At 49.9% G+C, this 56,347-nt stretch carries 50 protein-coding genes, 13 tRNA genes and 2 pseudogenes; 19 read left to right on the forward strand and 46 right to left on the reverse strand.

The window, feature by feature from the left end; all coding sequences use genetic code 11:
* Positions 1-165: pseudogene (locus tag BZG23_RS16515) on the forward strand (IS256 family transposase); the annotation flags it as partial.
* Positions 166-438: 273 nt separating this feature from the next.
* On the opposite strand, the gene BZG23_RS15085 reads toward BZG23_RS16515, so the two are convergent.
* Positions 439-1,176: a hypothetical protein gene (locus BZG23_RS15085; protein WP_077607409.1), complete on the reverse strand. Its 738-nt coding sequence runs from the start codon at positions 1,174-1,176 to the stop codon at positions 439-441.
* 97 nt (positions 1,177-1,273) lie between these two features.
* On the opposite strand from BZG23_RS15085, the pseudogene BZG23_RS16875 reads away from it, so the two are divergent.
* Positions 1,274-1,381, forward strand: a pseudogene (locus BZG23_RS16875) (IS110 family transposase); the annotation flags it as partial.
* A 218-nt stretch (positions 1,382-1,599) separates the two neighbouring features.
* Here BZG23_RS16875 and BZG23_RS15090 read toward each other — a convergent pair.
* The 6 genes from BZG23_RS15090 to BZG23_RS15115 all read right to left on the reverse strand — a co-directional run bounded on the left by BZG23_RS15090 (position 1,600) and on the right by BZG23_RS15115 (position 7,457).
* Positions 1,600-2,076, reverse strand: coding sequence for a hypothetical protein (locus tag BZG23_RS15090; protein ID WP_077607410.1), 477 nt, complete (start codon positions 2,074-2,076; stop codon positions 1,600-1,602).
* 484 nt (positions 2,077-2,560) lie between these two features.
* A tRNA-Ser gene (locus BZG23_RS15095) sits at positions 2,561-2,651 on the reverse strand.
* Between the two features lie 133 nt (positions 2,652-2,784).
* The gene (gene pstB, locus BZG23_RS15100; protein ID WP_241828133.1) at positions 2,785-3,537 is read right to left on the reverse strand and encodes a phosphate ABC transporter ATP-binding protein PstB; all 753 of its coding nucleotides are present in this window, start codon (positions 3,535-3,537) and stop codon (positions 2,785-2,787) included.
* 133 nt (positions 3,538-3,670) lie between these two features.
* Positions 3,671-4,975, reverse strand: a complete 1,305-nt coding sequence (pstA, locus tag BZG23_RS15105; RefSeq protein WP_077607412.1) for a phosphate ABC transporter permease PstA — start codon at positions 4,973-4,975, stop codon at positions 3,671-3,673.
* Entirely contained in the window at positions 4,968-6,350 is a 1,383-nt protein-coding gene (gene pstC / locus BZG23_RS15110; protein WP_077607413.1) for a phosphate ABC transporter permease subunit PstC, read from the reverse strand. The genes pstA and pstC overlap by 8 nt, the downstream gene beginning before the upstream one ends.
* A gap of 66 nt (positions 6,351-6,416) precedes the next feature.
* The gene (locus BZG23_RS15115; protein ID WP_077607414.1) at positions 6,417-7,457 is read right to left on the reverse strand and encodes a substrate-binding domain-containing protein; all 1,041 of its coding nucleotides are present in this window, start codon (positions 7,455-7,457) and stop codon (positions 6,417-6,419) included.
* A gap of 292 nt (positions 7,458-7,749) precedes the next feature.
* On the opposite strand from BZG23_RS15115, the gene BZG23_RS15120 reads away from it, so the two are divergent.
* On the forward strand, positions 7,750-8,220 hold the full coding sequence (locus tag BZG23_RS15120; protein ID WP_077607415.1) for a hypothetical protein: 471 nt from the start codon (positions 7,750-7,752) through the stop codon (positions 8,218-8,220).
* Between the two features lie 83 nt (positions 8,221-8,303).
* Here the strand turns inward: BZG23_RS15120 and BZG23_RS15125 are convergent, their stop codons facing one another.
* Both BZG23_RS15125 and BZG23_RS15130 read right to left on the reverse strand, forming a co-directional pair.
* Positions 8,304-9,923: a methyl-accepting chemotaxis protein gene (locus BZG23_RS15125; protein WP_077607416.1), complete on the reverse strand. Its 1,620-nt coding sequence runs from the start codon at positions 9,921-9,923 to the stop codon at positions 8,304-8,306.
* A 127-nt stretch (positions 9,924-10,050) separates the two neighbouring features.
* A complete protein-coding gene (locus tag BZG23_RS15130) occupies positions 10,051-10,509 on the reverse strand; it encodes a DUF3429 domain-containing protein (protein ID WP_241837224.1) in 459 nt (152 codons plus the stop codon).
* A gap of 205 nt (positions 10,510-10,714) precedes the next feature.
* Here BZG23_RS15130 and BZG23_RS15135 point away from each other — a divergent pair, with 205 nt between their 5' ends.
* Complete coding sequence (locus tag BZG23_RS15135) at positions 10,715-12,388, forward strand: BCCT family transporter (RefSeq protein WP_077607417.1); 1,674 nt, start codon at positions 10,715-10,717, stop codon at positions 12,386-12,388.
* A gap of 61 nt (positions 12,389-12,449) precedes the next feature.
* Here BZG23_RS15135 and glpC read toward each other — a convergent pair whose 3' ends face one another.
* The 7 genes from glpC to BZG23_RS15170 all read right to left on the reverse strand — a co-directional run bounded on the left by glpC (position 12,450) and on the right by BZG23_RS15170 (position 20,579).
* On the reverse strand, positions 12,450-13,706 hold the full coding sequence (gene glpC / locus BZG23_RS15140; RefSeq protein ID WP_108743747.1) for an anaerobic glycerol-3-phosphate dehydrogenase subunit GlpC: 1,257 nt from the start codon (positions 13,704-13,706) through the stop codon (positions 12,450-12,452).
* On the reverse strand, positions 13,696-15,009 hold the full coding sequence (gene glpB / locus BZG23_RS15145; protein WP_077607419.1) for a glycerol-3-phosphate dehydrogenase subunit GlpB: 1,314 nt from the start codon (positions 15,007-15,009) through the stop codon (positions 13,696-13,698). The genes glpC and glpB overlap by 11 nt, the downstream gene beginning before the upstream one ends.
* Positions 15,006-16,700 (reverse strand): anaerobic glycerol-3-phosphate dehydrogenase subunit A, encoded by a 1,695-nt coding sequence (glpA, locus tag BZG23_RS15150; RefSeq protein WP_077607420.1) that lies wholly within the window; start codon positions 16,698-16,700, stop codon positions 15,006-15,008. The genes glpB and glpA overlap by 4 nt, the downstream gene beginning before the upstream one ends.
* 290 nt (positions 16,701-16,990) lie before the next feature.
* Positions 16,991-17,674, reverse strand: a complete 684-nt coding sequence (locus BZG23_RS15155) for a YoaK family protein (RefSeq protein WP_077607421.1) — start codon at positions 17,672-17,674, stop codon at positions 16,991-16,993.
* Between the two features lie 8 nt (positions 17,675-17,682).
* Positions 17,683-18,450, reverse strand: a complete 768-nt coding sequence (locus BZG23_RS15160; RefSeq protein ID WP_108743748.1) for a glucosaminidase domain-containing protein — start codon at positions 18,448-18,450, stop codon at positions 17,683-17,685.
* Positions 18,451-18,545: 95 nt separating this feature from the next.
* Complete coding sequence (locus tag BZG23_RS15165; protein ID WP_077607422.1) at positions 18,546-19,838, reverse strand: ATP-binding protein; 1,293 nt, start codon at positions 19,836-19,838, stop codon at positions 18,546-18,548.
* A 33-nt stretch (positions 19,839-19,871) separates the two neighbouring features.
* Positions 19,872-20,579: a response regulator gene (locus BZG23_RS15170; RefSeq protein ID WP_077607423.1), complete on the reverse strand. Its 708-nt coding sequence runs from the start codon at positions 20,577-20,579 to the stop codon at positions 19,872-19,874.
* A gap of 249 nt (positions 20,580-20,828) precedes the next feature.
* Here BZG23_RS15170 and BZG23_RS15180 point away from each other — a divergent pair, with 249 nt between their 5' ends.
* Both BZG23_RS15180 and BZG23_RS15185 read left to right on the forward strand, forming a co-directional pair.
* Positions 20,829-21,416: an outer membrane beta-barrel protein gene (locus BZG23_RS15180; RefSeq protein ID WP_077607425.1), complete on the forward strand. Its 588-nt coding sequence runs from the start codon at positions 20,829-20,831 to the stop codon at positions 21,414-21,416.
* 308 nt (positions 21,417-21,724) lie between these two features.
* Positions 21,725-22,894 carry an MFS transporter gene (locus BZG23_RS15185; RefSeq protein ID WP_046075229.1) on the forward strand — a complete coding sequence of 390 codons (1,170 nt, stop codon included), beginning with the start codon at positions 21,725-21,727 and terminating at the stop codon, positions 22,892-22,894.
* Between the two features lie 146 nt (positions 22,895-23,040).
* Here BZG23_RS15185 and BZG23_RS15190 read toward each other — a convergent pair whose 3' ends face one another.
* Both BZG23_RS15190 and BZG23_RS15195 read right to left on the reverse strand, forming a co-directional pair.
* On the reverse strand, positions 23,041-23,925 hold the full coding sequence (locus BZG23_RS15190) for a sterol desaturase family protein (RefSeq protein ID WP_241837225.1): 885 nt from the start codon (positions 23,923-23,925) through the stop codon (positions 23,041-23,043).
* Positions 23,926-24,084: 159 nt separating this feature from the next.
* Positions 24,085-24,175 (reverse strand) — tRNA-Ser (locus BZG23_RS15195).
* Positions 24,176-24,357: 182 nt separating this feature from the next.
* Here BZG23_RS15195 and BZG23_RS15200 point away from each other — a divergent pair.
* A complete protein-coding gene (locus tag BZG23_RS15200; protein ID WP_046075234.1) occupies positions 24,358-24,717 on the forward strand; it encodes a HopJ type III effector protein in 360 nt (119 codons plus the stop codon).
* A gap of 73 nt (positions 24,718-24,790) precedes the next feature.
* Here the strand turns inward: BZG23_RS15200 and BZG23_RS15205 are convergent, their stop codons facing one another.
* Positions 24,791-25,777: an arginine deiminase-related protein gene (locus BZG23_RS15205; protein ID WP_077607426.1), complete on the reverse strand. Its 987-nt coding sequence runs from the start codon at positions 25,775-25,777 to the stop codon at positions 24,791-24,793.
* Positions 25,778-26,108: 331 nt separating this feature from the next.
* Here BZG23_RS15205 and BZG23_RS15210 point away from each other — a divergent pair, with 331 nt between their 5' ends.
* Positions 26,109-27,080, forward strand: a complete 972-nt coding sequence (locus BZG23_RS15210) for a sensor domain-containing diguanylate cyclase (protein ID WP_046075236.1) — start codon at positions 26,109-26,111, stop codon at positions 27,078-27,080.
* A gap of 25 nt (positions 27,081-27,105) precedes the next feature.
* Here the strand turns inward: BZG23_RS15210 and BZG23_RS15215 are convergent.
* The 7 genes from BZG23_RS15215 to BZG23_RS15245 form a co-directional block, all read right to left on the reverse strand.
* Positions 27,106-27,181: transfer RNA gene (locus BZG23_RS15215), tRNA-Gly, on the reverse strand.
* Between the two features lie 135 nt (positions 27,182-27,316).
* Positions 27,317-27,393 (reverse strand) — tRNA-Met (locus BZG23_RS15220).
* A 37-nt stretch (positions 27,394-27,430) separates the two neighbouring features.
* Positions 27,431-27,506 (reverse strand) — tRNA-Gly (locus BZG23_RS15225).
* Positions 27,507-27,542: 36 nt separating this feature from the next.
* Positions 27,543-27,619, reverse strand: a tRNA-Met gene (locus BZG23_RS15230).
* Between the two features lie 37 nt (positions 27,620-27,656).
* Positions 27,657-27,732 (reverse strand) — tRNA-Gly (locus tag BZG23_RS15235).
* A gap of 151 nt (positions 27,733-27,883) precedes the next feature.
* A tRNA-Met gene (locus BZG23_RS15240) sits at positions 27,884-27,960 on the reverse strand.
* A gap of 28 nt (positions 27,961-27,988) precedes the next feature.
* Positions 27,989-28,062 (reverse strand) — tRNA-Cys (locus tag BZG23_RS15245).
* A 324-nt stretch (positions 28,063-28,386) separates the two neighbouring features.
* On the opposite strand from BZG23_RS15245, the gene BZG23_RS15250 reads away from it, so the two are divergent.
* Positions 28,387-29,895, forward strand: coding sequence for a M28 family metallopeptidase (locus BZG23_RS15250; protein WP_077607427.1), 1,509 nt, complete (start codon positions 28,387-28,389; stop codon positions 29,893-29,895).
* Positions 29,896-29,992: 97 nt separating this feature from the next.
* Here BZG23_RS15250 and BZG23_RS15255 read toward each other — a convergent pair whose 3' ends face one another.
* The 3 genes from BZG23_RS15255 to BZG23_RS15265 all read right to left on the reverse strand — a co-directional run bounded on the left by BZG23_RS15255 (position 29,993) and on the right by BZG23_RS15265 (position 32,701).
* On the reverse strand, positions 29,993-30,628 hold the full coding sequence (locus BZG23_RS15255) for an alpha-ketoglutarate-dependent dioxygenase AlkB family protein (protein WP_443216296.1): 636 nt from the start codon (positions 30,626-30,628) through the stop codon (positions 29,993-29,995).
* Between the two features lie 47 nt (positions 30,629-30,675).
* Positions 30,676-31,284 carry a 2OG-Fe(II) oxygenase gene (locus BZG23_RS15260; RefSeq protein WP_046075459.1) on the reverse strand — a complete coding sequence of 203 codons (609 nt, stop codon included), beginning with the start codon at positions 31,282-31,284 and terminating at the stop codon, positions 30,676-30,678.
* 121 nt (positions 31,285-31,405) lie between these two features.
* On the reverse strand, positions 31,406-32,701 hold the full coding sequence (locus tag BZG23_RS15265) for an NAD(P)/FAD-dependent oxidoreductase (RefSeq protein ID WP_077607428.1): 1,296 nt from the start codon (positions 32,699-32,701) through the stop codon (positions 31,406-31,408).
* 298 nt (positions 32,702-32,999) lie between these two features.
* On the opposite strand from BZG23_RS15265, the gene BZG23_RS15275 reads away from it, so the two are divergent.
* From BZG23_RS15275 to BZG23_RS15305, 7 genes are all read left to right on the forward strand, one after another.
* Positions 33,000-34,043 carry an ABC transporter substrate-binding protein gene (locus tag BZG23_RS15275; protein ID WP_046075456.1) on the forward strand — a complete coding sequence of 348 codons (1,044 nt, stop codon included), beginning with the start codon at positions 33,000-33,002 and terminating at the stop codon, positions 34,041-34,043.
* 169 nt (positions 34,044-34,212) lie between these two features.
* The gene (gene ltaE, locus BZG23_RS15280) at positions 34,213-35,223 is read left to right on the forward strand and encodes a low-specificity L-threonine aldolase (protein WP_077607429.1); all 1,011 of its coding nucleotides are present in this window, start codon (positions 34,213-34,215) and stop codon (positions 35,221-35,223) included.
* Between the two features lie 174 nt (positions 35,224-35,397).
* Entirely contained in the window at positions 35,398-37,770 is a 2,373-nt protein-coding gene (locus tag BZG23_RS15285; RefSeq protein WP_077607430.1) for a Lon protease family protein, read from the forward strand.
* Between the two features lie 223 nt (positions 37,771-37,993).
* Positions 37,994-38,221, forward strand: a complete 228-nt coding sequence (locus tag BZG23_RS15290) for a FeoA family protein (RefSeq protein ID WP_077600411.1) — start codon at positions 37,994-37,996, stop codon at positions 38,219-38,221.
* Positions 38,221-40,548 (forward strand): ferrous iron transport protein B, encoded by a 2,328-nt coding sequence (gene feoB / locus BZG23_RS15295; RefSeq protein ID WP_077607431.1) that lies wholly within the window; start codon positions 38,221-38,223, stop codon positions 40,546-40,548. Before BZG23_RS15290 ends, feoB begins: the two co-directional genes overlap by 1 nt.
* A complete protein-coding gene (locus BZG23_RS15300) occupies positions 40,499-40,720 on the forward strand; it encodes a FeoC-like transcriptional regulator (protein WP_046075451.1) in 222 nt (73 codons plus the stop codon). Before feoB ends, BZG23_RS15300 begins: the two co-directional genes overlap by 50 nt.
* A 169-nt stretch (positions 40,721-40,889) precedes the next feature.
* The gene (locus BZG23_RS15305) at positions 40,890-41,534 is read left to right on the forward strand and encodes a Fic/DOC family protein (protein WP_077607432.1); all 645 of its coding nucleotides are present in this window, start codon (positions 40,890-40,892) and stop codon (positions 41,532-41,534) included.
* On the opposite strand, the gene BZG23_RS16675 is transcribed toward BZG23_RS15305, so the two are convergent.
* The 6 genes from BZG23_RS16675 to BZG23_RS15330 form a co-directional block, all read right to left on the reverse strand.
* Positions 41,517-41,669: a hypothetical protein gene (locus tag BZG23_RS16675; protein WP_172969963.1), complete on the reverse strand. Its 153-nt coding sequence runs from the start codon at positions 41,667-41,669 to the stop codon at positions 41,517-41,519. The genes BZG23_RS15305 and BZG23_RS16675 overlap by 18 nt on opposite strands.
* A gap of 178 nt (positions 41,670-41,847) precedes the next feature.
* Positions 41,848-41,934 (reverse strand) — tRNA-Leu (locus BZG23_RS15310).
* 39 nt (positions 41,935-41,973) lie between these two features.
* Positions 41,974-42,049 (reverse strand) — tRNA-Gly (locus BZG23_RS15315).
* A gap of 134 nt (positions 42,050-42,183) precedes the next feature.
* A tRNA-Met gene (locus BZG23_RS15320) sits at positions 42,184-42,260 on the reverse strand.
* Positions 42,261-42,285: 25 nt separating this feature from the next.
* Positions 42,286-42,359 (reverse strand) — tRNA-Cys (locus BZG23_RS15325).
* Between the two features lie 228 nt (positions 42,360-42,587).
* On the reverse strand, positions 42,588-43,187 hold the full coding sequence (locus BZG23_RS15330) for a TfoX/Sxy family DNA transformation protein (RefSeq protein ID WP_077607433.1): 600 nt from the start codon (positions 43,185-43,187) through the stop codon (positions 42,588-42,590).
* A 301-nt stretch (positions 43,188-43,488) separates the two neighbouring features.
* Here BZG23_RS15330 and BZG23_RS15335 point away from each other — a divergent pair, with 301 nt between their 5' ends.
* From BZG23_RS15335 to BZG23_RS15345, 3 genes are all read left to right on the forward strand, one after another.
* Positions 43,489-44,076, forward strand: coding sequence for an LON peptidase substrate-binding domain-containing protein (locus tag BZG23_RS15335; RefSeq protein ID WP_077607434.1), 588 nt, complete (start codon positions 43,489-43,491; stop codon positions 44,074-44,076).
* 129 nt (positions 44,077-44,205) lie between these two features.
* Positions 44,206-45,129: an HDOD domain-containing protein gene (locus BZG23_RS15340; protein ID WP_077607435.1), complete on the forward strand. Its 924-nt coding sequence runs from the start codon at positions 44,206-44,208 to the stop codon at positions 45,127-45,129.
* 110 nt (positions 45,130-45,239) lie between these two features.
* A complete protein-coding gene (locus BZG23_RS15345; protein ID WP_046075447.1) occupies positions 45,240-46,148 on the forward strand; it encodes a lysine exporter LysO family protein in 909 nt (302 codons plus the stop codon).
* A gap of 60 nt (positions 46,149-46,208) precedes the next feature.
* On the opposite strand, the gene ptsG is transcribed toward BZG23_RS15345, so the two are convergent.
* The 11 genes from ptsG to BZG23_RS15400 all read right to left on the reverse strand — a co-directional run.
* Entirely contained in the window at positions 46,209-47,639 is a 1,431-nt protein-coding gene (gene ptsG, locus BZG23_RS15350; RefSeq protein WP_046075446.1) for a PTS glucose transporter subunit IIBC, read from the reverse strand.
* A 614-nt stretch (positions 47,640-48,253) separates the two neighbouring features.
* The gene (locus BZG23_RS15355) at positions 48,254-49,033 is read right to left on the reverse strand and encodes a TatD family hydrolase (protein ID WP_046075445.1); all 780 of its coding nucleotides are present in this window, start codon (positions 49,031-49,033) and stop codon (positions 48,254-48,256) included.
* A gap of 1 nt (position 49,034) precedes the next feature.
* On the reverse strand, positions 49,035-50,027 hold the full coding sequence (gene holB / locus BZG23_RS15360; protein WP_077607436.1) for a DNA polymerase III subunit delta': 993 nt from the start codon (positions 50,025-50,027) through the stop codon (positions 49,035-49,037).
* Positions 50,024-50,662: a dTMP kinase gene (gene tmk, locus BZG23_RS15365; RefSeq protein ID WP_046075443.1), complete on the reverse strand. Its 639-nt coding sequence runs from the start codon at positions 50,660-50,662 to the stop codon at positions 50,024-50,026. Before tmk ends, holB begins: the two co-directional genes overlap by 4 nt.
* The gene (mltG, locus tag BZG23_RS15370) at positions 50,659-51,675 is read right to left on the reverse strand and encodes an endolytic transglycosylase MltG (RefSeq protein ID WP_046075442.1); all 1,017 of its coding nucleotides are present in this window, start codon (positions 51,673-51,675) and stop codon (positions 50,659-50,661) included. The genes tmk and mltG overlap by 4 nt, the downstream gene beginning before the upstream one ends.
* Entirely contained in the window at positions 51,669-52,478 is an 810-nt protein-coding gene (gene pabC, locus BZG23_RS15375) for an aminodeoxychorismate lyase (protein WP_077578969.1), read from the reverse strand. Before pabC ends, mltG begins: the two co-directional genes overlap by 7 nt.
* A gap of 126 nt (positions 52,479-52,604) precedes the next feature.
* The gene (gene fabF / locus BZG23_RS15380; protein ID WP_046075440.1) at positions 52,605-53,843 is read right to left on the reverse strand and encodes a beta-ketoacyl-ACP synthase II; all 1,239 of its coding nucleotides are present in this window, start codon (positions 53,841-53,843) and stop codon (positions 52,605-52,607) included.
* Positions 53,844-53,935: 92 nt separating this feature from the next.
* Positions 53,936-54,172 (reverse strand): acyl carrier protein, encoded by a 237-nt coding sequence (gene acpP, locus BZG23_RS15385; protein WP_046075439.1) that lies wholly within the window; start codon positions 54,170-54,172, stop codon positions 53,936-53,938.
* Positions 54,173-54,329: 157 nt separating this feature from the next.
* Positions 54,330-55,064, reverse strand: coding sequence for a 3-oxoacyl-ACP reductase FabG (gene fabG / locus BZG23_RS15390; protein WP_077607437.1), 735 nt, complete (start codon positions 55,062-55,064; stop codon positions 54,330-54,332).
* 67 nt (positions 55,065-55,131) lie between these two features.
* Positions 55,132-56,088, reverse strand: coding sequence for an ACP S-malonyltransferase (gene fabD / locus BZG23_RS15395; RefSeq protein WP_046075437.1), 957 nt, complete (start codon positions 56,086-56,088; stop codon positions 55,132-55,134).
* A 19-nt stretch (positions 56,089-56,107) separates the two neighbouring features.
* A partial coding sequence (locus BZG23_RS15400; RefSeq protein ID WP_274532377.1) for a 3-oxoacyl-[acyl-carrier-protein] synthase III C-terminal domain-containing protein occupies positions 56,108-56,347 on the reverse strand: 240 nt, incomplete at its 5' end.

Consider the following 56,347-nt stretch of genomic DNA (forward strand, 5'->3'; position numbering starts at 1 on the left):
ACCAAGGGTGGCTTTGCCAACGAGAACGCATTGCTCAAGTTGCTGTATGCAGGTATGTTGAAGGCGTCAGAGAAGTGGACGCATCCGGTGCAGAATTGGAACCTGACATTGTCCCAACTGAGCATCCACTTCGAAGGGCGGCTCGACGACTACGTAGATCTTTAAACGTTGGGTGACACAGAACTATGAACACCCTCTCAACAGCACTTCTCATCTTGCGATACCGGAAGTCACACAAGCAAAGCTTACCTTGATACGAACCAAGGATAAATTCGGCATAAGGATGTTTATAATACTGGATGTTTATTGTATTCATTATGTTCTCTTGTGAGTTATTCATCCTTGGAATACATAAGAATGAACAACCCCCTACTTTTTATGATCTCTTCTTCGTGTCCAGTAAAACGGACCAAGTCCAGAATCTGCTTGAATTGTTTGTTAACTTACTTTTTTGACTGTCACCATGTAGCTAAGTGCATGATCGTGATCATCCTTAACGGTGACTTCATATTTGATACTTTCGTCTTTCATTGGGCATCTATAAGGTTTATCCATTAACCAGTAAATCATAGGAGCTGATTTAGCCCCGACCTTAGTTAAATTCAATAACCACAAGAGCACTCTTAAAGTTAGTTGGTACAAGTGTGGTATAGAAAAAAGAAACGCTACAAAAAACAACACTTCTAACGGAGTCATGCCATCAACGTTATAACCAGTCAGCGTGAAAACAAACCCTAGAATAGCTACTGTTATTGCTGCTAGCATTAACCCTTTAGCTGTAATGAAGAAAGTTGTTTCTTTCTTAACTCTCTCCCAGTCATGCTTAAGTAACCTTGAGATACTGTCATTTATTTCCAGTAACGCCGAAGTATCCTTATTGACTTCCAAAGTCACTATTCGGTCGATAATACCTTTATCATTTTCATCATAGGGATTAACTAGCACCTGAAGTTGAGCTCTTGCCTCAGTAACTTTCTGCCAATTATTTCCTATACTACTCTCGTTTATCTCAACTACTAAATCTCTGATTTTCTCACGCCATCTTTGGCGTTCTTGAGTGATATTCTGAATGATAATGCTCTTGTCTTTATCATAGCGAGTAAACAACAGAGTAATAAGAGAACCGAATATACCTGATCCTAATATTATCCCTGCGTTGTCTAAGATTTCTTTCATTCGAAGTTACCACTTGTTGTAAGTTAACGAATGACATGGATTCCCCCTCTTGAAGATCTGCCACACTTAGGTGCGGCCTTTAATACCGGAGGTAACCATGTCTACTCAATTCTTTTGTGGCGTTGATCTCGCCAAGCACCACTTTTCTCTTCACGCGGTGGATGACCACGGAAAAGTCATTCTCTATAACTCGTTCCCACGCTCCTGCGTGGGAACGGGAAGTAATGTCTAATGGCCCTGTCATATGATTGGCAGGCAGCGGTGAGACCGCAGTAAGAGACCTTCTATATGTGTTTGCCGTAAGCAATGACTTAATGGCGGAAATGACAAAACGAAGTAGACGACTTTGTTGTTCGAGAGCATTGGCTGCTGCGCAGCCAAAAAAATGCTATTGCCTATTGACTGGAGAAGGGCTCATATGTGTTAAATTTTCAACCACAACGTCCTGAATGAACGTCCTATTTTGGGTGTGTAGTCAAATAACTTACAAGATGGAGTAATTTTTTGAGTAATGCTGTATGGGTGACCATACGCATCATCAAATTCGATATTGAACTCAATTTTAACATCTAGTCGTTTCAAGTTTTCCGAATTCACCCCAGAGATATTTGACGAACGCATTTCTAGTAATTGCCCAGGTAAAATCGTAGGTGTTCCCATGCTCTGAGAATCAGATTTACCACCTATTACTGTATGAAACTTTAAATTCAATGCTGGCCCACCAGATACGTTCTTTACCTTAGCATTCACTCTAAAGTTTTCATCCGTTGGCTCAAACTCCACATGCTCAATAGCAATCCATGGTCTCATGTCCTGCTTCTTATTTAGAACAGCTGTCAAAAGAGCGACGAAAGCAATCGCAGCTGAGAATATCGATACTATTATCGCAATTTTATCCACTGTACCCTCCATGAAATTTAACATTGTATTAGTGCGCGTGCTCGATTTGTCAAAACCGTTACACGCCCTGTTCTATCCATAACCTAATGATAAACAAGCAGTTTTTCCATCTATCTCATCAAGCCCTCTTCGGTGATAGTGTGCATGCCGCCTATCCCGGTTTAGGTGTTCACATTATCCCCGCGCTTTTACTTTTAACTAATTGATTATTATTGTTTTTTTTATTTTTCGCCCAGGGAAAGTGTGAACCGGTTATGAGAAAGCGTGCATCTATGTAGGCGTTTTGTTGCATTTCAAGCTACCGCCGTTGGTTAGCGGCGTCCAAAAGGCCATGTAAGAGGCAGAAATATAAAGGGTTAGAATACCAAAGTGCAGAATAGCTGTTTAGACAGAATCGCCTAAAATGTTGGTGAGGTCAGGGTTTGGGAGTTTGCGGGACAATAAATGCAAAAAAGCCGCTGACTGAGCAGCGGCTTTCGGTATGTGGCGGAGAGATAGGGATTTGAACCCTAGAAGGGCTATTAACCCTTGCCGGTTTTCAAGACCGGTGCTTTCAACCACTCAGCCATCTCTCCGGAACGGGTCGTATAGTATGAGCAGAGGTGGCTGATGTAAAGTGACTTTTTGCACTTTTATCGCTAAACGCCGAAATAATCAGCAAACGCCCCTGCTCTATACCCAATGGCGCTGGGTCAGCGCCATCTCGGCTTAACCAAAACGACCGTTAATGTAATCAGAGGTCAGTTTGTGCTCAGGGTCATTAAAGACTTTTTGTGTGCTGTTTACTTCAACCAAGTCGCCAAGGTGGAAGTAAGCGGTGCGATCAGACACACGTGCCGCTTGCTGCATCGAGTGCGTGACAATCACAATGCTGAAGTTTTTCTTCAGATCGGCAATCAGCTCTTCAATGATACCGGTGGCAATGGGGTCAAGCGCCGAACAAGGCTCATCCATCAAGATCACTTCCGGTGCGACCGCAATAGTACGTGCGATACATAGACGCTGCTGCTGGCCGCCTGATAGGCCTGTTGCTGGTTGATCCAGACGGTCTTTCACTTCGTTCCAAAGCCCTGCGCGCGTCAGTGATTGCTCGACCAGGCCATCTAACTCATCTTTGCCGTCAACCAGGCCATGAATACGTGGACCATATGCCACGTTATCGTAAACCGATTTTGGGAACGGGTTAGGACGCTGGAATACCATGCCCACTTGCGAGCGCAGCTCAACAATTTCGGTGTCACGATGATAGATATCTTCGCCATCCAAAATAATATCGCCCGACACTTGGCAGCCAGGAATGGTGTCATTCATGCGGTTGAGGCAGCGTAAGAAGGTGGATTTACCACAGCCTGACGGGCCAATCATCGCCAAGACTTCTTTTTCACCAATATCCAGGCTGACATCGGTGATCGCTGATTTTGAGCCGTTCTCGTAATTGACAAAGACATTACGAGCCGTCATACGCGGGTTCTCTACAAAAGGCACACCACACGTCTCAGTCGGTGCCGCCGTGTTTTGCGGCGTGGTTTCTATTACTTCTTCGGTCATGGCTAGGTTGTTCATTGTTGTCGTCGTCATGGTTGTTTCTCCCGACTTACCAGCGTCGCTCAAGACGCTTACGCAGAATCACGGCACAGGCATTCATCAGAGCAAGGAACGCCAGCAATACCATGATTGCGCCAGAGGTGTTTTCGACAAAGCCCTTTTCAGGATTCTCTGCCCATAAATAGATTTGAACGGGTAACGCAGTGGCAGCATCAAGGGGCCCTGAGGGGATATCCACGATAAAGGCCACCATACCAATCATCAGTAGCGGCGCGGTTTCACCCAGCGCTTGCGCCATGCCGATAATGGTGCCGGTCAGCATGCCAGGCATGGCTAATGGCAACACATGATGAATCACCATTTGCATTTTCGATGCGCCGACACCCAAGGCAGCATCACGTACCGATGGCGGTACCGCTTTGATAGAGGCACGGCTCGAGATGATGATGGTTGGCAATGTCATCAGTGTCAGTACCAAGCCGCCCACAACCGGCGCAGAACGCGGCAGGTCGGCAAAGTTGAGAAACACGGCTAAGCCCAGTAAACCAAACACGATCGACGGTACCGCAGCCAGGTTATTGATGTTGATTTCAATAATCTCAGTGATGCGATTACGTGGTGCGAACTCTTCCAGGTAAATTGCGGCCGCTACCCCAATGGGGAAGCTTAATGCCAGTGTCACCAGCAGCGTGTAGAAAGAGCCTACGGTCGCGCCCCAGATCCCAGCAAGTTCAGCATCACGGCTGTCACCATTGGTGAAAAAGCGCGAGTTAAACACGGTGCGAACACGATCGTCTTCTTTAAGCTGGTTGAACCAACCAATGTGTTTGTCTTTAAACTGGCGATAAGACTCCGGCAAGCTGCCATCAATATTGCCTTTATTAAACTGGTTGACGTTGTCACCCGCGAGTGCCCAAATTTCGATCTCTTGGCCCACCAGGTCAGGATTGGCCGCCACACGGTCGCGCAAGTCGTACTCGGCGCCGTTAGACAGGAAACGGAACAGCTCACGTTTGTCACCGCGCGACGTCACCTCCGGCATGGCATCAAAAATGGCATCTGCCAGCACTGAGCGATAACCCAGGTATTTAAGGGTTTCGTCGTTTAATGGCTTGCCTTCAATCCCTAGGTTTTCTTCACTTAAATCAACGGTCAAGCGAATTTCCGTGGTGTAGAAAGCCGTGTAGCCTTGCGAGACGATCGAGCCGAGCAATAAAACCAAGAAGGTAAACGCAAGGAAAATAGAACCAATACCGTAAAAACGGAAACGTCCTTCTTTCCCGCGGCGCTTTGCTAAGCTGGCCTTTACCCTTGCGCGCTTTTCTTGCGCCAGTTTTTCGATTCTATCAGTCATATTGTTCCCGGTATTTCTTCACGATGTTCAGCGCAATAACGTTAAGTGCGAGCGTCACAACAAATAACGTCAGACCCAAAGCAAACGCTGCCAAGGTTTTTGGACTATCAAATTCTTGGTCACCCACGAGTAGCGTGACAATTTGCACCGTTACTGTGGTCACTGAGTCAAGTGGATTAGCCGTTAGATTCGCGGACAGACCCGCCGCCATCACCACAATCATGGTTTCGCCGATTGCACGTGAGACTGCCAGCAATAAGCCGCCCACAATCCCGGGTAACGCAGCCGGTAAAACAACCTTGCGAACCGTTTCTGACGGCGTGGCACCCAGCCCGAACGAGCCATCACGCAAAGATTGCGGTACGGCGGTGATCACATCGTCTGACAATGACGAAACGAAAGGAATAATCATGATCCCCATCACCGCACCGGCAGCCAATGCACTCTCTGACGACGCACTGCTAAAGCCGATCGCCTGTGCCACATCACGGATAAACGGTGCGGCGACCAATGCTGCGAAGAAACCATAAACCACGGTTGGAATTCCCGCGAGGATTTCCAAAATCGGTTTGACGATACCCCGCACACGCGGCGATGCATATTCGGCCAAATAGATCGCACTCATCAACCCGACTGGCGCCGCGATACACATGGCGATAAACGAGATCATCAAAGTGCCGGTAAACAGCGGAATCGCACCAAACGAGCCGCTGGCCGCTTGTTGATCGGCGCGCAAAGCAATTTGCGGTGACCACTCAGTACCAAAGATAAACTCAGTGACCGGGATCATTTGGAAAAAGCGTAGTGCCTCAAACAGCACCGATAGCACAATGCCCAGTGTGGTTAAAATGGCGAGTGTTGAACAAAGCAGCAGAAAAGCCTGCATCACATTTTCTACTCGATTTCGAGCACGAAGACGTAATCGCAGAGAGCGCCAGCCAAAAGCTAACCCCGCTAACGCGAGCGATGTCATTGCGGTGAAACGCAATGTCGTTCCCAGTTGGTTCAGCATTTGATAATGGTCAGCCGCTGCCAACAAGACAGCATCGTCAGTTTGGGTGATGCCACGAGCAACGTTTCCAATCTGACTGTATAGCAAGTCGACATTGCCGAACTGCGTCACATACGAATCAGATATCTGTGCCATCACCAAACTGTGGATCAAGTTGGGTTCTACCGCTTGCCACAACAATAAGAGAACCAGTGCCGGAATAGCCGCGAGAATCGCAACATAAGAGCCGTAATAATTAGGACGAGAATGAAGCTTACTCAATCCGCCTGCCGTATCAGCGAGCTTGATTGAGCGTGATCGAGCAATAAAAAAGCCTGAAATTGCAATGACAGCAATTACGGTCATCAGCATGGGTGTTGTCATTGTTCCTCCTGAACACGCACAAAGGTGGCACCTCATGTGTGCCACCCTTTCGTGTTCACACTGCGCTTACAGGTTTGGTTTTAGGTCAACTGCGGCGCTGCGTACTTGTTTCCATTCACTGTTGTCGAGTGGGATAAGGCCACGGTCAGCCAAGTAACCCATGTTGCCGATGGCATCTTCAGCAGTGAATGCGCTCACGTAGTCTTTAAGACCTGGAATCACGTCTTCGTGTGCTTTTTTCACGTAGAAGTACAGTGAACGTGATACGGGATACTCGCCACTACCAATCGCGTCAAATGTCGGTTCAACACCCGCGATTTTTGAGCCTTGTACCTTGTCGGCGTTTTGCTCTAGGAAGCTGTAACCGAAGATGCCAAGTGCATCTGGGTTTGCTTCAAGCTTTTGCACGATAAGGTTGTCGTTCTCACCCGCTTCGATGAACGCACCATCTTCACGCATGCCGTGACAAATCGCTTTGAACTTGTCTTCGTTGCTGTCTTCAAGCGCTGCCACTTCTGGGTATTCGGCACAGCCCGCTTCCATTGCTAGCTCAACAAAGGCGTCACGCGTACCTGATGTTGGTGGTGGACCTAGCACTTCAATTTTGGTGTTAGGCAGTGATGGGTTCACGTCTTTCCACGTGTCATTTGGGTTATCGATGAAGTTGCCGTTACCGTCTGGCACAGTTTTGGCAAGCGCGGTGTAGATCTCTTTCAAGCTCAAGTCATATTGTGGAGACATTTTCGAGTTCGCCAGCGCGATGCCGTCATAACCGATTTTGATTTCAACGATGTCGTCCACGCCGTTTGATTTACAACGGTCAATTTCCGAGCTTTTGATTTTACGTGATGCGTTAGTGATATCTGGGGTGTTTTCACCGACGCCTGCACAGAACAGCTTAAGACCGCCGCCTGAACCGGTTGATTCGATTTTAGGTACTGAGTATTGCGACGTGCGACCGAAGCGCTCAGCAACTACAGTAGCAAAAGGGTAAACGGTAGAAGAGCCAACGATGCTAATGTAATCACGGTTTGCGGCCGTTGCGCTACCTGAGGCCAGCACGGCCATTGATACTGTAGTAGCTGCAAAGAGAGCTTTAAGTTTCACATCAACCTCCAAGTCGATTATTTAAGTTAGTGCTGTGCAAATCAGTTTATCTACACATAACGAAGAACTCGGTTAACGGGGAGACACATTAAGAGCACAAAGTGACAGTTCCTTTATGCAATCATGAAGGTTTGATGACAGCGCCACGCATTGGTAACAGATTCAAAAGTTGTTTTTACCACGCTGGCGCTGTGTGTATGGCGGGCTAGGATAAACTCATCCAGGGCTGATGCGCGTTGGCTAGATGCGCCATTGCACGTCCTGTCTTCCACTTTTTAGATGAGTAAAGGCAATGATAGATGCCAAAGACAAAGTCTCGTTAGGCGCGCGTGCCGACGAGACACCCGTACATGGTGATACCGCGCTGGGTAAGCCAGTGGTTTTATTTTTATGCGATGGTAAGCACGGTGCCTCTTTGATGGCCGCCGCGGTGATGGTAAACAAAGCCAGCAGTTTTTTTGAGGTCCACTGCGCACATACATCCAGCACTATGCATACGGCGCAAGCGTCAAAAGCGTTAATTCAGTTTCAACTCTCTACGTCCGGGATCACGCCGTCCCCGCTGGCCGAGCTCAGATTGACGTATGTTGATTATCTGGTTGCGATGAACCCCGCTGCCGTGCAATCAGGATTACCATTACCTGATTATGGAAAATTTGTACCCTGGGATGTGACTGAGCATAGCGAGGCAGGCTTGACCGCCGTGCTCCGAACGATCAATCAAAACATTAACTATTTTTTGTCTTTGTACTTATTTCGCTAACGCTGACAGACATTGCCAAGGTAATAAAAAAGTGCGCCGCGTGGGCGCACTTTTTTTGTTTAGTGCCTCGTGCTTAGTGCACATCATCCGAGCCTAAAGGCTTCCGCTTGCTCTTTGATACTCGCGTTTTCTTTTTCCAAGCGCTCATAGGCTTGACGGGTTTGCTCTGCGGTCTCAGCAAGCGACTCCGCTGCACGGTGAATCACCGACACATTTTGGTTCAGGTCCGCCGCTGCTGTGGTTTGCTCTTCGGTTGCGGTAGCAATCGCACCGGTCATTTCTGATACCTGCTGCGTGGCATCATTAATGGTATCAATCGCTTCTGCCGCACGCTTAGCATCATCCAGCCCTTTTTGTGTCAGGGTTTGGCTATCGCTCATCACTTTGTAGGCTTGACGCGCTTTGGTTTGAAGCCCCTCGATAATTTGATTAATTTCATCGGTCGATGATTGGGTTTTAGTCGCCAATCCACGCACTTCGTCAGCCACGACCGCAAAGCCTCGACCCGCTTCGCCCGCGCGAGCTGCTTCAATGGCCGCGTTGAGTGCAAGCAAGTTAGTTTGCTCGGCGATGGTACTAATCACTTCCGAGACTTTGCCAATATTCTCACTGTCTTCAGTTAACGCTTCAATCACTTGTGATGCTTCGTTAACTTGATCTTTTGCCGCCACGCTTTGCTGATAAGATTGTTCAAAGGTCTGCCGGCCTTGCTCCGCGTATTCACGCGTCTTATCAGTGTGCTCCGCGGCATTCACCGTATTGCTCGCCACTTCCCCAAACGTGGACTCCATTTGTGTCATCGCACTGGCAAGCTGTGATAGTTCACCCCGCTGTTGTTCAACACTGTTCACGGTGTGACTCACCTGGGTCGACAATTCATCACTCACTGTTTGTAAACGCTGAGTGCCTTTCACTAAAGATCCAATCAACGCTGTAATGCTTTCTTGCATTTGCGCAAAGGTATGAGCTGCTTGCCCCAACTCGTCGCGGTTAAACGTGTCGAGATCCAAACGTTGGGTAAGATCACCGCTTTCCACCCGTTGCATCTGGGTAACCAGCTGCGCCAGCGGCCCACGTATGCGCTGTTGTAGCAATAACGCCACACCCGCCATCAACACAATCAGTGCGACAATCACGGCAATACCGATATAAATTAATCGCTCGATTTTTTCCGATTCTCGCGTCTTTATCGCATTGGCTTGGTCTTCCAGCGTCTCTTGTAACGTCGCCAAGTTTGCGACTATCTGGTCAAACGGTGCCAACATGGGGCCCAACATTTTGCGGCGCGCATCGCCCAGTCGGCCATTATCGATAAGCGAAATGTAATCGTTTTGCATGTCACTGTAATTGTTAAGGCGCGTTTCTATAGTGGCTACGGCCTCTGTATTATTGTCCGTCACCGTGAGTGCTTTCATTCGATCGAGCGCTTCGCCAACCTCTTGGTCGTTGCGCTCAATTTTCACCAGAATATCGCGATGTTCTTGTTTGTCATCGGTTAAACCGTAATCTAGTGCGAAGCGGCGATAAGTGACGGTGTAGTAACGCAAGTCAGACACAGTGCTCAGCAGTCGCACATTACGCTCTACCACATCATTAAACTGTGCCTTGACGGTGCTTATTTCGCTGAACAAGTACGCCCCACTCGCCGCTACTGCAATGCCTAGTGCAAGAAACACCACGCGTAAATACTGTATAATCGTCATTGGTTACCCCACTACCCTTAATCCCGTTATTAAGTTAATTGTTTTTTTACGCACGAAGTAACGGGTACGGCCTATTGCTGCAATAGGTTCATTCTCGGTAGGGTTTTTGTTTATGGCCTTTTTCTGTTCACACCACAAGAAGCAGCAATCCATGACAAGCTACAACCGCCACCGTCAAGCGGCTACGCATGGTTTGATAGGCGGAGGACGTGTCTCCACTCTCGCTGTTTCGGATCCATTTTTCCGCTAGCCATACCGCTAAATAACCGATGGCAAGCAACCCGGTAGCAATCAAGTATTGCGTCGCGCCTTGAATCAGCGCCCCCCAGGCCAGTAGTGCAAACAAGTTACTCAGCAGTAACGCATTTCGGCTCAGTTTATGAGAAAAATGATCGATACCATTCCCCCATAAAACGCCGGACAAAAAGCTTAAAATCACCGCGCTGTAACTTAAAAAAAGCTGCTCACCAGTGAGACCAAATAAGGTCAGATCGCCCCAAGTGACGAGAACGCCGCCAATAAAAGGAAGCAAGCCAAGGTACCCAAGTTGCAGCATGGTATCGCGTGAAGCAGATTGTGGTTTCATCACCTGACTCCTAGACAATCTATTCCAATTCTTATCCGTTCTCAGTGTACGAAGACAATCTTCCACTGGCCGTCTTATCGACACATTTCGCTGCTTTTCTCAGCACTTCAATCCAACACAATGTGACTAATGACTCTTTTTTTTGCAAAGACTGGTCACGTTGCGTAAATTGTTGCGCGTTTTGTTGTTATAAGAGGAATGATTCATGTCAACACGAAGTACGTCGGATGCGAGCAATGCGAGTACATTGCAGCATCCGTTTGCCGATTGCGTCACACAGACTGGCCTGTTTAAAGGTGTTCATAAAAATATGATGATCGCCGCGACTCTCCTGGTTTGTGTCTTCGTGTTTTTTACCGGATTTAATACTGATTTAGCCGGTCGTGTATTTGCCGCTGCTCGTGGATGGGTGGAATCGACGTTTGGTTGGTATTACATGCTGGTACTGGTGCTATTGCTTGTCGCTAGCTTGACGATTGCCGTCACCCGTTTAGGAAACATTCGTTTAGGTGATGACGATGACCGGCCCGAGTTTAGCACCTTCTCGTGGTTATCCATGTTGTTTTCCGCCGGTGTCGGCGTTGGCATACTGTTTTTTGGGGTAGCCGAACCCACGCTCTACTTTGATACAAGTGGTGCGTTCGGCTACCCCAACAACCCGTATGCAGATATGGCCGGTGCCACCACCATGGGCTTTGATCGCGCCGCCGATGCATTGCGTGTCACCTACTTCCATTGGGGCTTTCATGGCTGGGCGGTGTATGTGATTGTGGGCCTTGCGCTCGCCTATTTCTCGTTTCGCAAAAAGCTGCCTCTCGCGCTACGTTCCACGGTGCACCCTCTGATTGGCGATCGTATTTACGGCCCTATCGGCCATATTATCGATATCTTGGGGGTGCTTGGCTGCGTGTTCGGTGTCGCCACCTCGCTGGGGCTCGGTGTCAGTCAGATTGCCGTGGGGCTGAATCGCCTATTCAGCATCGACCCGGGCGTGACGACGCAAGTTATTCTTATTGCATTGATTTCTGTGGCTTCCATCTTGTCGTCTCTCTCAGGCGTCGGCAAAGGGATCCGAATCATTTCTGAGTGGAACATCATCGTCTCCGCACTGGTGATTGCCTACTTTTTATTCGGCGGGCCCACGGCTTGGTTAGTGCAGATTTTTGGTGCCTCACTGAGCGACTATTTGGTCGAATTTATCCCGATGGGGCTGTGGTTCCCAGAGGCGCAAGGCCCCTCTGCGTGGCAAAACGCGTGGACCATTTTCTATTGGGGTTGGTGGATTGGCTGGGCGCCTTTTATTGGCCTGTTTATTGCGCGTATTTCTCGCGGCCGCACCTTGCGCGAGTTTGTCGTGTGCGTGCTGTGTGCGCCAACACTGATGATTTTTGCTTGGCTGGCGATTTTTGGCGGTAACGCGTTACATCAAGAGCTTGTTGCCGATGCCGGGATTGGCACCGCTGGGATTATTGATTTGGTCAATGGTTGGGACTTACCTGCGGCGCTGTTTGCTACCGCTGACGGCATTACTGGTGGCGGGATCTGGGGTTGGATTCTCAACGCCATGATGATCTTCTTGCTGTTTAGCTGGTTTATTACCTCGTCAGACTCAAGTACCCTCGTGCTGACCACGATTTTGTCGATGGGCAATGACAACCCGCCCAAGCGCTTTCGGGTATTCTGGGGCACCATGATCGGTGCCGTCGCCGCGGTATTGTTGGTTGCCGGTGGGTTACGAGCCCTGCAAACCGCAAACATGGTCACTGCCCTGCCCATCAGCGTGTTAGTGATCTTGATGACCATCAGCGTGATGAAGTCTTTACTGGCAGAGTCGGTGGGCAAATCCACCGCCTCGACACCATCCAAAGCGAGTAGCTAGAGCACACTCTCAGACTAAAAGCGCCACCCGATGCGGTGGCGCTTTTTCTTTGCGGCGACGTTCAAGACGCTGCTGGCTCTCCAACCGCCATCGCCAGCACACTCACCGGATGCAAGGCTTCCAGCGACGTGTTTTCTTCAATTTGCCATTTACAGGTTTCACAGTCGGTGATCGCAAAGTCCGCCTGCGCGGCTTCAATCTGAGCAAATAAGCCACTACCAATGGCAATCGAGGTTTGATAGTTCTCGGTTTTAAACCCATAGGTACCGGCCAAGCCACAACACTCGCTATCGAGTACAATCACCTCTAATCCCGGGATCAAACGCAATAGCTCAATGGTAAACATCGCATTACCACTTCGCTCCAAGTGACAAGGGGTATGGTAAACCACCCGCTTGTTAATTGGGTTGAGCTTGGGCATCTCGCCATTCATGGCCGCTTTGAGTAAAAAGCGGGTCACAAAGCTGATTTGCCCTGCCACATGAGCGTTATCCACTCCCAGTACATGGGGATACTCTTCTTTTAACGTCAGCGCACACGATGATGAAGTGGCGATCACTGGGCGTTGCTCGGCAACCGCATCGGCAATCATCGCGGTATTGGCGGTCGCGTTGCGGCGCGCTTTATCGTAAAAGCCATTGGCAATTAGAGGCACGCCACAGCACTTATGTTTCTTGAGCAATTGCACGCCATACCCCATCGCATTCATCACTTTCACTAAGTCTTTACCAAGCTGCGGGTTGTTAAAATTCACATAGCAACCGTGGAAGTAACTGACTTGTTTGGGATAATCCGCTTGTGCCGCCGCTTGGCTTTTCATCCAGCGCCGAAAGGTGCCAAAAGAATACTTGGGTAGAGATTTATGTTTATCCACCCCAATCGTGGCATGCATCACCGCTTTCACCGGTTTCAGATCGGTCATCACATTTACCAGTGGCGCGACTGGATTAGCAAGCGTGCCAAACAAGTCGGTATGGCTCAGCACGTAATCACGCATCAGCTTAGGATTGATGTTTTTCTTGCCGTGTTTGCCACGCGCCACCGCGATAATATCGCCAATTTTTACCCCGGAAGGACAGGCGGTCTCACAGCGTTTGCAGTTGGTGCATAGCTTGAGCAGGTCATCATAATACTCAGGGTTTTTGATCCGCAGGCGCTCACCATCTGGGCCGCACTCTTTGGGACCAGGATACGCAGGATTCGCTTTTGATACCGGACAATACACAGTACAGACCGTGCATTTAATGCATTGGTCAAAACTGGTGGGTTGCGGCGCATGATCGCTATAGTCACGCTGTTTCAGCCATTCAGTTAGCATGGGACGCCTCCTTAGCATTCGCCATCACAGCGAGCGCACGTTGCGCGGCGGCGTAGCCGGTTGCAATCGCGACGCCACCGCCACAGCCTTCATAGACGGGATCGTAACCACTGAGTACCGCGCCACACACAAACAGGTTTTGGCAACGTTTGCCGCGTGCGGTGGGCCGCAGTTGGTTGTCGGTGTTAATGCCAAACGCCATAAAGGGGTGGCTTTGCTGACTGAAAAAGTCGTCGTTACGCCACTCGCTCCGATCAGGGCTTTGCACCATATCTAACCCCAACGTCGGTTCGCTCACCTGGGTGCGGTCGGCATTGAGACCGCGGCTAAAGTAGCTGCCCGTGGCCAAGATCACCGCCTCTGCGGTTAAGGGAATATCTTCTAGCTGACGCGTATGCAAGGCGGTAAGGCGACCGTTGTCGTCAAACTCACCGCCGGTCACTTGATCGCCACGCAGCAATATCCCACCCGCGCTAGCAAAGGCCCGCTGTAACGCACGCTCAATACGGATCCCCAGCAGCGAAGGCGGCATGGTTGGCACTTCGTGAAAACAGCGATCGGTGCGCTGTTTCAGCGCATCCATACCTCGCTCACCCGCCACATCAGCAATGATGGCGGGTAAAATCACCAGCTCATCTGGGCCGGATTGCGCAATTAACTGCTCGCACAGGCTGTCAAACGCCTCAGGTTCAGCCAATAAACGGGAAAGATCCACCGAGCGTAGCTCGTTGCGGTTACGGCGTAATCGCTCAGCACCCGGAATCGACAAAGTAATGGTGCGACTTGGGCAGGATGCAAAATCACGCTGGGCGGTAATGGTATCTTTCGCTAAGGTCGGCTGTGCATCGCGATAGCCTTCAATGGCGACAAAACAGAAACCAGAGAAACGTCGCGGGCCGCGATGCTGATACACATGCCCTTGCGATAGCCACGTCGGTCGCACAGTGCCCAGAGGCGTAATACGGCCGTGGTTGGCATTATCTTCTTGGTGATACAGACACACCTTTTGCGCGCTCAATTGATGTTGGAACCAAGCGAGTGACTGGGTAATCTCATCTACACTGACTTTGGCATACGGATGCTCAGGATGTTGGCGCACCAGTTTCGGAATCGCTTCAAAAGGCTGACTGACCGGCTCGCCATTGGGGAAATGGCCCAATACATCAATCGAGCCTGACGAAAAATGCAGCGCGCTTTGTCCGGCGCTAATCATCACGGTTTTCTTGCCCGCTTCCAGTGACCGCAATGCGGCAGTAAACCCGGCAATGCCGCCACCAATCACTGCGATATCGTAGTGGATCATTGTGATACCTCCTGATCAGCCGCTGATGTCGATGTAGCACGCTTTATCTCAGCGCTACTGTGTGGTGTCTTCGGCGGCGTTGGCACCTCACCGGCGCCAAATAATCCTTGATAAATCCAATAACTAAATTCGGCTTCGCGTAGCGCGTCCCCCCAAAAAATGGGTTTCACGCCTTTCCAGCGCTCTTCAAGAAAGTCCACCAGCAGCCCTGCACTGGCTTGGCCATCTATCCCAGCCAGTTCACTGAATAAGCTAGCGGCACGATAGCTGCACAGCTCGCCCTGACAAGGCCCCATACCCAGACGGGTGCGCCGACGCAGATCGGTGAGATTTTTCACATCCAGCGATTGAATCGCATAGTTCACCTCGCCCTTGGTCACCATTTCGCATTCGCAAATTACCGCTTGGCTATCGTCACTTTCATCTAAAAAATGGCTAACGCGCTCACCATGACGGTAATAGGCGGATTGATAGACAGGTTTCACCAAGCTGGCACTGGCTTTACGGATCCCTTTAGAAGGCTCAGAGCCCGGTAGCGGACGGGTCGCAGTTTGGCAACGGTTGCGGTTACCCAGCTTTTCAGCCACCAAGTCTGTGGCTTGCTCGGCCATCAAACGATAGGTCATGAGCTTACCACCAGTGATAGTGATCAAGCCTTCCAGCCCATCGCGTGCTTGGTGGTCGAGTAACACAATGCCACGACTGATATTACGGCCACTGCCATCATCATCTACCGAAACCAACGGCCGTACGCCCGCGTAGGCGCGCAACACGCGTGTATTGGCCATAATGGGGGCGAGCTTAGCCCCTTCGCGCATCAGCACATCCACTTCTTGTGGCGTCACCGCTAGCTTGTCAATCTGATCGTACTCGATGTGCTCAGAGGTGGTGCCGATTAAGGAAATGGTGTCACCGGGCACCAAGATGTCAGCGTCTGCCGGCTTACGACAGCGGTTGATCACTCGGTTGTTAATCCGATAGTCGAGGATCAGCAATGAGCCCTTGGCGGGGAACATTTTGATATTCAGATCGGCATACTCGCAGATTGTCTGCCCCCAAATTCCTGCGGCATTGATCACTTGCTTGGCCATAATGGCAAAACGCTCGCCGGTGAGGGTATGCAAACACTGGACACCTTGCACCGTCGCCCCTTGACGAATTAATCCCATCACTCGGGTATGGTTAAACACTTTGGCGCCATGCTCTTTGCCGTCCAACACATTCGCGGCACACAAGCGAAACGGATCGATAATGCCATCTGGCACCTGTACCGCGCCAATCATCGCTGGATTCGCGTTGGGTTCGAACGCTAATGCTTCACGTGGTGTCAGTTTTCGGGTCGGAATACCGGCTTTATCGCAACTGGCAATAAAGGTGTCTTGGTACGCTAAATCATCTTCCGGCAAGGTGATAAAGAGTCCGCTGGTATCTTCCACGCAGTGGCGAGCAACGGATTTAAGGATGGTGTTTTCTTGAATGCATTCACGGGCCGATTCGGTGTCTGTGACCGCGTAACGAGCTCCAGAATGCAGCAAGCCATGGTTGCGCCCCGATGTCCCAGCCGCGATATCGTCACGTTCGAGCAAAATGCATGAGATGCCACGCAGTGCGCAATCTCGCATGATGCCGGTGCCGGTTGCACCCCCACCGATGATGACCACATCCGTTTCAATATACTGGCTATTTGGCATGGGGCCTCCTTGTTACTGTATCGTAACGGGAGTGTGGCATTTTCCGTGTCACAAAGACGGCGAGATCATCACATAATGCGCGAATTCGAAACGCAAACTCACACTTGTTTGATTTAAGACAAACTTTTAGCCGCCAAAAGGCGCGCGAATGGTGACACGGGAAACCACCGCCACAAGGAGCTGGCTCGACAATCACCGTGAAGAGTGGGTGAAATGATCAAAATCGATGCGATGCACAACAAATACATTAAAAAATGCGCGAAAACGCGCATTGTTAATAGGTTGTATAATTACTTGCTGCTGGTGCCGGTCACTAAACGCTGGCGTGTCATATACCCGCGATAACACAGAGCCACCACAAAACATAACCCTGCGGGAAACAGCAGGGCAGCAAAATGGAAGTGCGCAAAGAGCGCTGCGCCCACTACCCCGCCGACGATAAAGCCAGACGTGATCAGTAAAAAGAGCATCAGTTTGCGCTTATCCACTGGATTGCCGCGCAGCTTCCCCCCTAGCATCAATCCTAAATCGGTAAAGATGCCGGTTAAGTGGGTTGAGCGCACAATCGCGCCGCTGTAAGTGGTCGCCATCGCATTCTGCAAGCCGCACGCTGCCGAGGCTGCCAATTGACCAATGGCAAACCCGCGAGACAGAAAATAAAACGCCACCATAATCAGCCCAGCTTCAACAAACAGTGCCGAGTCATAATGACGGCCCAATTTAAGTGTGCTGCCATGCAATAAGCATCCGGAAATCGCGGCACCGAGGAAAAAAGCCAACAATAAGCCACCCAATTGGATAACTTGTGTCCATTGGCCTGCAAACAACCCCGAGCCAAATTGCGTCGCGGTGCCTGACACGTGGGAGACGGCTTGATGTTCAAAGCCCAACAAACCGATCGCATTGATGGTACCGGCGATCAGCGCTAACACAAACGCCCCGGCTTCAACCCACCGAGGCAAACGGGTAATCATTGGCTTTCCTAGTCGTTATTGGATGCGGAGGATGGCGGGTCGAGCCTATCCAGTTGGTTGTGGCGGATCATCGCTTGTAACTCGTCCACATAAGCTTGGCCTCGCTCTGAATAGCGTACCAACCCATTGGCAAGTGCTGCACCTGACAGCGGTTTATTCTGCTCACGCAGGTTGGCGCGGATTTCGCGTAGCCCTTGGTAGGCGGCATGGGTATTCAAGTTGTTGATGTAGCTTTGTACCGAGGCTTGCGGGTTATCAAAGGCTGCGACTTCGTGCACTTTTCCTTCCGCACGTTGCTTGGGCACCAGTCCACAGCCTTTGCTGAAGCACCACTGGCCGAAGTAGTTATTCCCTTCCCGTGCAAACCGCGACGTGCCCCACGCACTCTCATTCGCCGCCTGCGCTAACACTAACGACGGCGGAATGATATCCACCCGTTGGATCAGTGCCATCCAATCCGCGTCGTGGCCGACATCAAAGTCTGCCAGCTCATACTGTTCGGCAAGTGCTTGGACGCGCTTTATTTCTCGGCTACTTAACTCACTCTTACGTGCATGCCATGCCAGTAATGCGGTGCGATCCGCCAGTATTTGGCTATTAATGGCATTAACAACAGGCGTGAAGTAATCAAAAAACGCCTGCTTGCGCTCTGCCCCTGCGGCAAAAGATTGAAAATCAGGAACAAGGGGAGCTTGGGGGCGCTGACACGAGATCAAAATAGTGATGGTCACAGCAAAAATAGCCATGCCGATAAAGACGAAGGTACGATGTTTCATAGTGCCCCTAGTGTTGTCGGTGTGGGCGGTATTATACGCGAAATACCTGATGGCGACGAATGCCGCCCTTTCAGCTTAGCACTGGCAGCGTGACATCATGTTTTCATGGGCAAGATGACCCGAAAACATGCGCCGCCTAAATCACTATGGTCAATCTCAACATGGCCGCCGTGGCGGGTGACAATTTGTTTGACGATCGCAAGCCCCAAACCATAGCCGGAACGCTTTTTATCGCGGGAACGATCCGCACTGTAAAAGGCATCAAAGATAAACGGCCAGTGTGATGGGTCAACGCCCTCACCATCATCGTGGACCGCAATCACCAGCTGCGTGTCCTCACAATACACACGCACGGCTATTTGACTGGTCGCATACTTCTCCGCATTACCAATTAAGTTGGTGAGCACCCGTTTTAGTAGGGGTGGATCCGCCTCAATACTGGGCAAGTTTTGCGGGGCATCCAAGCTCACGGACTGAGTGCTCAGCGTTTGCCAACGCGGCCATTCCTCGTGTAGCCACATCGCAGTATTCAATGTCTCCGAGTTAAAAGGTGTATTGGGGTGATCGACACGTGCCAAATAAAGTAGCTCGTCAATCAATCCTACCATTTCATCTGTATCTTCAACGATGCTGACGATTCTCTGTTGCTGCTTGGGGCCCAGTTGGCTCTCACTCAACAATTCAGCTTGCCACTGGATCCGAAATAAAGGCGAGCGCAATTCGTGCGCAACCGCATTGGTTAGCGCTCGACGACTACTGACCAAACTAGCAATTCTGTCTGCCATATGATTAAAGGTCGCGTTTAAACTACCCACGGTATACTGACTCTTTGTTGACGCCCGCGCTTCTAAATTTCCGCTGGCAAACTGGAGAGCCGCTTGCTCGAGTGACCGTACTCGGCGGCTGAGAAACCGCACCATGAAAAAACTGTAGAGGGCGAAACCAAAAAAGAGAAAAACGAACAGCAGATCTTCATTAAACTCAATTGCCCCGTGTAGCTCGGAATCCACCGCGGTTCGTAAGCTGTAGATTTGCTCCTTATCGGCGAGGCGGAACCATAAGGTTTCGTTTTTATCGTCAAACACCGCGGAAGGATCGAGTTGGTGGGAAAATACCCCATTCAAATGGGACGGAATCGTGCCAAGCTGGTGTACGGATAATGAATATTCGACGTTATCGGCATAGCCTTTTAGCGCGCCTAAAGCCTTTTGTGTTCCGGCCTGTGACTCAATCAACGCTAACATATCAACGACACTTTCAGCCTGTCGCTTCGCCAAGGTCGCCTCATAGTTTTCCGTCAGTTCATACACGAGGTATTCGTAGGTCAATGAGCTCACCATAAAAATGACGATCAGCCCAAAGAAGAATTCTAAATATATCCGACGCATTGCTCACCACTCATACATATTTCTGTTATGCATTTACCATGCATCAGGAACAAATAAGTAACCTTTTCCGCGCACTGTGATAATTTTTTTGGGATTGGAGGACGTATCACCCAGTTTTTTTCTCAAGGTCACAATTTTATTATCTACCGTTCGATCAATACCGTCATACTCAATACCACGTAATGCGCGCGTTAACGTATCTCTTGTATGCACCTCGTCAGGCTGACTTGCCAGGTGCCAAAGCAATGCAAATTCACTGTCTGTCAACGCGATGGGCTCATCGTCTAGCGAACAATAGCGTCTCGCCTCATTGAGTGCCAACACACCATAATTAAGAACACTGGGTTTGGACGAGGAGACCGCAGTGTCGTCTCTAAGCTGGCGCAGTTGCACTCTTACACGCGCCATCAGCACCCGAGGTTTAATCGGTTTACTGATAAAATCGTCCGCGCCAACCTCTAGTGCTGCCACATGATCAAAATCATCATCACTAGCCGTTAGCATCACAATTCTGCCTCTAAATCCATCACGGATTTGTCTGCAGATTGTCAGCCCATCATCACCGGGTAGCATTAGATCGAGTAAAACCAAGTCAGGTTGTGCGGAAATAATATAGTCAGCCGCCCCTGTACCTTCAGCAAGTGCTGTTACGCGATAGTCTTGTGCATCAAAATACTCTGTCAGCATTTCTCGCATTTTGGGGTCATCTTCAACAACCACTAAGTGCAGTTTCTCTTCCATTAACCTTGACCTAGAAAAATAAGCAAACCAAACGCTTTGGCATAAATCATTAAAAACTCAGTGCTTCTACAGATGTAGATACCACGACAGTTATACGACAAATCATGACACTCTGCAGATACATTACCGCGCTCATCAGCCGTAAAGTACCACTCAAACGTTCCCCCTTTAAGCGAACGTTCCCAAAAGCAATGACTATAAGTCATACGTTCTTAAAAAACACCTACGACAAATAATAGGTTCTTTACAATGAAAAAATTAGCACCTTTAGCTTTACTGATTCTCGCGCCAGCAGCTTATGCCTCACCTTATATGGGGATGGAGTTTGGAGCTGGTAGCGCTGATGTGAGTGGCTTAGATAGCAGTGAGTTCAAAAGTGATCTTGAGGACCGAGGAACAGTCAAGCTGTATGGCGGTAAGTATATCACTGACTCAGTACGCACCTACGGCTACTGGCAATCGGGCGCGTCGAGCAAGTCAACGATCAAAGCTGCAGATGAAGAGCTTTCGTTGGAAAATACTGACTATCAATTCGGTATGGGCTTAGACTATGTCCACGAGTTCACTGACAATTTGTACGGTATTGCTGGTGGTACTCTAGGCTACCAACGCAGTAAGCTAGAAATTAAGGACAAAGATGCTCAGGGGACTGACACCTATAACCTCAGAGACTCTGGCCTAGCGAGCGACGTCAATCTCGGACTTGGCTATCGTTTTGACTCCGGTATCGCTTTGGAAGGCGGCCATAAATACGGCTTAACGAAACAAAAGTATGCGGAGGGTATTTCCTTCAAGAACCCAAGTGTGTTTTACCTCGACGTTAACTATAAATTCTAACAAACGATTATAGACGACAGTTGGCTAAACTTATTCGGACAGACCGTTTAAGGTAAGACAAAGACACTATCTCGCCCCTTATCCAAATAGGCATCCACTCAGTGGGTGCCTATTTTTCTTTCAATAGCGGTGATAACGATGCGTGTCCAGTAAAACGGATCAAGTCCACCCCCTATCATAGTTAATTGTTTGCCTTGTAAAAAATACTTGCCTGCTCCTCTACCTATATTTGCTGGTTAGCGTTTTCGCTTAAGTAACACTTTGTTACATTTCCTAGGCATCATAAAGACTCACGCGCTAGGATGACCATGAAAAACATTTTATTTTTACCCATTGCGATGTTTGCGTTCGGTATGGATGCCTATGTCGTGGCGGGCATTATTCCGGAAATTTCCACCAGTTTTCAGATCACTGAAGCCGAGACAGCGCAAATGGTCACAGCCTTTACGTTGTGCTATGCCCTTTCCGCACCAATACTGGCGACATTGTTGGCAAGCTTTCCGACCAAAAAGGCACTCGTGTTATCGATGCTGATGTTTATCGCCGCTAATCTTGTCACCATTTTCAGCACGCACTTAACCATGTTACTAGCAAGCCGCGCGCTTGCCGGCATAGGGGCAGGCATTTTCTCGCCTTTAGCGGCGGCAAGTGCCGCCTCTTTGGTGCCTGCAGATAAGAAGGGGCGTGCATTAGGGCTGTTGTTGGGTGGCATGAGTGCGGGTACCGTTGTCGGGGTTCCCGCTGGTCTTGCTCTGGCGACTTGGCTTGGGTGGCAAGGCGTTTTCGCCGTCGTGATCGGTATCGCGATCATTGGGCTTATTGGCCTGGTGCTGGGTGTTCCTCAGATCTGTGTCGCCCCGCCGCCATCACTAAAAGCACGCGTCGCGTTACTCGCCAGTCGCTCGGTGTCTATGACCATTACGGTCACCTTCTTGACGGCTGTCGCTAGCTTGGGGCTCTATTCTTACCTCGCACCGGTCATTACGGGAATCACACAACAAACCAACCTCACGCCATATTTATGGGTTTGGGGCCTAGGCGGCATGGTGGGCAGCTTCACCATCGGCCATTTAATTGACTGGGTAAAACACCCACGAGCCATCTTGCTCGGGATACTAACACTCATGTCCGTGGCCATCTTGAGCATTCCGAGTAGCTTGGCGCTGTCCTCAATCATTGCCTTTGTGCCATTCTTTTTATGGGGTGCGGCCGGTTGGTCGTCGCTCGCGCCACAGCAACACACACTGATAAGCCTCCAACCGGAGCAAAGTGCCGCAGTTGTTGCGCTCAATAGTTCATCAAACTACCTAGGTGGTGCGGTGGGCACCCTTTTGGGAGGGCTGTGGCTCGGCCACGGCCTCTCGGTGACTCAGCTTGTCTATGCCGCCGCGGCAGTTGGTGGCGTAGCAATCGCTATTCAAATCGGGATTCTACGCCATAACACTCACTCCGTGATAAAAGAGTGCAAAAGCGCTTAGCCAGACAAGAGTCAACTCGGCTCATCTCTTAAACGTTACGCATACTTGCCTCGATAAGAAGGAGTGCTACAGATGGTGTTGTTAGCATCTGATCATAAGGAGTTATATCCTCAAAATATGTTCGCTTGCAGCAAGGAAGCAAACCACTACGTCTTACGTGATACTGGCTCGTGTGTCGTGTGATTTTGTGCTTGTTCTGGCGGTGCAAACAAGCACTGCCATCGTTGCCGAACGCTCAGATCGGGCTGCGTGGCGTCTCGCCACATTTGTTGCCATTCGGCAAAGGTCACCACCAGAGGATTGAAACTGTTCACTGGCTTAGGGATCCCATAGCAAACCGGTTCAGATTCCGGCTCGAAGGTGCCAAATAATTTGTCCCAAATGATTAAAATGCCCGCGTAGTTTTTGTCGATGTACTGAGGATTCATGCCATGATGAACGCGATGATGAGACGGGGTGTTAAAAATCCACTCCACAGGCCCGAGTGTCTTTATCCATTGAGTGTGAACAAAAAACTGTAACCCTAAATTCAGCAGTACAACAAACACCACCCATTGCGGCGGAAACCCAATCACCACCAGGGGCAACCAAAACAGCCACATCCCTGCCAGCGGGTACATTAAGCTTTGGCGAAACGCGGTGCTAAAGTTCATCCGCTCAGAGCTATGATGCACCACATGCGCCGCCCACATCCAGCGAACACGATGGCTGGCCCGGTGAAACCAGTAGTAACAAAAATCCTGCGCGATCATCAGTAATAAAAACAGGCTCACCGACATCTCAATGTCGAACAGCCGCCAGCCAAACCACCACAAATAGACCTTGGCAATCAGCAAGCCGGTCAGTAAATCTACAGCTTGATGCAGCCCCGCCAAGGTAAAATTGCAAAGCACTTCCGGCACGTAATAACGGGCATTATCGCCCAATTTTCCGCGGCGCAGCGCTATCCAGTACTCCCCCAACATGCATAAGAAGAACACGGGAGCGAGCACAAGCAGCAGCCATTCGGGATGGGAAATCAGTTCGGTCACGGGGCCTTTATCGCATAGTACAATCTATTAACATATTAGGGGGTTCTGCCCAACCTGTAAGGAAAAGCATCACCAAGCTGTTAGTTTGCGCACAAAAGGAGAGTAAGCGGATATATAGATACAAAAAAGCCGCTGATTACTCAGCGGCTTTTCGATATGTGGCGGAGGGACAGGGATTCGAACCCTGGAAGGGCTATTAACCCTTGCCGGTTTTCAAGACCGGTGCTTTCAACCGCTCAGCCATCCCTCCGAACAGGGTGGTATACTAATGTTGGCCCGAGTTAATGTAAAGCACTGCAACAAAAATTTTGGTTTAAGTGATGGATATTTATCCATTACTCGCGTCGCTTGGCTTCACATTGGTTAAACAAGTTGGTACAACGTGCATATACTCTCGACGAGAGCTCGCATGTTATTAACTCAGGAACCGACATGACCTTAGACAGCTTTCTCGCCAAAGTCACGCAAACCCCAGATATGGTAATGTTTGACGAGACAATGGCGGTGATAGATGCACATTACGACTACGCCCCTACTCGATTCACTAACGGTGATCTCGCCAATAAGGCAGGCCAGAACACAGGCTCTTGCAAAGTACTCGCATTCTGCCAACTTCATGAGCTCACGGAAGCGCAGACGCTCGCCTGCTTTGGGGGGTATTATCGCGAAGACGTGCTGAGCAATCCTTCGGGGACGGATCACAAAAACATTCGTAACTTTATGGTCACCGGATGGAAGGGGGTCTCATTTGACAAAATGCCACTCAAGGCCAAAACACGCGCGCACTCATAGCCTCAATAGCAACGTAAAACGGCGACTATTCGTCGCCGTTTTGCCTATCAAACCGACATTTTAACCAAGGCCTTTAACCCGACATCGCGGCTTGGTGACGAGGTAGAAAGACTTCTCCCATCATACAACGCACGCTTCCCCCACCCACGGTTTCAATTGTGTTGACATCGATAGGTACCAGTTTACCAAATTGGCGCAGCGTGCGTTTTTGCTCTTCGGTAAAAGCACTGTAAGCAGACAGTGACATGACGATGAGCGATTCACCGTGGCGATTGCGCAATTGTAGAATATTGCCACAAAGCTGGTTCATTTGTGACTCACTAATGGATACCAAGGTTTTATCTTGGCTCAGTGTGTTACACACGAGGTCGCGCTGCCCAGCTTCGATCACCTCATCGCACACAACGGCAAACTCTTCACCCACTGCCATCATCACATTGGTATGATAAACGGGATTGCCATCGCTCATCTCCGTGTTGAAACTCACGACTTGTCGCATGCCCACCTTTGCCGCCCACTCAGTTAGCAAAATACTGTCACAACGGTGTGAAAGCGCCGCGTAAACACGCTGGTTGAGATGGTCGATAACCATCGCGCCGGTACTTTCAAGAAACGCATCGTCTTTGTCATGACACTTCACTTTGTGTACGTGATTGACGGCATAGCCTGCACGGTCCAATGCAGCCATTAAGCGCTCGGGTTTCACCTCTAGCTGGCGGTTTGGGCATGCCATGGGATAAAGGTAAAGCTCGCCACTGGGGAGCGTACTAAACCAGTTATTGGGAAATACCGCATCAGGCGTCGCAGGATCAGATTCAGGGTACTCCATGACCACCACATCGATACCGTGGCGGCGGAGGATCATCACCATGTTATTGAATTCGGCCATCGCGCGCGTTTTCACTTCTTCATCCGGCAGTGACGGCGCATGCTGAAAACCATTATCCTCACTCGTTTGTGCATTAAACTTAAAATGAAGCGGGGGCACCATCACCACAGCAGACGCCGCATGCGGATGAGTCAGCGGATATTGGGTATCACAGCTCGCTAAAAACGCCATAAGCAAACCTTCTAAAAACAACAAGTACTAAGAGTATAGAGTCGCTGTCACGCACGCGATCAATCCGGGTGCGTCACCGCCTCTTCCAACAGTGTGAATACTGAATAAGCGATGGAAAATATCATTGAAACAAGTTTTTTACAAACTGAGTTTTTCGGCCTCTCGCCCCCTTAAAAATATCGACAACAAAAAATCATATACCCTTATGACTTAATTGAATTTTTCACCAAAGGCATTCGCATTTCTAACGATATTTACCGCCACTAACAATTATTGCCCCTACCTTGTGTGTGGTTGGCTACAATAGGAGTAGCGACAAGGAGGAAAAGGCATGGAACCGGCACGCCCCACTCATAATGAGCAGCAAAGACTACACGCATTACACGATCTGGGTATATTAGACACTGGACACGAAGACAGATTTGAGCGGATTGTCAGAGTCGCTGCATATGTCTCGGATTGCCCCGTTGTCGCCATTAGCTTGGTCGATGAACAGAGGCAGTGGTTTAAAGCCAAGCGTGGTTTAGCCGTCAACCAAACAAGTCGAAGCGAATCGATTTGTGGTCACGCTATTCAGCAGTTAGAGCCATTAATTGTTGAGGATACTCACAACGATCGTCGCTTTGCTGACAACCCTTTGGTAACCGGTCCTCCCTATATCCGTTTTTATGCAGGCTTTCCTTTTAGCCTAGATAGCGAGCACCTGCTCGGAACGCTCTGTGTCATCGATCATCATCCTCGCGAGCTTACGGATGCCTGTCAGCGCGCGCTGTCAGACCTCGCGCGTATCGTCGAGCATGAATTGATAATGACGCAACAAAATGTCATTGATCCGCTAACAGGCGTATTCAATCGACGCGGCTTTTACCGAGAAGTAAACAGTTATCTAACAGACGATGTTGTCATTGAAGATCAACATACGTTATTACACTTTGATGTTCGCCAGTTACAAGGCGTGAATCAGCGCTATGGCAAGCATGCTGGCGATAAAGTGCTGAAAGAATTTGCTGGCTGTCTAACGGATGTGTTCGGTGACTTAGGCTGGATTGGGCGCCTAGAGGGCTGTGAGTTTGCGGTATTATTGATTCAACAGGATGTCGATGCAGTCGAAGCACAATTGGATCGCTTCTATCTCAGGCTTTGCCGCCGATTATCTTTAGAACGCTATCCGTTTATTTACTCAGTCGGCCTTGCCCACTTTTCGCAGATTGACGAAACCGTCACGCTAGAAACAATGCTTCTAGACGCGACAAGTGATACAAGGCGCTACGCTGTGCCTGAAGAGACACGTCATATTGGATAAAGTTGATGAGGGAAAGCATGGAGATTGGAGCGACATACGAGGTTCGAACTCGTGACCTCGACCTTGGCAAGGTCGCGCTCTACCAGCTGAGCTAATGTCGCTTATTTCTTCAAACGTTAAGTAACGCTTGGAAAATTGGTTGCGGGAGGCGGGTTTAACGCGCCGTGCAACGGCACCGACCGAAGGTCATATTGACTTATGATCAATCGTTAAGTGCGTCTTCAGCAACCTAAAATTGGTTGCGGGAGGCGGATTTGAACCACCGACCTTCGGGTTATGAGCCCGACGAGCTACCAAACTGCTCCATCCCGCGTCCGTAACATCAATTGTTGCTTGATGTGAGCAAAACTTGGAGCGACATACGAGGTTCGAACTCGTGACCTCGACCTTGGCAAGGTCGCGCTCTACCAGCTGAGCTAATGTCGCTTATGCAATTGAGCGTTGCATGACGCTGTGTAAAATTGGTTGCGGGAGGCGGATTTGAACCACCGACCTTCGGGTTATGAGCCCGACGAGCTACCAAACTGCTCCATCCCGCGTCCGTAACATCAATTATTGCTTGATGTGGGCAAAACTTGGAGCGACATACGAGGTTCGAACTCGTGACCTCGACCTTGGCAAGGTCGCGCTCTACCAGCTGAGCTAATGTCGCCTTATGCAATTAAGCGTTGCATGACGCTGTATAAAATTGGTTGCGAGGAGCTGATTTAACGCGGAATGCAATTCGCGCCGTGCAACGGCACCGACCGAAGGTCGTATTGACTTATGATCAATCGTTAAGTGCTTCTTCAGCAACCTAAAATTGGTTGCGGGAGGCGGATTTGAACCGCCGACCTTCGGGTTATGAGCCCGACGAGCTACCAAACTGCTCCATCCCGCGTCCGAATTTTACTGCACTAAGAGAAACATGGAGGCGCGTCCCGGAGTCGAACCGAGGTCCACGGATTTGCAATCCGCTGCATAGCCACTCTGCCAACGCGCCTTAACGCTGCTGCCTCTTGAGTACGGGGAGGCATTCTACGGATTAACGTGATCGAGTCAACACTTATTATTTAAAAAAAGTGTCAGCTGCCTGTTTTGCAAACGAAAACATCAAAATCCACCCAGTTTGCGGATCTTTTCAGCATGGTTTGCCTTTTTATTCTTCACTCCCTGTTTCATCTTCATTTTATCTCTTATTAACATTTTTGTGACAAGTTTTATGTCCGCAATGTGTCTGTCTTAATTTTTAAACAACATGTCTTTTTCCTCTACAGTGAATGGGTTGCAAGGAGTAATGCGACACTATTCAAATCAAGGAGGAAACATGAAATACAAAATGACAATGCTCGCGCTCGTGCTGGCCACCAACTTTGCCCACGCGGGTCAAGGCGACGATAAAGTCTGGATTTCCATTGGCGCTGATGCGCAACAAACGGCACGTCACGCTGGCGCCAGACCGATGTTGTCACACGCTGTTGCAAGCAATGGCAAAGCATGGGTAGGTGAAGTCAGTGAATCGCAACTGGCCGCGCTGTCTCATGAGATGCATGAAAATCACCACCGCTGTGGTGGCTACATCGTGCACACCTCAGCACAAAGTGCCATGGCAGCCAGCAATATGCCGGTGTCCCGCGCTAGCTTTACACCACCAGCTATCAAGCAGCAGGCGCTCGTGACACCTTGGCTGGACCAAATTCAATCAAGTTTAATCGTGAATACCATCGATCGCCTGACCGACTTTCCCAACCGCTTCTACACCACGACATCGGGCGCACAAGCATCCGATTGGATAAAGGCACGCTGGCAATCACTCGCCCAGGGGTTAAACGGTGTGACAATCTCTCAAGTGTCGCACAGTGGTTATAACCAAGCGTCGGTGATGATGACTATCGAAGGCGCAGAAAGCCCTGATGAGTGGGTTGTGATTGGTGGGCATCTCGATTCCACCATTGGTGCACGCACAGACGAGCAAAGTATCGCTCCTGGCGCCGATGACGATGCCTCCGGGATTGCGGCAGTGACAGAGATCATCCGTGTTTTATCGCAGAATGACTTTCAACCCAAACGCAGTATCGCCTTTGTCGCTTATGCCGCCGAAGAAGTTGGACTCCGTGGCTCGCAAGCTATTGCTAACCAATTTAAACAACAAGGCAAAGATGTACGTGGCGTGTTGCAGCTTGATATGACCAACTACCAAGGCTCAGCAGAAGATATTGTCTTTATTACCGATTATACCGATAGCGGGCTCACCCAGTATCTCACTCAATTACTCGATACCTATTTGCCTACACTTAGCTATGGCTTTGATACATGCGGATATGCGTGCTCCGACCACGCGTCTTGGCATCAAGCAGGCTATCCTGCAGCCATGCCGTTCGAAGCAAAATTCAATGACTACAATCCCAATATTCATACCCCTCGCGACACACTCGCCAACAGTGATAGCGAAGGACGTCATGCAACCAAATTCACTAAGCTAGGCCTTGCTTATACGGTAGAGCTAGCCAACGCAGACTCGCAGCCTAATCCGGGTAATAACCTCAAACTTGGGCAGCCTATCAACAACATATCAGGGGATCGTGGCAGCGAGCGCACCTATCGCTACCAGTTAGAGACCACCAGTGATGTTGTCATCCGCACCTACGGCGGTACAGGCGATGTGGACCTTTATGTCAAACAAGGTGGTCAAGTTAGCGCTGATAACTGGGATTGTCGCCCCTATCAAGGCGGAAATAACGAAATCTGCCGGTTTGATGGCGTATCGCCAGGTGAGTTTTCAGTCTTGCTTCGGGGCTATAGGGATTACCAAGACGTCAGCTTGATTGTTGAATAACCACAATCGCTCAAATAGGTAACGGCGAGCGACCCATCGGCTCGCCTTCTTATCAACTTTTTGAGCCACCGTGATTGAAAGGCGTCCGCGTGGCGCCCTATTTGTCAGAGGGGGTAAGGAAGCGAAATGTTAAGTTGATTCGCTCGCTCGTCGGCTTTTTTGTTTTCGGCAAACTGTGCTGCCAATGAGTTTGGGTTGTACCTCTCATCACCAACAAGGATCCGTGATTCAATAAAACCTCTCGCTTTTCTTGCCGCTTAGGATGACGAAAGAGAAAACGGCGGCTCGCGCCCAAGCTGACAGAGGCAATCGTAGGTTGCTCTCCCAGCTCGGACTCATCATCTCGGTGCCATCCCATGTAATCGCTGCCGCTACGATAACGATTTAACAGGACAGTGTTAAAGGGGGTCTGGCACTGCGCCTCTACCCAGCCTTTGAGTTGGCGCAAAGGGTGAGTCCAAGGCAGCGGCTGAAGCGTTAGCCCACTGTAGGTATAAGGATGATCACCATACCATGCCAATAGACGTGGCTGCATCACGGTGCGGCCAAACAACGAAATCGGCAATTGTTGCCACGGCGTTTGTGCAAGTAAGGTTGAAAACAATGTGTCAGCACAGCCCACTGACAACCACTTCGGCCACCAGTCTACCTGAGCATCAGGCATATCAGTGATCGGGTGGCTATCAAATGCCGCATCAGAAAAGAAACTTTGCTGCTCGGGAGGGCGAGCCATATAACACTGCCTTGTTCAATACTGTTAGACAGTGAGTATGGCTGCCGTTAGCGGATTGGATCAACTCGCTGACCGCTCATACCATTCAGTCGATACCAACCTGCAATACTAAAACGCTGCCTTTTGGCTGGAAGCACTTCATGAGGGAAAGCTTCGGATAAAAACGTCACCAATCGTCCCGCTTTCGGCCATAGGGTTTGCCGATGGCTACCGTCAGGGTTGTAAATGACGATTTCGCCCCCGTCTTGTTCAGACCAGTCTTCATTGAGATACAACACGGTGGTCACCTTACGGTTTGACCGTCCTTCGAAGGCATCATAATGCTTGGCATAAAAGTCGCCGGGGTTGTACTTGGCAAAATGCGCTTCATATTCAAACAGCCCCAAAAAAAGATGACGATTAAATGCCTGCTGAAGATCAGCCATTTTTGCTAATAATGCATCCACGGCAGGCTGGCGCCCGCGCTCTAACCAGTGAATTTTATCCCGGCGAATTTGCGTATTGGTGTGCTGTTTTTGTTCGCGCCCAATGGTGGCTTGCGACCATTGGGCCGGTAGGCATGTGTGCAAGTCATGCACCTCTTGCGCTGACAAAAATCCGTCACACACACTGAGTCCATGCGTCGCAATATCATCGATGATAGCCAGGTTGCTCAAACACTTGTCTCCGCCTAGGAATAGAGACGCTACCTTACTGCGTTTAACGGGCAGGACAACATGTGTTATTTATCGTAACCATAAGCAAACCTAATCGATAACGTTATTTCCTTTCAAGATATCAACGGAGTAAATCCTCGAGTTTTGCTTTCCAAATCGCAAGCGCGAGCGCTGGGCTACGTAGCATTTTTGGCGTGGGGATCCAGCCATGCTTTAGACGAGCAAACACATCAAAGCGACTGGCTTGGCCATCGATGGCCTCTGCAACCACTCGCCCCGCAATATTGGTTAATCCAACGCCATGCCCCGTATAACCATGTGCGGTATATATATCATTGCCAAGATGCGCAATGTGCGGCATGTAACTGCGGGTCACGGCAAACATCCCGCCCCAATGATAGTCCATTTTTACCTGGGCCAGTTGAGGGAAAACCTTAGTCATCCGCCGGTGGAGACGCTGGGTCGAATCCTTATATTCTCGATTAAAGGGATGATTGACACCACCAAACAACAAGCGCCCCTCTGCCGTCGGGCGGAAATAATCTAAACAGTTGTTGAGATCCGACATCGCCATGCGATTAGTAATTGGCATGCGCTCCCCGAGCGGTTCGGTAACCGCAATAAACGAGGCAACGGGAAGAACCTTGGCTTGCGCTTGGCGGTGTAACCCCTCTAGATAGGCGTTACAAGCAAGTAAAACTCGAGGTGTATTCACTCGACCTTGAGGCGTGATCACCGCATGGAGTTGCCCCTTAACCAAACGTGTAGCAGGGGTGTGCTCATAAATTTTCACACCCATTTGCGCCGCGGCACGAGCGAGGCCTAGCGTGTAGTTTAACGTGTGAATGTGCGCACTATTGGGATCGTATAATCCGCCTAGATAGCGGTCAGTATTTGCAACATCTGCCACTCGCGCTTTATCCCACCACTGGGCATCAGGATACTGATAACGTCCTTGCTTTAATGCATGCCAGCTTTGCAGCTCTTTTTGCTGCGCGCAATTTAAGGCAAGCTCGATATAGCCGGGTTGAAAGTCACAGTCAATCTGGTGATGCTGGATACGCTCACGCACAATATCAACGGCTTCAACCGACAAGTCCCATAACTGTTTGCCCCAAGCTTGCCCATAGGTTTCGTCAACTTCTCTCAGCCCAAGGCAATATCCCACGAGGCATTGGCCACCATTCCGGCCAGACCCTCCCCACGCCACCGTTCGCGCATCTATAACGGTGACACTGTAGCCACGCTGTCGCAATTCAATGGCGGCATTCAGGCCCGTTAAACCCGCTCCAATGATACACACATCTGCCTCTTGTGTGCCTGCCAAAGCAGGAAATGACAGCGTTTGGTTTTGGCTGGCGACATAGTAATTTGTCACCGCGTTGAAGTTTTTATCAGGTCGAACCGTTTTGACCATGCTCTCAATGGTTACTCTTAGTATTAAAAAGAAAAGGTAGTAAAAAAAGACAAGCACTATGGCTTAGCGCCAACACACTCTCAAAGGCCGCAAATACTGGCACCGTCCTCCCTTTCTGGCAAGCCCTTATTCTCATCACTTTACCCGACCATTTGGGGGAGATGGCGACGGTTATGCTAACGTTAGCAAGGTATTGCACTTTATCCAGGTTGGTAAAAAACTCGTTGACACTAAGGTCAAGTACAATATGATGCGCTCGACGTGTACTCGGCCAGTAAGCCATTGAAGGATCATGACAATGAAAAAAATTTCTCACGGAATCACCGCCACGACACTTGCGCTTTCAGCCATCTTTGCAAGCGGCGTTCATGCAGACGATAAGGTACTCAACCTCTACAACTGGGCAGAATACATGCCAATGGACGTGATTGAAGCGTTCGAAGAGGAGTATCAAGTCGACGTGAATTACTCGACCTTTGAGAGTAATGAAGCCATGTATGCCAAGCTTAAACTCCTAAATAGCGAAGGCTACGATCTGGCGTTTGCCTCAACCTATTTCATTGAGCGCATGGTCAATGAAGAGATGCTCGCCAAAATTGATAAGAGCCAAATTAGCCATTTTAATCAATTGCGCCCAGGCCTACTGGGTCAGCCTTTTGACAAAAACAATGACTATTCGCTGCCGTATGTGTTTGGTGTGACTGGCATTAGCTACAACAGTGATTACGTCGATGGCAGTAAAGTGGCCAAGTGGGCTGACTTATGGCGTGACGACTTCAATGGCCAAGTTATGCTATTGAATGATGTGCGTGATGTGTTTGGCATGGCGTTGAAAGCGCAAGGTCATAGCATTAACAGCACCGAAGAGGCTGAAATTAAACAAGCCTATGAATACCTACGTGAGTTACGCGATAACGTGGTCGTGTACAACTCTGATGCGCCGCATGTGCCGTTTGTCACCGGTGAAGTGAGCATTGGCCAACAATGGAACGGCAATGCTTACATGGCGCAACAAGAAATCGAAGGCATTGAGTTCGTCTACCCACAGGAAGGGGCGATCTTATGGATGGATAATTTTATCATCCCAAAAAACGCAGAACACAAGACCTTGGCACACCAGTTTATCGATTTTATGTATCGTCCTGAGAATCAGGCGAAATTGGTGGAAGAATTTGGCTATCCAGCCCCGAATACCAACGCGGCTGAGTACTTAGAGGCCGAGCTAAAAGAGAACAGCACCATCTTCCCATCCGATGAAGCAGTTAATAAAGGTGAATTCACCAATGATGTCGGTGAAGCGGTGAAAATCTATCAAAAGTACTGGCAGATGTTGAAAAGCTAATCGCGCGCATCTGTGATAACAATCTGTACCAAGGCCTCATCGGAGGCCTTTTTTGTTTTCCAAGTCAATAACCCACATTTGTCACTATTTTTAGTCAATGGGTTTTTGCTATGCTCAGACGTAAACGCGCATTACCCACTTAAATAACTGACGACAAGGACGTTACCCCATGATTGACTTTCGCTCTGACACCGTGACCCAGCCCGATGCTGCCATGCGAGACGCCATGGCTAACGCCCCTGTGGGCGATGATGTGTATGGCGACGACCCGAGCATTAACGCGCTGGAAACATGGGCGGCTGAACGACATGGTTTTGAAGCCGCACTCTTTACCGCCTCGGGTACCCAAGCCAATTTATTGGCCCTGATGGCGCATTGCGAGCGCGGTGATGAGTATTTGTGTGGTCAGCAAGCGCACAATTACAAATACGAAGCAGGCGGTGCTGCTGTGTTGGGCTCGATTCAGCCACAACCCATTGAGAATGAGTCAGATGGAACCTTGTCTTTCGATAAAATCGCCGCAGCTATCAAGCCCGATGACTTTCATTTTGCCCGTACTAAGCTGCTCAGCTTGGAAAACACCATAGGTGGCAAAGTGTTACCTTTGTCCTATTTAGCCAAAGCGCGAACATTTTGCGACCAACATCAACTGCAGCTACATCTTGATGGCGCCAGGGTTTACAACGCGGCTGTCGCCCTGGAGGTGGACATCAAGGCGATCAGTTGTCACTTTGACTCGATGACGATTTGTCTATCCAAAGGGTTAGGCGCTCCTGTCGGCTCACTGCTACTCGGCTCGAAAGCCCTGATTCACAAAGCCCGTCGTCTTCGTAAAATGTTAGGTGGCGGCATGCGTCAAGCGGGCATATTGGCCGTTGCCGGCTATAAAGCACTCACCGAAAACGTGGAACGCTTGGCAGAGGATCACGCTAATGCCCATTACCTCGCCAGTGAGTTGGAAAAACTGAACGACTTTTCCACCAGCGGCTATCCTGTGCAAACCAACATTGTTTATGTCGATGTGGCCGAAACAATCAATCGAACACGCCTGCAAATGCGACTGATGGAAAAGGAGATCCGCGTCTCTCTGTCCGGCAATCCAGCCCGTTTGGTGACACATAAAGACATCTGCCGCGCAGATATCAATACCCTGATCGCTGCGATAAAGGCATCTCACTAAGCCGTTCCAACGCACGATCGTACCGGGCCCAACGGCCCGTTTTGTACATAAAACCACCAGGCAAAGCAAAATTGTGACCCCATCACAGCTTTCTCCACCAAGGTCACTAAAACAATCACTTACAGCCGCTACACTGAAAGTCATCACCGACAAAATGCCAATATGGGAAGCGCTATGGCTATCACTCCGCTAACAAGCGATCGTTTATACCGTGAGTCCAGTTTAAAGCACAGTGACATCACTTCAACCAAACACCTTGCGCCACTCGACGAGATTGTGGGCCAAGATCGTGCCCGTCACGCGGTTGAGTTCGCCATGTCCATCAAAGAGAAAGGCTATAACATCTATGCCATTGGCCAAAATGGACTTGGAAAACGCACCATGATGATGCGCTACCTCAACCAACACTGGCAAAGTGAGTCACCGGTTTATGACTGGTGTTACGTCGCTAATTTTCATGAAGCGCGCTCCCCAGAAGTACTGAAGCTGCCTGCGGGTAAAGGCAGTGAACTCAAAAAGCATATTGAGCAACTGATGGGCAAACTGGCCAACGCCCTGCCTATGGCATTTGACAACGAAATGTATTACCAGCGTGCTGAAACACTGAAAAACCAGCTTACTGAGCGCCAACAAAGCGTCCTTCAGGGATTAAGTGAAACAGCAGAAAAAAACAATGTGAGTTTGACCATCACCCCTCAAGGTGATTACCAATTTGTGGCACTAAACGGCGAGGAGCCTCATACCGAGGAGACCTTTGACGCCCTCTCACACGACGAGCAGATGGCCTTTGGCAAAGTCATCGATAAGCTAGAGACGGAACTGCGCGGTATTGTTCGCCAACTTGGCGAATGGGAGTCTGAGTACGCGGAAAAACAAAAAGCCTTGGATGAGGATATCGCCCAAGAAGTCATCGCCACGCAAATGGCACCGCTTAAGAAAAACTTTGCTGACTTGCCTGACATTTTAACCTTTTTAGACGCCATGCAAGCTGACATGCTTGAGCACCTCGATATTTTCCTTGAAGACAGTGAGGAGCAAGCCGCACTCGCGTATGCGGCGCTGGATAAAAAACTCCCTCGCCGCTACCAAGTCAATGTGTTAGTCAGTCAGAATGACGCACAAGCGCCGATCGTGGTTGAGGATAGCCCTAGTTATCACAACCTGTTCGGTTATGTTGAGAATGCCACGTTTAAAGGCACGGTGTTTACCGACTTTTCATTGATTCGTTCAGGGAGCCTTCACCGCGCCAATGGCGGCGTGTTGCTGATGGATGCGATTAAAGTCCTTGAGAAGCCTTATGTGTGGGATGGCATCAAGCGGGCCCTCAGTAGCCGCCAGTTAAGTGTTAGCGCCTTAGAGCGAGAAGTGACCCTAAGCGGGACTGTGTCTCTCGATCCGGCGCCGATTCCTCTGGATGTTAAGATCATTTTGTTTGGCGACTACCAAACCTATCAGCTACTCCAACGTTACGATGCGGAGTTTATTGAGCTGTTTCGGGTCACCGCCGACTTTGAAGATGACATGCCGCGCACTGAGAGCACCGAGCAACAATACGCCAAGTTCATTTCAAGCATTATTCATGACAGTCATCTTCTTCACTGCAGTCGCAGTGCCATTGCGCGTATTATTGAGCACAGTGCTCGCCAAGCTGACGATCAAAATCGTTTATCACTACACTCCGCTGATATTGCCAACCTATTGCGTGAATCTAATTATTGGGCCCACCACGCCAAAGCAAACAGTATTGGTGCCCTGCATGTAGAAAAAGCCCTCGCCAGCCGCAATATGCGCGTCAGTCGATTGCGTGACAGCATGATGCAGAATGTGGAAAACGGCGTCACACTGATCAACACGCATGGCACGGCACTTGGTCAAATCAATGGCCTTTCGGTGCTGAGCACATCGGATTACAGCTTTGGCTTACCCAACCGTATCACCGCGACCACGGCGTTTGGGGAAGGAGAAGTGCTGGATATCGAGCGAAGTGTGAAACTCGGCGGCCGTATTCACTCCAAAGGTGTGATGATCTTGTCAGCATACCTGGCAAGTTTATTGGGTAAAACGGACACCATTCCACTCAAAACCCATCTCACTTTTGAGCAATCATACGGCGGTGTGGATGGAGATAGTGCTTCCATGGCGGAGTTCTGCGCGATTTTTTCTGCGATCACGGATGTCCCACTTCGACAAGATATTGCCATTACTGGCTCGATGAATCAGTTCGGTGAAGCGCAACCCATTGGTGGTGTAAATGAAAAAATCGAAGGCTTTTTTGATGTGTGTACGCTTAAAGGGCCGAGCAGCACTCAAGGGGTGATCATCCCAGAAGCCAATATCCAAAACCTGATGCTCCGCAAAGATGTGGTACTCGCAGTAGAAAAAGGCGAGTTTCACGTGTACGCCGTTTCACATGTCAGTGACGCCCTTGCTTTATTAGCGGGACAGGCCGCAGGCTTTGGCCCTGACAGTGATAATGGGTCTGGACTGTTAGCCATCGCGATCGACAAACTGAATCACCAGCGAGCGGCACATCAGTCCCAAAAATAATCGACAACCATCAGCCTATCTCAGTACTGAATGCGGCCAATCGGCCGCTTTTTTATTCCGGCTTTTTCGTGGCACTTACAAATCATTCGCCATATCAACCCTTTACCTTGTTGTGACACTTCTCACACTTTCCACTCGCCGCTTAACTTGATCCGACGCAAAAAACAACGTGAAATTTAAGCGTAATATCCAATGAAAACCATTCTTATTTGGATCTCGCACTATGAAACTGTCCACGCTTGGTCGCGGCCAATCCGCGCGTATCACCAGTGTCCATCATGTGCCTGCCTCTATCCGCCACCGCCTCGCGGTCATGGGCGTGATTCCAGGCACAGGCGTTGAGCTTGTCAGACGCGCCCCACTGGGTGATCCACTTCAAATTCGTCTCGATAGCGAACAACTGATCGTACGTCGTGACGTCGCGAAACTGATTGACGTGGAGGTACTCTGATGAGCTCACGCCGCATTGTACTCGCAGGCAACCCAAACTGCGGGAAAACCACCTTATTTAATGCGCTCACCGGCTCACAACAGAAAGTCGGAAATTGGGCTGGCGTCACTGTCGACAAAAAAGTCGGTACGCTCTCTCTGGCGCATAACGACTGTCAAATCACAGATTTACCCGGCCTTTATGCGCTAAACGCAGGCTTTGACGCCAGTATTGATGAGCAAATTGCCACTTACGCCATCGATAGCGGTGAGAATGATTTTATTATTAATGTCTTAGATGCCAATTGCCTAGAGCGCGGTCTATACCTCACCCTTCAACTGCGTGAACGCGGTGTCCCTATGGTGGTGGTGATCAATAAAATGGATTTGCTTGATCGTAATGGTCAACAACTCGACACCGCCAAATTACAAACGATGCTGGGCTGTCCCGTATTGACCGTCACCGCATGTCAACCGGCGACCGTCGACACCCTGTGCCACCAGCTCGCCCACCTGACCACCCATTTACCCGTTTGTGAGGCAATGTACCTGAACTACGGTGCGTCATTAGAAAACTGGATTCAAAACCAGCTTGGCGCCGGTTTTCTTCATTCCGCCGCGGCACAAGTGAATCAACGTGCGCACTTGCTCGAATGCTTAGAGCGGGGACGCTTGCCTGATGGTAGTACCGATGCTGACCAGCAGCAGTTTACGATGGCAAACCAAGCCCTTTCAGATTTAGACACTGACATCGTCATTGCTGATACACGCTACAGTGCGATTCGTGACATGGTTCACCAGGCTCGCCGCGAGCTTCGTCATCTCAGTCGCAATAATACCGAGAAGCTAGACAAAGTCATTCTCAACCCCTTCTTATCACTGCCCATTTTGCTCGCCGTCCTCTATGCGATGTTTGTGTTTGCCATCAACATTGGCGGCGCCTTTATCGACTTTTTCGATATTGCCGCCGGCGCGATACTGGTAGATGGCACCCACCAGCTTCTTGACGGCGTACTGCCAGCGGCGATTGTCACTATTCTCGCCGATGGCCTCGGAGGAGGCATTCAAACCGTTGCGACCTTTATTCCTGTTATTGCAGGCTTGTACCTGTTTTTAACGGTATTAGAAAGCACAGGCTACATGGCACGTGCCGCCTTTTTATTAGACGGTTTAATGCAAAAAATGGGGTTGCCGGGCAAAGCCTTTGTTCCCTTAATCCTCGGCTTTGGGTGCACCGTCCCCGCCGTGATGGCAACGCGCACATTAGAACAGATTCACGAGCGCAAAACCGCGGCCGCGATGGCAACGTTTATGTCCTGTGGCGCTCGCCTGCCTGTATACGCCCTCTTCGCCGCGGCGTTTTTCCCACAAAACGGACAAAACCTTGTTTTCGGCCTCTACTTGCTTGGCATTGTCGCTGCGATAATCACCGGCCTGATACTGCGTCACACTCTTTATCCAGGGCATAGTGAAAGCCTGCTGATGACACTCCCTGACTACGAACTGCCGCGTGTGCGCCATGTGATGAACAACACGTGGCAAAAACTGCGTCGGTTTGTCCTTGGTGCAGGTAAAACCATTGTTATCGTGGTGACGATTCTGACCTTCTTCAACTCGTTAGGCACCGATGGATCGTTCGGACACGAAGACAGCGAGTCCTCCGTCCTTTCGAAAACCGCACAAGTGATCACGCCGGCCCTATCACCTATCGGAATTGAAGAGGATAATTGGCCTGCTACCGTCGGGTTGGTGACCGGGCTATTTGCCAAAGAGGCCGTCGTCGGCACCTTGAATAACCTTTATGCGCCAAGCGAAGAAGCCGAAGAAGAGACCACACTCGGAGAAGCGCTGGTCGAAGCGGTTCAGAGCATTCCTGAAAACTTATTTGGCATTGATTATACCGATCCATTGGCTATCGATGTCGGTGAAATTGAAAACACCGAGGCCGCCGCACAAGCGCAAGAAGTCAGTATGACAACGTTTGATAATCTGCATCGTCAATTCACTAGCACCGCCAGCGTGATGGCCTATCTCATTGTTATCCTACTATACACCCCATGTGTTGCCGCTCTGGGCGCCTACACACGCGAGTTTGGTCGCCGATTTGCCCTGTTTGTGGCGAGCTGGTCAATGCTGCTCGCGGTAAGCGGAGCCACGTTATGCTACCAATTCAGTCAGTTGAGTGTCGCCACCACGCCAGCCACACTCTACATCACTGGCCTTTGTGCCTTACTGATTGTCGTGGTGGCACTCATGCGCTATGTCGGCAAACATCCCCATTGGTTTAAGGAGACCTATTATGATCCTGCAAAAGCTCAAAGCCAGTGTCAGTCAGGCGGGTGTCATTAGTCGCACAGACCTCGCCAACCAGTATGGGATAAGCCCAGACGGTATTGAAGCGATGATGGCGACCTGGGTCAAACGCGGGGTGGTTATTCGACAATCGGGGCGTAAGGATCCGCAAGATATCCACTACCGTTTGGCACACCAGAATGAAATACAATGCTTTAGCATGATTTAGCCCTCCTAACCGCGTGATGATCACAAGGCAGCCTTAGCGTTGCCTTGTTGATCAACAGACTCCGTGACTCACCTTATCCATTCGACGATCACGCATTGCATTTATCGCCTTGCGCCCTTGCACACGTCTCTGAACTAAAATCAAAGGAGTCGATGTAGAGGGAGAAGCCATGAGCCGCTATCAAACACAATCCAGTGAGGCACAATACCAACCGGGCTCTAACGAACGCGTCCTCAAAAACCAAATGGGGGTGACTGATCCCACCAAAATGGAAGACATTGAAGCTGTCTTACTTGCGAAGCTTTACGAACGTGTATTCACCGGCGGCCATTTCCCACGCCAATTAAGGGTTAGCACCCTCGCCAGCTGGCATCGACAATGGCTGGGCAATGTTTACCCATGGGCCGGTCAGGTGAGGAATGTTGAGCTGAGTAAAGGTGGGTTTCGTTTTACTTCCCCCAAGCAGATAGGGGCCTGTTTGCAGCATTTTGAAAGCGTCTTTCTCAACCAGTACGCGGGGGTATCGGTAATGCCGCGCGCGACGCTCATTCGTTACCTTGCACAAAGTCACGTTGAGTTCATTCTTATTCACCCATTTCGAGAAGGAAACGGACGAATATCGCGTTTACTCATTGATGTGCTGTGCCAACAGGCGGGATTAGGATTGTTGGACTATCGACTTTGGGAAGAAAACAAAGATTTTTACATTGCGGCAATTCAAGCTGGTGTCGGGCATGACTACCAGCACATGGAGCGGCTGATTAACGACATTTTACCCCTCACATTTTCATCTTTCTCAATCAGCGAGCGCTAAGTTTTGATATTTCTGCCTGCTCGCTTTAAGCCTTGCCTCCACTTCTTCGGTTGATGCTTGCGTCTCAATCGCGGTCGAGCTTGCTACCGCACGCGTTATCATCGCCGTCGTCACCTTTTTTGTTTTTTTCTGCATTAATCGCCTTTTCACAGTCACTCTGGTCATCACTGATTAAATTTTAGTCAAAAAATAGCGTTAATTCAACGCAGATACCTGTCTGTTTTCTTCAAAATTGTGAAGCACAACGTACGCACTGAACAAGGAAAAGACATACAAAAACGGCGACCCTTAAGGTCGCCGTCTTGCTTATTAATGGTGCCCCGGGCCGGACTTGAACCGGCACAGCGCGAACGCCGAGGGATTTTAAATCCCTTGTGTCTACCAATTCCACCACCAGGGCACACAATCTTTTCAGCCGCTTACGCCACTGTTTTATGTTTGGAGCGACATACGAGGTTCGAACTCGTGACCTCGACCTTGGCAAGGTCGCGCTCTACCAGCTGAGCTAATGTCGCTTATTTATTCAAACGTTAAGTAACGCTTGGAAAACTGGTTGCGGAGGCGGCTTTAACGCGCCGTGCAACGGCACCGACCGAAGGTCGTATTGACTTATCATCAATTGTTAAGCGCTTCTATAGCAACCTAAAATTGGTTGCGGGAGGCGGATTTGAACCACCGACCTTCGGGTTATGAGCCCGACGAGCTACCAAACTGCTCCATCCCGCGTCCGTATTATTTTAGCCAGAGTTCATGGAGGCGCGTCCCGGAGTCGAACCGAGGTCCACGGATTTGCAATCCGCTGCATAGCCACTCTGCCAACGCGCCCTCGCGCTTCACCTCTCGGCTAAGTGGTTTGAATTCTACATAAGTTTTTCCGCCTGTCACGCAAAAATTATCATTTTAGCGTCTAACCGACGATTATTTACCCAAACGTGACATTTCACTACTCTCTGGGCGCTAAGCGAGCCCTAAAAAGGCCGATTAGCGTGGCGACTCATGCAGCATTTACAAAAATGCCAGCCCGATTAATCCAGGCTGGCACCGACCAACACTCTATCCATTCACCCAGACGTCAGCGAGCAGCCGTTCACGTTCATCTTTTTCAATCAATTCCCAATGACGCCCCTGCTGTGCTCCAGCGAGCTTCCACAGTAGATTGATATCGATATCTTTACCGTGTGTCATTTGCACTCGACGGAACATTTCTTGCGGCGCCATGCTATAGAACGTCGACACGTCTTTCACACCCGACTTTTTCAGCATTCTTTCAATCGTTAATCGTAAGTTGGGTAAATCTCGCAGCCGAAGACTGGATGTCGATGTTTTCTGCGCTTTATCTTTGAGCGCACGCTGTAAAGACTGTTCAATCATCGTAGGCAAGTCGGGATCATGGCCTAAGTAGAGCGCGGTCACATCATAATAGTTAACCACCGCGGAGGTACTTTTCTTTACATGAACAAATTTATTGCAGCCTTTGGCGATTAACTTGTCGGTGAGCAGGCCTCCTCCTCGTAGATAAACATGCTTTCCGGTAAGCAATGCAAACATCGCCTCTTGAGAGAAAAAACCAATACCACCAAACATAGAGCGTTGCTCCATCTCTCCATAACTATCCAGAAAACGCATTAATTGGGCTTCAAATTGCTTCGCCATCGAAAACTCTCCTTCAGCGAATAGATGTTCATATCGAGCCGTAAACTGGCTCACAAAAGTGACTGATAAGTTAGTCAGCGTGCATGATTATTTTAACGAAAAGAGGTTGCATCAAATGGCAACCGAATACTATGCATCTGATCACTTATCGCCAAATATCCCCTCCATTTAGTGCGGTTTTTGTCACATTTATTACAAACATTTTTTCGTCGTTAAATAAAGTCTTCGATGCATCTATGCTTAACGCAGGGCGATGAGTGCGCTAAATTAATAGTGGTAAGCTAATAGTCAGGGAGCCGACATGTCGAGACACCCGCTGTTAATAGAAGTAAGTCATTTATTGCCTGGGGGATTGCACAGCTATGTGCTGTCTGAGTCGTGTTACTTACAAATGCTCCAACAGGCAGGCGAACCACCTCGCCTTTTGGTCGCGATGAAAAATGAGGATGAAGGTCAGCAGCGCCCGCACGCCATTTCTCCTATCGTTACGCTTTGCGAGATTGCAGACTTCAATCGTCATGGTGCGCATGAAATCGCGTTGACGTTACAAGGGATTGAAAGTGTCAAAGTGAATGCGATTGACGCGGGTGAAGGTGACGTCAATATGGCGCGTTATACACCGTTGCCAAAATGGCAACGCCATGCTGTTCCCAAGCACTACCTCTATCTGAGTGAGAAGCTGCAGCAGTATTATCGATCGAATCCGACACGCCACGAACACTTCCAGTTAACACAGTACGATGAAATTGGCTGGGTTTGCCTGCGCTGGTTGGAGTTACTCCCCATCGAAGTGAAACAAAAACAGCTTCTACTCTCCCAGCCTACGGCCTTATTGGTGGCCGAGTTTATTGATAAACTATTGCGGTATCCACTTATTGACGACGACTAAGCGACAGATGAGTGACTGTGTAAATTATCATCAAAGACGCCAGCAGGCTCACTGATTCAGAGAAAGGCGGTTCTCTTTTATTCTTCGCCGCATTACTATGCAGTCTGCTGACAATTACTATCAGGACTTATGGATCATCTTTCATTTTTTTGGGTCTCACCGGATCGTGATAAGTACTTACGCTCCCTAGAAACCGAGTTTTACAAGCGTGCCGTCGAAACCATCCGTGTCAATCGCCTGTCCCTACCTCCTTTACCGGATGCTGTTCTGTCAATACAACGCGCTAGCAAGCGGTCGGATACTACCATGCGGGATATTGCCAACCTCTTGTTGGACGATCCAAGCTTATGTGGGGCCGTGCTTAAAGCTGCAAACTCCGCTTTATTTGCTCCCCGCGCCACAGGTCAATGCAAAGATGTTCAAACCGCCGTCTCTCGGCTTGGCGTTGATCGCGTTTTAGGGATCATCACAGCCGCCGCCGTCTATCAGCTCAAGAGTGATGCCACGTTTTCCAAGGCCTGCAACGCACTATTGAAAAAAAGTGCGCAAAAATCTCGTGAACTCGCCGCTGCGATGGCACTGGTGACGCAAAAAGTCAGAAACTATTGTGATGAACCGCTTTCAGTGGAGCCCGAAAAAGCACTGATTGTGGGGTTGCTTGCTGATATTGGCTTATACAGCGTGATTGGCGAGTTTCAGCGCTTTGTGAATCAGGGACACTATCTAAAATTTGACATTGCAGAGCGCGTCTTCTTCTCACTGGCGGGCGACTGCAGCCGTCTTGTGCTCAAGCAGTGGCAGTTTGACCGTGACTTTATCGAAGTCGCCATTAACAATAAGCTCTACACTAAGCCGCGCCCCGATATCACCTATTTAGATATCGCGAGAATGGCAAATCACTTGTTAATGTTTCGCAATCAAGATGACGCAATAGAGGATCATGAAGTGGAAATCACTGCGCCTGGCGCAGAAGCTTTATATGAGCTATCCAACCTCGATGAAAAAGAGTTCTCTCGTCAGCTAGACCAAGTCATGGACGCAAGCAGTATCTGACCCAAGCCAGGGTGGTCTTTCCTTTAACCACCCTTGTCTGATTTTATTGACCAACCTATTAACCGGTTGATAACCTCAAGCTCTACTTTCTTAACACCGAGCAAAATCAGATGTTTTCAGGGATGCTACTCATCTTCTCGCCACTTATTATCGGCTATTTAATCCCCATTAAGCAGGCGCGCTACCTCAACGCAGTCAATACCCTGACGATGCGGCTAGTGATGGTCATTTTAGTGTTGATGGGCTTAAGCCTCGCAGGCTTAGATAACCTCGGGCAACATATTTCCACCATTTTGTATTTCGCTGCCACTTTCTTTATTTGTATCGGCGCGGCCAACCTGCTTGCCCTGCCTGTTCTCGATAAGCTCTTCCCAACCGAGACCCATGGCCACCAACATAAACTGACCCTCAGCGCCATGATGTCAGAGTCCGGTAAGCTGATTGCGGCTGTGGCCGTTGGCTTAGTCGTAGGGCTATTACTCAATCAAGATCTTTCTTGGGTCGATACGGCCAGCGAGGGGATTTTATTACTTTTGCTCTTATTGATTGGCATTCAGCTCCGCAACAGTGGCATGACGCTGAAGCAAATCATTCTCAATAAAAGTGGGCTGATGATTGCGGCTCTCGTTGTCGCGACCTCCTTGCCCGGTGGCTTGCTTGCGGCATGGTGGTTAGATATTCCTTATCATCACGGGTTAGCGATGGCATCCGGCTTCGGTTGGTACTCGTTGGCAGGGATCTTAATGGGCGACGGACTGGGGCCGGTCTACGGCGGTGCATCATTTATTCTCGAGCTCGCGCGCGAGCTTGTGGCGATTATGATTATTCCAGTGTTAATCCGGCGCTATCCGCTCACCGCAATTGGATATGGTGGTGCCACCGCGATGGATTTCACCTTGCCGATCATTCAAAGCACAGGCGGGATTCGCTGTGTACCGATTGCGATTGTCAGTGGGTTCATACTCAGCTTGTTGGTGCCCGTTTTGATGTTGTTTTTTCTCTCACTCGGTGCCCGTTGAACAAAAAAAGGGGTAGCAAGATGCTACCCCTTTTTACATTTGCTGGTTTAGCGCATGCAATTATTGGCTGCGCATCCAGTTATCCATTTCAGTACGCAGGTTGTCTGACTTGGTACCAAAGATAGCTTGTACGCCACCCGATACCACAACCACACCCGCTGCACCTAGCTGCTTGAGCTTGTCTTGGTCAACAATTTCAGTGTCAGCCACTGAGACACGTAGACGAGTGATACAAGCATCAAGACCTGTGATGTTGTCTTTACCACCGAATGCAGCCACCAAGTCGCCCGCAAGCTCAGAGCCTGTCGCGGTTGACACGTCAGCGACCGCTTCGTCTTCACGACCAGGGGTTTTCAGGTCAAGGGCGCGAATCACTACACGGAACACGATGTAGTAGAGTACCGCATAACCAAGGCCCAGTAGCACCAGTGTGGTCACGTTCTCAGCACGTGGCATTTGCACGATGAAGTCGATAAAACCGTTCGAGAAAGTATGGCCGTGAACAACGCCCAACGCGTTAGTCAGAACATACGCCGCACCTGCCATGATAGCGTGGATACCATACAGCACTGGCGCGATGAATAGGAACGAGAACTCGATAGGTTCAGTGATGCCGGTCAAGAATGACGTCAGTGCACCTGATGCCATGATACCCATGATTTTGGCACGGTTTTCTGGCTTGGCAGAATGTGCGATAGCAAATGCCGCCGCAGGTAGACCGAACATTTTGAACAAGTAGCCGCCAGCTAACTGACCAAAGCCGTTACCTGCTTCACGAGTGACATCGTTTGCGGTCAAGAAACAGGTCATGATGCCGTTTACTTGCTCGCCTGCGTTGTTCACACAGCTACCCGCTTCATAGAAGAAAGGTACGTTCCAAATGTGATGCAGACCGAATGGGATAAGCGCACGCTCTACCACACCGTAAATACCAAATGCAGTAACAGGATCTTGTGTCGCCGCCCAGTGAGAGAAGGATGCGATAGCACTGCCGATTGGTGGCCAGATAACAGAGAGGATCACACCAAGCGCGATAGAGATGAAACCGGTAATGATTGGCACTGACCGTTTACCGGCAAAGAAACCAAGGTAGTCAGGCAGTTGAATCGTGTAGAAGCGATTAAAGGTCCACGCCGCGACACCACCGGCAAGAATACCGCCAAGTACCCCTGTCTTGATAACGTCAGCGCCCATAACTGGTGCCATCACGTCCAGTGTCGCCACCATGATGCCGTAACCGACAATCGCAGACAGACCCGAGACACCATCGTTATTGGTGAAGCCTAGCGCCACACCCACAGCAAACAGCAAGGCCATTTGACCAAATACAGACCCACCAGCTTGTTCCATCATGTGTGAGACAATATCTGGCATCCAGCTAAAGTTGGCAGCACCAACACCCAAAAGTATACCTGCGACCGGAAGCACAGATACTGGAAGCATCAGCGCTTTACCGACTTTTTGCAGGTTAGCAAAGAGGTTTTTTGACATAGTTCTTGCTCCTGACAAGGACGTTTAACAATGTGTCTCGTCGGACTAACCTTCCGATTCCCCCGCAAGAGGCCAACCGATACCACAGGCGCCGAGAGCACAAACGATTTGTGATTATTGAACTCACCCAAACTATAAGGGGCGAATCATCACCTTGCCTATCAGTGACGATTTTACTGATTAAAAAGTAAATATAGATCACAATTAGAATTGGCGACAAAAACAGCAAAAAACAACATAAGATCATGATTTAAAATGACAAAAAATCTATTGCCCAGGGGAAAGGATACGAACAAAAAAATAGCAACCCCTTCACCCCCAACGTTATTTTACGTAACGAATTAATACAGCGCGTAATGCCTAGGACATAGATTGATAATTCCTAATCATTTCAAAAAGGTAGATGTGAAATTGCGCGAGATCAACTTTGATAGGCTAGCGATATAAATCGGTTATTTTGTTGCAAACATAACCGAAAAATGACGCAGAATTGACCAAGTGGGATGGTGCCTTATCAACGCCGAGATAATCAAAAAGCGGTGTTTTCTTGCGGCGAAAGGAGCGTGACGTGCTAAGCAAGAAAAACGCCCGACAAGGTTATCGGGCGACTTGAATTATTGCGGGTTTGCACCAGAAAAAAGGGTAAAAAAGTTACGGCTGGTGATGTCACAGACCGTTTCCACCGATTCACCCTTTAACATCGCGACGTACTCAGCAACTTCTTTCACATAAGCTGGCTGGTTTTGCTTGCCACGATGGGGAACAGGTGCCAAGTATGGCGAGTCTGTTTCAACCAGCAGGCGCTCAAGCGGTATACGACGCACCACATCTTTCAGCTCTGTGGCCTTGTTGAACGTCACTATCCCAGAAATTGAAATGTAGAAACCGAGTTCAATCGCCGCCTCTGCCATCTCATAGCTTTCTGTAAAGCAGTGTAGCACACCCCCCACGCGCTCAGCGCCCTCCTCACGTAAAATCGCAAGCGTGTCTTCACGTGCCGCGCGAGTATGGATAATCAAGGGTTTGTTAAGCTCAACCGCGAGACGGACGTGCTGGCGGAAAATCGCTTGCTGCTGCTCAGCAAGCTCTGGCTGATAGTGGTAATCAAGCCCTGTCTCTCCTACCGCCACGACACGCTCATCAGCCGCTAAGGCTTTCAATCGGTCGTAATCGAAACCATTTTCGATATCCAAAGGGTGCACACCACATGAGGCAAAAACATGCGAGTAAGGTCGGATCATGTCTAGCATCGCCGGAAAGCTATCTAGCGTTACCCCCACCGAAAGGAAATAGTCGACGCCCCTTGCCTGCGCTTTATCTAAAACATCGGCAACATTCTGGTGCAGCGAGTCGTAATCCAGTTTGTCGAGATGGCAATGAGAGTCTATTAACACGTTATTCTCCAATCGATAATAACCACTGGCTAACAACCAATTCGGTATTTAGCCCTGTATGAATTTGTAACTGACGCTGTAATTGATGCAGCGCACGTAGTAGTGAATGAACTTGCTGGGTGGTCAGCACATTGGCCACCTCGGCAACCCGTTGATGATGATGCCGATGCACAATGGTCTGCCCCACACCTTGACGCCATTTAAGTACATCAAGCAGAAAATGACTGAGCCAGTTCAATGAAGCGGGATAGTGTGCGACCAACACCTCGATAGTGTCAAACAGGCCCGTTCTCTCGCGCACATAGGTAGAAAAGCCTTCCACCACACTATGGTGATGATCTAACCCGCCCGATGCCACAAAGTCACGAGCAGCCAAGGGGGCGCCCCGATATAAGCTTACCGCATGGTCTGGCACCGAGCGCTGCAATGCTTGCTCTACCCAAGTTTTGGCTGTTTCAGCCTCCGCCTGCGGGGCTTTCCACACACTACAGCGACTGATAATCGTCGCGAGTAAACTATCCAGCGAGTCTGTCAATAACACGAAGTAACACCCTGAAGGTGGCTCTTCTAGCGATTTAAGCAACGCATTGGCCGCGGCTTCCCCTAAACGCTCGACACACTCTATGACAATAAAGCGCGCCCCGCCCAATTGCGACGTTTCCAGCGCTTGTCGTTGCACTTTGCGCACTGCATCAATACCAATCTGCTTGCCGGGCTTCTCGGGGGCTAGCCAGTGAATATCGGGGTGGTTACCCGCCGCGAAAAGCTGGCAATGATGACAATGCCCACAGGCGCTATCGTTTTGATGGCGACACAGTCGCACCTTGGCAAGCTGGCTTATCAATGCGCGACGGCCGCTGCCCGGAGGCGCGGCCAACAAGAGCGCGTGCGGAAAGCGCGCACTCGTCAAGAGTTGCTGCCAATGCGCCCAAACGCCTTCAAACCAGGGATAAACGTAAGGCGCTGGGTATGCCAATGTTATCTTGTCACTCATACGCCTGGTTGCTGCTTAAGCCAATTTTCTAGTGCCGTTTTAATCTGAGCGGTCACTGTGTCTAGCGACTGGCCCGCATCAATCACCACCACGCTGGGATCGTCGTTTGCCAATGCCAGATAACGCGCTCGCGTGCGCTCAAAAAAATCCAGTTGCATGGTCTCAATCCTATCCAACTCACCTCGACCCCGCGCACGTGCAAGGCCTACCTCTGGGTCGATGTCCATATACAAGGTCAGTGAGGGGGCAAACGTCCCCAAGACCGTTTCTTTTAGGCTTTTCATCAGCGACGTGTCCATGCCCCGTCCCCCACCTTGGTAGGCCTGTGATGACATATCATGGCGATCACCCACCACCCATTGGCCCTTCGCCAGGGCGGGTTTGATCACGTTTTCGACAAGCTGTACCCGTGCGGCGTAAAGCATGAGAAGCTCGGCTTTATCCGTGAGCGGTTCATCCGGGTGACCTTGTTTGACAAGCGTACGCAACTGTTCCGCAAGCGGCGTACCGCCGGGCTCTCGCGTAGTGATCACATCCTGGATTCCGGCGTCGAGTAACACCTGTTTGATCTGATTGATGGCCGTACTTTTGCCCGCGCCTTCAAGGCCTTCTACAACGATGAAATGGTTCTTCATTGATTCTTCAACACTTTTAAGTAATCACGCACGGCCCGGTTGTGCTCGGCCAAGGTGGTAGAAAATTGGTGGCCGCCTTTACCCGTGGCGACAAAATAGTAGTAATCCGTTTTGGCTGGCTGGGCAGCGGCAAAGATAGCCGCTTTACCTGGCATCGCGATCGGCGTCGGGGGCAAGCCATTAATTACATAAGTGTTATAAGGCGTCGGTGTACGTAAGTCACGTTTACGAATATTCCCCTCATACTGATCGCCCATACCATAAATCACGGTGGGATCGGTTTGTAAACGCATACCGCGTCGCAACCGATTAACAAATACCGACGCCACCTTTTCTCGCTCACTCGCCACCGCGGTCTCTTTTTCAATGATGGAAGCCAGGATTAATAGCTGATAAGGGGTTTCTATCGGTAAGTCCTCGATACGTTGCTGCCAAGCCTGCTCCAAGGCCACTTCCATTGCACGCGCGGCGCGTTTTAGCAATGCAATATCGGTATCCCCCACATCATAAGCGTAGGTTTCAGGAAGCAGTAATCCTTCTAATTTATCGTGTTTGAGCCCAAGCGCATCAGCAATTGCCTGTTCACTCATGCCATCCAATGTTTTGTCAAGATGCGGCGCGGAGGCAAGCTGCTTGCGCCACTGGACAAACGTACTCCCTTCGACAAAGGTGATTTCATCTTGATATTGCTGCCCTGAACGCAGMGTCGCGAACGCCTCGGCTAATGTTTGTCCAGGTTGAATCTGAAAGGTGCCCGCTTGTACTCGAGTCAGCTCTGGATAAACCCGTGGCGCAAACTTCGACCAGATGCTTGATGCCATCCAACCGTTGTCTTCAAATTTTGCAATGACCTTATGGTAATGTGCACCGCTAGGGACAGTGAATAGCTGAGGCGTCTGCAAGGATAACGGCGTGGAAATAAACGCCTTCGTTTGCCAAAGCACCCCAGCGACTGAGGCCAAGACTATCGCCATCAATACGCTCACCAGCCCCAAAAATCGCTTTTTTAGCACGCGTTTAACCTCTGTTGTAATCGCCTTGTCAGCGTATGCGTTTTATAACTTGTTTCATTGATGGATGTCACTGGCACCACCTTCATCAAGGTATTGCAAATAAACACTTCATCGGCACACCACAGCGCCGTCTCATCGACCGCGACCGTTTTACATTGGTAGTCCGTGAAACCTTCAATCACGGCCATCACTTTTTCTCGCATCAGTCCCGCTACACCAGCATATGCCAAATCAGGTGTATAAATGACATGGTCTTGGCACCAGAAAAGATTGGACGCCGTGGTCTCAACCAGGTTGCCAAACATGTCCGCGACCACGAAATCATCGGCCTCCACGTCTTCCAGTGCCAGCTTTAGACGCACCTGCTCTAACCGATTGAGATGTTTAAGCCCCGCAAATGGTGACGCGCCAAGTTGCATCTGCGTCGTCGCCAACGCCACCCCATGCTGTTGCCAATGATGATAATGGCGAGGAAACGGATGCAGGCTAACAATGACGGTTGGCGACGAGCAGCCTTTGGGACTGTAACCGCGTCCCCCCTGGCCTCGGGTGATAATCACCTTCAACACCTGTTCATCCTGCGAATACTGACACGCTTGATCGAGCGTTATCGCGAGTGCCGACCAATCAACCTCGCGAATGGCTAATCGCTCACAAGTGCTTTGTAAACGCAGTATATGTGCATCGCGATCAAGTAATAGCCCCTGATACACATGGCCAGTGGTAAAGCAACCATCACCAAATTGGAGCCCTCGGTCAGCGACCGCTAATTCGCGACAAGGATGTCCGTTTACCCAGATCATCTATCAACCTCGACAGTCAACTATTCTTACCGACAATAAAAACCTTACCGACAATAAAAAACGGCCCGAATCGTCGGGCCGTTACTATAGCAAACTCTTTTTAGGCTGTATAAACGCCTATGCGTATTACAGCTTTTTGAAGATCAAAGAGCCGTTGGTGCCACCAAAACCAAAGGAGTTACACAAGGCGTACTCCATTTTTACGTCACGCGCTTCGTGCGGTACGTAATCTAAATCGCAACCCTCATCGACATTATCAAGGTTGATCGTTGGTGGTACGGCTTGATCAATCAGCGACATGGCAGTGATAATTGACTCGGCAGAGCCTGCCGCACCGAGCAAATGACCGGTCATCGATTTGGTTGAAGAGACCAATACACTGTCCGCAGCCTCGCCCATTGCACGACGGATCGCTTTACTTTCCGCAACATCGCCTGCCGGTGTCGAGGTACCGTGCGCGTTAACGTAACCGATTTGTGCCGGGTTAATCCCCGCATCACGAATCGCTGCTTCCATCGCCAGTGCCGCCCCTGAGCCATCTTCACTGGGTGACGTCATATGGTAAGCATCCCCGCTCATGCCAAAACCGGCTAATTCACAGTAAATGGTCGCGCCACGTGCTTTCGCGTGTTCATATTCTTCAAGCACCATGACACCAGCACCATCACCCAGCACAAAACCATCACGATCTTTGTCCCATGGGCGAGAGGCCGACTGTGGATCATCGTTACGTGTTGATAATGCTTTGGCGGCGGCAAAACCGCCAATACCAAGCTCGGTAGAGGCTTTCTCTGCGCCGCCGGCCACCATAGCGTCTGCATCACCGTATGCAATCATACGGGCGGCATGACCAATATTATGCAGGCCTGTGGTGCATGCGGTGGAAATCGAGATGTTTGGGCCACGCATGCCGTAATTAATCGACACGTGCCCTGCAATCATATTAACGATGGTTGATGGGACAAAGAAGGGGCTGATTTTACGTGGACCCTTCTCCATATACGCACGATGGTTTTGTTCAATCAAACCAAGACCACCAATGCCTGAACCTATCGCGACACCAATACGGTGTGCATTGTTGTCATCGACTTGCAATCCGGAGTCTTTAATGGCTTGCACACTGGCAGCAATGCCATATTGAATGAACAAGTCCATTTTTCGTGCATCTTTTTTCGACATGTAGTCTTCACAATTGAAGTCCTTAACCATGCCCGCAAATTGAGTAGCAAAGTTAGTGGCATCAAAATGCTCAATCGCTGAGATACCGCTTTGCCCGGCTAGCAGAGCTTTCCATGAAGACTCAACTGAGTTACCCACGGGTGACAACATACCCATGCCAGTCACAACAACACGACGCTTAGACACGATGATATTCTCCGGAGAATATAAGTTTGGAAATTAGAATAGCTTAAAAAGAACACAGGCGGTCGAGGAGACCGCCTGGTAGGATTCTGAGATTACGCTGAAGCGCCGACAACGTAGTCGATAGCTGCCTGTACAGTAGTAATCTTCTCTGCTTCTTCATCTGGAATCTCTGTATCGAATTCCTCTTCAAGAGCCATTACCAGCTCAACGGTATCCAGAGAGTCCGCGCCCAAGTCGTCTACGAATGAAGCTTCGTTTTTCACTTCTGCTTCGTCGACACCTAGTTGCTCAACGATGATTTTCTTTACGCGTTCTTCGATGTTGCTCATATTAATACTAGTCCTTACAAGATTCGCAGATGCGATATGTGCTGTAGTTTATTCATTAATGTGGAAGTTGCAAGACCTCCACGGCTGGTCAAACCACGATTTGGGGACAAATCAATCGGAGTTTGACGTGTGTCATTCGAGATTGCAACGGTCTCGATCAAATCATGTACATACCGCCATTGACGTGCAAGGTCTCGCCCGTCATATAAGCAGCATCATCAGAGGCTAAAAACGCCACCGTTGCAGCAATCTCTTTTGGATCACCCAAACGCCCTGCTGGCACTTGTGCCAGCGTCGCAGCGCGCTGTTCATCATTTAGCGCCTTGGTCATATCGGTTTCGATAAAACCAGGCGCGACTGTATTCACTGTGATGCCACGCGCAGCCACCTCACGTGCCATGGATTTGGTAAAGCCAATCACGCCGGCTTTTGCTGCCGCATAATTTGCCTGTCCCGCATTACCCATCACACCGACCACAGAACCAATATTAATGATTCGGCCACAGCGTTTTTTCATCATCGCACGCAATACGGCCTTTGATAAACGGAAGATTGACGTTAAGTTGGTGTCCATAATGTCCTGCCACTCATCGTCTTTCATCCGCATTAATAGGTTATCACGAGTGATACCCGCGTTGTTAACCAGAATATCAACGTCGCCAAATTCTTTTTTGATCGTATCAAGCACCTCTGCGACCGACTCTGGCGAGGTCACATTGAGTGCCAGGCCTCTACCGTTTTCACCGAGATAATCGCTAATTGCAGCGGCGCCTTTTTTGCTGGTCGCCGTACCAATCACGGTGGCACCACGCTCCGCTAAAAGCTCTGCCGTTGCTCGGCCGATCCCACGGCTTGCGCCTGTCACCAGCGCTACTTTTCCGTCTAGTTTCATTCGGTTACCCTTTTAGTTGATTCTGCCGGCATGCACCGGCAGTCACAAAGTGTCTTCGTAATACGGTTTATGCCTTCGCAGTGGCGAGGCTGGCGCTATCATTGACGGCCGCGCTGCTCAACGCCTTGTTGATGCGTTTGGTCAAGCCAGTCAGTACTTTACCTGGGCCAAATTCCAACAGCTGTTCCACGCCTTCAGCCGCCATATGCTCAACTGTTTCGGTCCAGCGTACCGGGCTATGTAATTGACGCACTAAGGCTTCTTTAATTGCAGCCGGCTCTATCGGCGTTGCCACATCAGCGTTGTTGACCACAGGAATACGTGGCGCATTAAACGTGACAGATTCCAGTGCTTGCGCCAGTTTTTCTGCTGCCGGTTTCATCAGCGCACAGTGAGAAGGCACCGACACTGGCAGCGGTAATGCACGTTTTGCACCCGCGTCTTTGCACAACGCATTGGCGCGCTCCACCGCTTCTTTATTACCCGCAATGACCACTTGGCCTGGCGAGTTGAAGTTAACCGGTGAGACCACCTGGCCTTGTGCCGCTTGCTCACAGGCTGCCGCGATCGCATCGTTATCCAAGCCAATAATTGCCGACATCGCTCCCACACCGGCTGGGACCGCCTCTTGCATCAATTGACCGCGCAGCTCGACAAGCTTAACGGCTTCTTTAAAATCCAATACACCCGCACAAACCAAAGCAGAATATTCACCCAAACTATGGCCAGCAAGCATCGCGGGCGCGGCACCACCTTGTGATTGCCAGACGCGCCAAATAGCCACAGACGCCGTCAACAAAGCTGGCTGTGTGCGGTGCGTTTCATTTAAATCCGCTTCTGGCCCTTGCTGGACCAATGCCCAAAGGTCATAGCCAAGCACTTCTGAGGCTTCTGCAAACGTCTGCTGGACAACACCATATTGTTCGGCGAGCTCCCCGAGCATACCCACGGTTTGGGAGCCTTGACCGGGAAAAACAATCGCAGTTGAAGACGTCGCTGTTGAAGAACTAGCTGTTGAAGACATAGCTGTTTTCCTATTAATTTTAGAATCTTACGAGCGCGGATCCCCACGCAAAACCACCACCAAAGGCTTCGAGTAACACGGTGTGTCCGCGTTGAATACGCCCATCTCGTACCGCCTCATCCAGTGCGGTCGGTACTGACGCTGCCGACGTATTGCCATGACGGTCAAGCGTCAATACCACTTGATCCATCGACATCGACAGTTTTTTCGCTGTCGCTTTAATAATGCGGTAATTGGCCTGATGCGGCACCAACCAGTC

This window comes from Salinivibrio sp. ML290 (genome assembly GCF_001995695.1).
In the GTDB taxonomy this organism is placed as follows: domain Bacteria; phylum Pseudomonadota; class Gammaproteobacteria; order Enterobacterales; family Vibrionaceae; genus Salinivibrio; species Salinivibrio siamensis.

Coding starts and splice junctions, on each gene's coding strand:
- BZG23_RS16675 (WP_172969963.1), bottom strand. CDS start 41,669: ATGCAGAAAAAAACAAAAAAGGTGACGACGGCGATGATAACGCGTGCG.
- BZG23_RS15185 (WP_046075229.1), top strand. CDS start 21,725: ATGAAAAACATTTTATTTTTACCCATTGCGATGTTTGCGTTCGGTATG.
- BZG23_RS15155 (WP_077607421.1), bottom strand. CDS start 17,674: ATGATTACCCGTTTGCCTCGGTGGGTTGAAGCCGGGGCGTTTGTGTTA.
- BZG23_RS15125 (WP_077607416.1), bottom strand. CDS start 9,923: ATGACGATTATACAGTATTTACGCGTGGTGTTTCTTGCACTAGGCATT.
- pstB (WP_241828133.1), bottom strand. CDS start 3,537: ATGACGGCTCGTAATGTCTTTGTCAATTACGAGAACGGCTCAAAATCA.
- pstA (WP_077607412.1), bottom strand. CDS start 4,975: ATGACTGATAGAATCGAAAAACTGGCGCAAGAAAAGCGCGCAAGGGTA.
- BZG23_RS15180 (WP_077607425.1), top strand. CDS start 20,829: ATGAAAAAATTAGCACCTTTAGCTTTACTGATTCTCGCGCCAGCAGCT.
- BZG23_RS15170 (WP_077607423.1), bottom strand. CDS start 20,579: ATGGAAGAGAAACTGCACTTAGTGGTTGTTGAAGATGACCCCAAAATG.
- BZG23_RS15300 (WP_046075451.1), top strand. CDS start 40,499: ATGATCCTGCAAAAGCTCAAAGCCAGTGTCAGTCAGGCGGGTGTCATT.
- pabC (WP_077578969.1), bottom strand. CDS start 52,478: ATGATCTGGGTAAACGGACATCCTTGTCGCGAATTAGCGGTCGCTGAC.
- BZG23_RS15265 (WP_077607428.1), bottom strand. CDS start 32,701: ATGGTCAAAACGGTTCGACCTGATAAAAACTTCAACGCGGTGACAAAT.
- holB (WP_077607436.1), bottom strand. CDS start 50,027: ATGAGTGACAAGATAACATTGGCATACCCAGCGCCTTACGTTTATCCC.
- BZG23_RS15165 (WP_077607422.1), bottom strand. CDS start 19,838: ATGCGTCGGATATATTTAGAATTCTTCTTTGGGCTGATCGTCATTTTT.
- fabG (WP_077607437.1), bottom strand. CDS start 55,064: ATGAAACTAGACGGAAAAGTAGCGCTGGTGACAGGCGCAAGCCGTGGG.
- pstC (WP_077607413.1), bottom strand. CDS start 6,350: ATGACAACACCCATGCTGATGACCGTAATTGCTGTCATTGCAATTTCA.
- BZG23_RS15345 (WP_046075447.1), top strand. CDS start 45,240: ATGTTTTCAGGGATGCTACTCATCTTCTCGCCACTTATTATCGGCTAT.
- acpP (WP_046075439.1), bottom strand. CDS start 54,172: ATGAGCAACATCGAAGAACGCGTAAAGAAAATCATCGTTGAGCAACTA.
- BZG23_RS15340 (WP_077607435.1), top strand. CDS start 44,206: ATGGATCATCTTTCATTTTTTTGGGTCTCACCGGATCGTGATAAGTAC.
- fabD (WP_046075437.1), bottom strand. CDS start 56,088: ATGTCTTCAACAGCTAGTTCTTCAACAGCGACGTCTTCAACTGCGATT.
- BZG23_RS15120 (WP_077607415.1), top strand. CDS start 7,750: ATGATAGATGCCAAAGACAAAGTCTCGTTAGGCGCGCGTGCCGACGAG.
- glpB (WP_077607419.1), bottom strand. CDS start 15,009: ATGATCCACTACGATATCGCAGTGATTGGTGGCGGCATTGCCGGGTTT.
- feoB (WP_077607431.1), top strand. CDS start 38,221: ATGAGCTCACGCCGCATTGTACTCGCAGGCAACCCAAACTGCGGGAAA.
- BZG23_RS15330 (WP_077607433.1), bottom strand. CDS start 43,187: ATGGCGAAGCAATTTGAAGCCCAATTAATGCGTTTTCTGGATAGTTAT.
- BZG23_RS15210 (WP_046075236.1), top strand. CDS start 26,109: ATGGAACCGGCACGCCCCACTCATAATGAGCAGCAAAGACTACACGCA.
- BZG23_RS15255 (WP_443216296.1), bottom strand. CDS start 30,628: ATGGCTCGCCCTCCCGAGCAGCAAAGTTTCTTTTCTGATGCGGCATTT.
- BZG23_RS15200 (WP_046075234.1), top strand. CDS start 24,358: ATGACCTTAGACAGCTTTCTCGCCAAAGTCACGCAAACCCCAGATATG.
- BZG23_RS15290 (WP_077600411.1), top strand. CDS start 37,994: ATGAAACTGTCCACGCTTGGTCGCGGCCAATCCGCGCGTATCACCAGT.
- BZG23_RS15085 (WP_077607409.1), bottom strand. CDS start 1,176: ATGAAAGAAATCTTAGACAACGCAGGGATAATATTAGGATCAGGTATA.
- BZG23_RS15305 (WP_077607432.1), top strand. CDS start 40,890: ATGAGCCGCTATCAAACACAATCCAGTGAGGCACAATACCAACCGGGC.
- BZG23_RS15285 (WP_077607430.1), top strand. CDS start 35,398: ATGGCTATCACTCCGCTAACAAGCGATCGTTTATACCGTGAGTCCAGT.
- glpA (WP_077607420.1), bottom strand. CDS start 16,700: ATGCCAAATAGCCAGTATATTGAAACGGATGTGGTCATCATCGGTGGG.
- BZG23_RS15275 (WP_046075456.1), top strand. CDS start 33,000: ATGAAAAAAATTTCTCACGGAATCACCGCCACGACACTTGCGCTTTCA.
- BZG23_RS15335 (WP_077607434.1), top strand. CDS start 43,489: ATGTCGAGACACCCGCTGTTAATAGAAGTAAGTCATTTATTGCCTGGG.
- BZG23_RS15250 (WP_077607427.1), top strand. CDS start 28,387: ATGAAATACAAAATGACAATGCTCGCGCTCGTGCTGGCCACCAACTTT.
- BZG23_RS15130 (WP_241837224.1), bottom strand. CDS start 10,509: ATGAAACCACAATCTGCTTCACGCGATACCATGCTGCAACTTGGGTAC.
- tmk (WP_046075443.1), bottom strand. CDS start 50,662: ATGAAGAACCATTTCATCGTTGTAGAAGGCCTTGAAGGCGCGGGCAAA.
- BZG23_RS15205 (WP_077607426.1), bottom strand. CDS start 25,777: ATGGCGTTTTTAGCGAGCTGTGATACCCAATATCCGCTGACTCATCCG.
- BZG23_RS15135 (WP_077607417.1), top strand. CDS start 10,715: ATGTCAACACGAAGTACGTCGGATGCGAGCAATGCGAGTACATTGCAG.
- glpC (WP_108743747.1), bottom strand. CDS start 13,706: ATGCTAACTGAATGGCTGAAACAGCGTGACTATAGCGATCATGCGCCG.
- BZG23_RS15160 (WP_108743748.1), bottom strand. CDS start 18,450: ATGAAACATCGTACCTTCGTCTTTATCGGCATGGCTATTTTTGCTGTG.
- ltaE (WP_077607429.1), top strand. CDS start 34,213: ATGATTGACTTTCGCTCTGACACCGTGACCCAGCCCGATGCTGCCATG.
- ptsG (WP_046075446.1), bottom strand. CDS start 47,639: ATGTCAAAAAACCTCTTTGCTAACCTGCAAAAAGTCGGTAAAGCGCTG.